This is a genomic window from Hoeflea sp. AS16 (genome assembly GCF_038900095.1).
In the GTDB taxonomy this organism is placed as follows: Bacteria; Pseudomonadota; Alphaproteobacteria; order Rhizobiales; family Rhizobiaceae; genus Hoeflea.
Window position 1 is genome coordinate 1 of the sequence record NZ_JBBMQQ010000005.1, and the last position, 57,671, is coordinate 57,671.

Below are 57,671 nucleotides of genomic sequence, written 5' to 3' on the forward strand. Positions count from 1 at the left end.
GCACCGCGAAGACACCAGCCCGGGCCATTCTCACGGCCGTTCACGAAACGCGTGATCACTGATGACCGGATGTGATTGCAAAAGGGGATGTCCGGGGCAGTTTTGGACCGCATGGACGAAAAAAACCGTGCTCGCATCTGGATGAGGGCGATGCTGTTGGCGCCCCGCTGCGGCGCCGTTTTCGGGCACATTCCGGGCCCGAGACTGGCGCAAGTGTCAGGAAGTGCGAAGGACAATATATTTTAGGCTCGGCTTAACTGTATGAATTCAAGTGGTTAGGTGTGGGATCAAATATCATCTGTTAATATTCGCCTGTTACTATTGGTGCGTGATTGGAACACGTGGTCATCTGGGACGGGCCACAAACAAGGGGAACGTGCCGTGGCTGCTACGGGGACAAATTATCTGCAGAGAGAAGAATCCTTCATGTACGACCGCGAGGTCAGGTACAAAATGGAGGAAACAATGAACGAAGCCCGGATCGAATTCACCGAGAAGGGCGTCATGCACATGGCCTCGCGCCGCTGCCAGCTGATCGGCATTTCGCCAGCCTCCGCCGTTCTCGGCATCCTGACCCAGTTCAAGCTGCCGCGGGAGTTTTGCCTCGATATTCCGGAAGCGCGGATCTCCAGCATCGGCAGCGTCTTGACCCGCACCTACACCAACAACACCATCGAAATCCGCTTCCTCCGCTTGCTCAGCGAAAAGGAAATGCACCGGATCTTCGTCTTCAGTGCCCATCCGAACCATCGCAACCATGTGATGGACGTGCGCTTCTGGTAGGTGGCCGCTGGCTGTCTTTCAGGACTTTTCCTAAAACAGGACGCTGGCACCCTCATCGGCGGTGCCGGCGTTTTCCCGCAGGCGCGCGAACAGCTCACGGCCCAAGCCCCATTCATTGTGACTGAGGTCAGCCTCGGCCGGTTTGCGGCTTGCGAGCTCGTCTGCGCTCACCAGAAGTTCAAGCGTTCCCGACACCGCGTCGAGACGGATCATGTCGCCATCGCGGATCAGGGAGATCGGCCCGCCGTCCTTGGCCTCGGGCGTCACATGGATGGCGGCGGGCACCTTGCCTGATGCGCCGGACATGCGTCCGTCGGTCACCAGCGCAACCTTCTGGCCGCGGTCCTGCAGCACGCCGAGCGATGGTGTCAGCTTATGCAATTCCGGCATGCCGTTGGCTTTCGGTCCCTGGAACCGCACCACGGCGACAAAATCGCCGGTCAGCTCGCCTGCCTTGAAAGCGGCCTGCAGGCCATCCTGGGTGTGAAACACCCGTGCCGGCGCTTCCACCACGTAGCGCTCCGGCTTGACGGCCGAGATCTTGATCACGCCCTTGCCGAGATTGCCGGTGAGCATTTTCACCCCGCCATTGGGCTGGAACGGCTTGTCTGCAGTCGTCACCACTTTCGGGTCACCGCTGACGTTAGAGATCGGTTCGCGCACCACGGTACCGTTTTCACCGAGCCTGGCTTCCACCGCGTAAGACGACAATCCCTTGCCCCACACCGTGCGCACATCCTCATGCAGCAGCCCGACCGACAGCAATTGGTCGATCATGAAGCCCAGGCCGCCCGCCGCATTGAAATGGTTCACGTCTGCCGGTCCGTTCGGGTAGACCCGCGCCAGAAGCGGCACTGCGTCCGACAGATCGGAAATATCCTCCCAGGTCAGGCGAATGCCCGCCGCCCGCGCCATCGCCACCAGGTGCAGCGTGTGGTTGGTTGAGCCGCCGGTGGCATGCAGGCCGACCACGCCGTTGACGATCGAGCGTTCGTCGATCATTTCGCCCACCGGGGTGAACTCGTTACCGAGCGCGGTGATTGCCAGCGCCCGCTTGGTCGCCTCCGCCGTCAGCGCATCCCTGAGCGGCGTGCCCGGATTGATGAAAGATGCGCCGGGCATGTGCAGCCCCATGATCTCCATCAGCATCTGGTTGGAATTGGCCGTGCCGTAAAACGTGCAGGTGCCGGGGCCATGGTAGGACTGGGATTCGGCTGCAAGCAATTCCGCCCGCCCCACCTTGCCCTCGGCATAGAGCTGGCGGATCCGCACCTTCTCGTCGTTCGGCAGGCCTGTCGTCATCGGCCCGGCCGGAATGAACACCGCCGGCAGATGCCCGAAGCTCAGCGCCGCGATCAGCAGTCCCGGCACGATCTTGTCGCAGACTCCGAGATAGACCGCCGCATCAAACATGTTGTGCGACAGCCCCACGGCCGCCGCCATCGCGATCACGTCGCGCGAGAACAGCGACAGCTCCATGCCCGGCTGGCCCTGGGTGACGCCGTCGCACATCGCCGGCACCCCCCCCGCCACCTGCGCCACGCCACCGGCTTCGCGCGCGGCAGAGCGGATCAGGTCCGGATAGGTCTCGAACGGCTGATGTGCCGAAAGCATGTCATTGTAAGAGGTGATGATGCCGAGATTGGGCACCACGTCGCCGGCCAGATTAGCCTTGTCGTTCGGACCGCAGGCGGCAAACCCGTGCGCAAGGTTGCCGCACGACAGCGTCGAGCGGAAAGGGCCCTTCGTCGCCATTTCGTGCACCCGCGAGAGATAGAGTTCGCGGCTCGGCTTGGAGCGCTCGACTATGCGGGCTGTAACGGCTGCAATACGGGGATCGACAGTCATGGCTGGCATCCTTCTGTTCGAATCGGGTGAGGGCCTTGGCCCTGTTGCCGTCCGGTCAGCACCGGACGCGAACTCGGGCGCTCAGGGCGCCCAGTAAATCTCGACCGGCGTCCTGGCGTGGCGCAGCACCGAACGCACCGGCATTTCGGCCTCAGGGCCGGGGCTGAGCGCCTTGTCCAGCACCGTCTTTTTCTGCTCTCCTTCTATATGGAGCGCGACGAGGCCTGCTTCCACAATGCGTGGCAGCGTCAGTGTCAGCCTGGGTTCGCCCGCATCGGGCGCTTCGATCGGCATTACGCTTTGGCGGCAGGCCGGATCGGTGACCGCGCCAAGCGTCGTGCCGCCGGGAAAGAACGAGGCCGTGTGCCCGTCGGTTCCCATGCCCAGGACCACCACGTCAAAAGGCAGGGCCAGCGCATCGATTGCCTCGGATGCGGACAGTGCCACGTCCGCCGCATCACCGTTACTCCTGTAAAGCGGCACGAACCCGGCTTCCGCCGCCCGGTTCTGCAACAGGAACAGGCTCGCCAGCCGGTGGTTCGAGCGCTCGTGCGCCGGCGGAACCATGCGTTCGTCGACAAGCGTCACGGTCACCTTGTCCCAGGCGATGGCGCGCTTTGACAAGGCAGCGAAAAACGCTTTTGGCGTATTACCACCCGAAACCGCCAGCGTTGCTTGCCCACGCGCCGCGATCGCCGCCGCCAATGCGTCCGCCACACGGTCGGCCAGCGCCTCGGCCAGTTCCGCACCGCTGGCGAAGTTCGTCAGCCGGATATTGGCTTGCGTGCCGTCAGTCGCTCTCATGCCATGTCCTGCCGTCGCGTTCGATCAGGGCAATCGCCTGGCTCGGGCCCCAGGTGCCGGCCGTGTATGGCTGTACCGTCTGGCCGGTCTCTTCCCATGCGGTCAGGATAGGGTCGACCCAGCTCCATGCCGCCTCAACCTCGTCGCGGCGCATGAACAGGGTCTGGTTGCAGCGGATCACATCCAGCAAAAGCCGCTCATAGGCATCCGGGTTGCGGTCGGCGAAGCGGTCGGCGAAGCTCATGTCGAGCGACACATGCTTCAGCCGCATGCCGCCGGGGCCGGGTTCCTTGATCATGATCCATTGCTTGACGCCCTCGTCGGGTTGCAGCCGCATTACCAGCTTGTTGGCGGTGATCCGGCCTGCGCCGGGGCCGAAGATCGAATGCGGGATCGGCTTGAACGCCACCACGATCTCCGAAATCCGCTCGCTCATCCGCTTGCCGGTCCTGAGGTAGAACGGCACGCCGGACCAGCGCCAGTTGTTGATTTCGGCCTTGATGGCGACGAATGTCTCGGTGTTGGAAACGCCGCCTTCAAGCTCTTCGAGATAGCCTTTGGCCGGTCCACCCGCCGAGGCACCGGCCTTGTACTGGCCACGCACGGTCTTGGTGTCGGCATTGTCTTCATTGATCGGACTGAGCGAACGCAGGACTTTCAGCTTTTCGTCGCGCACCGCTTCGGCATCCATCGAGGCCGGCGGTTCCATCGCCACCAGGCACAGCAGCTGCACCAGATGGTTTTGCACCATATCTCTGAGCGCGCCGGCCTTGTCGTAATAGTCTGCGCGGCCTTCAAGCCCGACGGATTCGGCCACGGTGATCTGTACATGGTCTATATGGGCCGAGTTCCACAAAGGCTCGTACAGCGCATTGGCAAACCTCAGCGCCATCAGGTTCTGAACCGTTTCCTTGCCCAGGTAATGATCGATGCGGAAGATCTGTTCTTCCTCGAAGACCTCGCCGATGGTCTTGTTCAGCTTGCGCGCGGATTCGAGATCCCGCCCGATCGGCTTTTCAACCACGATGCGGGTCTGCTCGGTGATCAGCCCGTTGGAGCGGATCTTTTCGGAAATGTCGCCAAACAGCGCCGGCCCGACGGCGAGATAGAACGCCCGGACCCGGTCAGCACCTTCGTCCAGAATCTCCTTCAGCTCCGGCCAGCCCTTGTCGGACTTGGCGTCGACTGCAACGTAGAACAGCCGCGCCAGAAACTGCTGGATGTCGTCCTCTTGATATTCTTCCTCCGGCAGATGCTCTTTCAGCGCTGCACGGGCAAAATCGCGGTAGCCCTCATGATCCATCTCCGAGCGCGATGCGCCGATGATCCGGGTCGGCTCGGTCAGTTGCCCGGCCAGCTGGCGGTGATACAGCGCCGGCAACAGCTTGCGCTCGGCAAGGTCGCCGGTGCCGCCAAAGACGACATAGTCAAACGGGTCAACCGGAATGATGATCTGGCTCATGGGTGGCATCCTGTCCGTGAACGGTGACTTTCTCATAATCTAATCGATTAGATAAAGCCAGAGCTGCGGATCGGTTTGATGCGGTTTTGTTTGGGGACCCGCTCGGTTCACCCGTCACCGCAGCCTCTGGCCAACCTCCAAGGATCCGGCTTCCGCCGGGGCTTCGTGATCAAATCAAATCGTCTGACGCTCTAGAACTTGTCTCTCAGCGAAAACCAGGTCAGCGCCAGAAACAGGAGCGGCTTGCGGAACTTGTCGCCGCCGGGGAAGGGGCCGACCTTGAGGTTGCGCATCACTTCCAGATCGTCGGAACCTCCATTAATATGGTCGGCATAAAGCTTGCCACAATAGTTCGACAGCATCACGCCGTGACCGGAAAAGCCGCCGATCGAGGTCACGTTCGGCATGACCTCGCGCACGAACGGCCGCCGCGACAGCGTGATCCCCACCGAGCCGCCCCAGGAATGGGTGATCTCTACATCTTTCAGGGCCGGGTAGATCTCGGCGATCTGCCGGCGGATGTGGCTGGAAATATCGGCGGGATTGTCCGACGTATAGGCCTCGCGCCCGCCAAACAGCAGACGCCCGTCGGCACTCTTGCGGAAATAGCGCACCACGAAGCGTGAATCGTCGACCGACTCGCCACCCGGAATAACCGGGCTGTCATCACCGAGCGGAACTGTGGCGCCGATGAACGAGCGGATCGGCATCACATGCGCGCTTGTCACCGGCTCAAGCCCCTCGATGAAGGCGTTGCAGGCAATCAGCGCGCTTCCGGCAACAATGTCGCCCGCGTCAGTTGTTACCGTCACTTTGCCGCCGGCGCTGGAGATCGAGCGCGCCCGCGTGGTCTCGTGCAGCCGCGCTCCGGCATTTGCGGCCGCCCGCGCCAGTCCGACCACGTATTTGAGCGGGTTGATGTGCCCGGTTGCCGCGTCATGGGTGCCGCCATGGTAACGCGTCGAGCCAAGTGCCCGGGCGAGTTCCTCGCGGTCCAAAAAGCGCAAGCCCTCGTAGCCGTATTCGTCCCGCATGATCTTCACATGATCGCGGTATTCCTTGACGTAGCCCGGCTTGTGCGCGGCCGAGATCTGGCCCGGCCGGTAATCGGCGTCGATGCCGTGCGCTTCGGCAAAGGACAACAGATGCGCCTTGGCCCGTTCCGCCACGGCGAACTGAGCTCTCGCGTTGTCACGGCCGAAATCGGCTTCGCTCTCTTCCACCCAGGCCCGCTGACCGGTACCCAGCTGTCCGCCATTGCGGCCCGAAGCGCCGTCGCCGAAGCGGGCGCCCTCGATCAGCACCACGTCCTTGCCGGCGGCTGCCAGGTGATAGGCCGCCTGCAGCCCGGTGAAGCCGCCGCCGACAACCACCACGTCGGCGGTCGTCGGGCCTGGCAGGGCAGGGTAGGCGGGACGCTCGCCGAGCGTCGCCTCATAGAACGAGATGCCCGGCGAGATAGGGCTTTGGTAAGTCATGTGTTGCATTTCTCAGACGTTGAGCAGCAGGAACTCGCGTTCCCAAGGGCTGATCACCTGCATGAAGGTTTCGAACTCGCCGCGTTTGACCCCGGCATAGGTGTTGATGAATTCCTGCCCGAACACCTGCGCAAACTCAGGCTCGCTCTCAAGCAGCGAGACGGCTTCCAGCAGCCCGCGCGGCAGATCGACTGAGCCTTCATTGACCGTCTTGTAGGCCGGATCGCTCGGTACCAGCCCATTGACCATGCCTAGATAGCCGCAGGCCAGCGATGCTGCCAATGCCAGGTAGGAGTTGGCGTCCGAGGAGGGCAGACGGTTTTCCACCCGCCGCGCCACCGGTTCGGAATGCGGCACCCGGAACGCGGTTGTCCGGTTGTCATAGCCCCAGGCATTGTTGACCGGGCAGGCCATGTCCGGCGTCAGCCGCCGGTAGGAATTCACATAGGGCGCCATCATCACCAGCGCCTTGGGCACATAGTGCTGCATGCCGCCGATGAAGTTGAAGAATGCTTCGCTCGGTTCGCCGTCGGGTTTGGAAAACACGTTCTTGCCGGTCTTGGCGTCGACAATCGACTGGTGGATATGCATCGCCGAGCCGGCATATTGCTGCATCGGCTTGGCCATGAAGGTGGCAAACATGCCGTGCTTGATCGCCGCCTCGCGGATGGTGCGCTTGAACATGAAAACCTGGTCGGCAAGCTCCACCGGATCGCCATGGCGCAGGTTGATTTCCAGCTGCGCCGGGCCTTCCTCGTGGATCAGCGTATCGATTTCGAGACCCTGCTTGTCGGAAAAATCGTAGATGTCGTCGACCAGCTCGTCGAACTCGTTGACGCCGGCGATGGAGTAGGACTGACCGCCGGTGATCGTCCGGCCCGAGCGGCCCCGCGGCGGCTTGAGCGGATAATCCGGGTCTTCATGCTGCGCCACCAGGTAAAATTCGATCTCCGGCGCGACAACCGGTTTCCAGCCGCGATCGGTGTAAAGCTCGACAACCTTCTTGAGTACATTGCGCGGCGTGTAGCTCACCGGTTCGCCCTTGGCGGTGACCATGTCGCAAATCACCTGTGCCGTCGGATCGCTTTCCCACGGCACCACCGACAGGGTGGAAAGATCCGGCATCAGCTTCAGGTCGCCATCGAGCGGATCATAGCGGAAATCGCCGGTTTCTTCCGGGTACTCGCCCGAAATCGTGTGCCGGAACACCGCTGACGGCAGTGACAGCGAGGTGTTGGAGGTGAATTTTGACGATGGCATCATCTTGCCGCGCGCCACACCGGCAAAATCCGGCGTGATGCACTCGATATCCTCGATACCGCGGACTCTGAGCCACTCGGTGGCCTGGGTCCAGTTGGCGACACCGCGCTTGATGTCGAGATACTTTGGCGCAGCTGCCTGCGCCGGTTTGCTTGAAGCCGGCTTGCCGGACTTGCGGGATGCCATAGATCACCTTGGTTTGATCAATAATGATCGGATCATAAAGCTTTTTTTGCGCCGCGCCAGCCACCTGCACACAAGCCGGGCCTGACTTGTGTGCCGCGTCAGGCGTCATATCACCGCAGTATTGCGGGCTCCGTCGTGCAGCCTGTGATCTTCGTCGCGAAATCGAACATGTCATTCAGGTTGCTTTAACTCTGTTCTGCCAGCATGCGATGTCAGGGTGAGACGTCCGCCATGCGTTAGCGGCGGCGCGTCTGCATGATGCAACCCTGCTATTCGCGGTTCAGGCCCCGCATGTATTTTAGTATTTTCAGCAGGAACCACTCATGATTATCGACCGGCTGCTCGCTCGTTTCTCCATCCAGACCAAGGTGGTGGTTTTCATCATACCGCTGATCGCGGGAATGGCCGGGTTGGCCGCAATCAACCTGTACACCGGCAACCTGCTGGGCGAGCGCTTGACAGGCACCAGCGCCAGCATCGAGACCCTGAGCGGCTTCAAGGAAGCCTATGCCGGCATGACCAACTTCCTGCATGACCAGAACGAGGAAAAGCGCGCTTCGGTGATGCAGAGCCTCGATTCGCAGCTTCAGCGCATGGAAAAGGTTCTTGAACTGGCCGAGACCGAACAGGAATCCGAGGCGCTGACCCGCTCGCGCTCGCTTGCCGAGGCCCTGCGCGGCGATGTCGACAGTCTTTGGGCCCTGAACGCCGAGGTCAACACCATCCGCGCCGGCTTTGACGACACGCTGGCCGAGCTCGGCAATGTGCGCGAGCGTCTCGACACCCAGATCGAGACCGTCAGCGATGAACTCGCCGCGGCCGAAGACGAAACCAAAACCATGCTGCGTGCCGCCGACGAGCTCGGAGCCGGCGCAATAGCCATCGATGACATTTCAAGTGCGATCGCCGCTGCGGCTACCCCGGAAGAGGCCTTCGCGGTCGGCAAGAAACAAAGGCGGACGATCCAGAAACTCGGGCGCGGTCTTCCCAAGGTCATTCCCGAGGAAAATGCCTCGCTTGCAACCCGCATCAAGGAGACTACCGCCGGCATGGTTGCCACCATCAAGGCAGGCACCGTTGACGAAGCCTCCATGGCCGAGCTGCAGGACTATGCCAAGGCCATGCGCCCCACCAGCCGGATGCTGCGCGGGCTTGCCTCCAAGGCCGCGCGCGAAGCCACCATCAAGTTCGGCGAATATGACGAACAGATCCTGCAAGGCCGTCAGATCATCACCGACAGCCGCGATTTCCTTGCCCACCTGGCGGCGCTGGAACTCGCCGTGGTGCATTTCATCGCCAACCCCGATCAGGTCAACGGAGAAGCCGTGGCAGCCAAGCTGAGCGCTGTCGACCAGAGCATCCAGCTGATCGCCTTCTCCAATGGCGGCGAAGTCGTGCTCGAGGCGATCGGCGAGGCCTGGAGCGCCAAATCCGTCACCATTCCGGCGCTGATGGCCGACCTGATCGAGAAGAAACAGGCCGAAACCGCCCTGTTCGCGGAAGCCTCGGAGCGCATCAACCAGGCCTGGAGCGGCGTTCTCGACTTCACCTCGAGCCAGCAGCGCGGCGCCGAAGCGGTCAAGGACCGTGCCTCCGGCATCACCCTGACTGCAGCCCTTGTCGGCGGTGCCTTCGGTCTCGTCGCCGCCTTCATGCTGGTCGCGGCGCTCAAGGGCCCGATCCGCCGCCTGGTCCGCGCCATGGGCGATGTTGCCTCCGGCGATCTGGATGTTGATGTCACCGACAATGCCCGCGCCGACGAGATCGGCGAAATGGCCCGCGCGCTCGATGTCTTCAAGATGAATGCCATCGACAAGATCCGCATCGAGGGCGAAAGCGAGAAGGAACGCGAACTCGCCGCCCAGGCGCGCGAGCAGTCCGATGCCGAGAAGGCCGAGGCCGACGCCCAGGTCCGCTTCGCCGTCGAGCAGCTCGGAGCAGCGCTGCGCGATCTCTCGCAGGGCAATCTGGTCTCCACCATCGAGACGCCGTTTGCCGGCGAGCTCGACAGCCTGCGTGTCGATTTCAACGAGTCGATCGACCAGATGCGCGATGCGCTCACCCACATTCGCGACAATGCCGGCTCGATCAGCTCCAACAGCTCGCAGATGCGCTCGGCCGCCGACGATCTGGCCCGCCGTACCGAGCAGCAGGCTGCCTCGCTCGAGCAGACCGCCGCGGCCGTCGACGAGATTTCGGCCACCGTCCGCACCGCCTCCAGCCGGGCCACCGACACCGACAAGCTGGCCGGTGAGACCGCCAACGATGCCCGCGCTTCCGGCGAGATCGTTGCCCGCGCGGTCGACGCCATGAGCCGCATCGAGGATGCGTCCGGCAAGATCGACAAGATCATCGGCGTCATCGACGAAATCGCCTTCCAGACCAACCTGCTGGCGCTCAATGCCGGCGTCGAGGCGGCACGTGCCGGTGAAGCCGGCAAGGGCTTTGCCGTCGTTGCCCAGGAAGTGCGTGAACTGGCCCAGCGTTCGGCCAATGCGGCCAAGGAGATCAAGGAACTGATCGCCGCCTCCGGCGCCGAAGTCCGCTCCGGCGTCTCCCTTGTCGGCGAGACCGGCGAGGCGATCACCCGCATCATCGCCCGCATCGAGGAAATCTCCGAGCATGTCGGCGCCATGGCAACCGCCAGCCGCGAGCAGGCCACCGGCCTTGCCGAGGTCAACACCGCCGTCAACCAGATGGACCAGATGACCCAGCAGAACGCGGCCATGGTGGAAGAAACCAATGCCTCGAGCCACACCCTGGCCCAGGAGGCAGCCGAACTCACTGCCCTGGTGGCAAAATTCCGCCTTGATTTCGAAGACGCCCACCGGGAAGACCAAAGCGCCGCTGCATAAGGCGGACAGCACACCGGGCCGCCGAACAGCCGCCCCATCTTCCTGCCGGTACTTCCAAGGCGCCGTGCGTTCAGTTGAACGCGCGGCGCTTTGCCGTTTTGGGCAAGAGGGCGCCGCCCTTCTCGTCCGACGTCGCCCTTCAAGTCTCGGTGTCGAGCATAACGAGACCGCTGAGGCACCTGCCCCAAATCCATGCCCTGACGCCCCATTGACACCGCATCCGCTCGCACCTATTTGAGTGAGTAATGAATATTCATTACTGGAAATGGCCATGAAAAGACCCAGCAAGGACGCCGTCCACGAGCGCATCGTCCGCGCCGTCATCGAGACCGTTGCGGCCCAGGGCATCGGCGCCACCTCGATGGCCTCCGTTGCCCGCGCCGCGAAAGTCTCGGCCGGCACGCTCTACCTGCACTTTGCCTCCAAGGAGGAGATGCTGCAGTCGGTCTATCTCAAGCTCAAGCGCGGCTTTCATGCCAAGCTGATGGCCTCGGCCACCGGCGAGCCGCGCCAGGCCATTGCCGGCATGTGGCGCGCGCTGGTGGATTTCCAGCAGGACCAGCCCGATGCCTTCCTGTTTCTCGAATATGCCGGCGCCGCCCAGGTGCTGACGCCCGAACAGAAGGCCGAGGTCGCGCCGCTGCAGGGCGAGGTCAACGCCGTCATCGAACACGCCATTGCCAGCGGCGCCATCTCCGTGCCCTCGGTGCAGGTCGCGGCCAACCTGCTCATCGGCCCGGCCATGCAGCTTGCCCGCACCCATGCGCTGGCCGGCACCCCCGTTCCCGAAGCCGAAGCCAACCAGACCTTCGACCGCATCTGGCTTGGCCTCACCGCCTCCTGATCCCGATACCCCCAACCCCGGAAAGTCCCTCCAATGTCCAAGATCATCCTCGTCACCGGCACCTCCACCGGCCTCGGCATTTCCATCGCCATACAGGCCGCCCAGGCCGGTCACACCGTCTATGCCACCATGCGCAATCTCGAAAAGCGCGAAAACCTCGATGCCGCCGCCACCGCCGCCGGTGTCAGCCTCAAGGTGCTGCCGCTCGATGTCTCCGACAGCGCCAGCGTCAATGCCGCTGTGGCCGAGATCATCGCCAATGAAGGCCGCATCGATGTGCTGGTCAACAATGCCGGAGCCGGTTTCGTCCGCACCGTCGAGCAGGCCACCGAGGCCGAGATCCAGGGCGTCATGGATGTCAATTTCACCGGCGTCGCCCGCTGCATCAAGGCGGTGATGCCGCACATGCGCGAGGCCCGCTCGGGCCACATCGTCACCATCTCCTCGGTCGGCGGCCTTGTCGGCCAGCCCTTCAACGAGATCTACTGCGCCGCCAAGTTCGCCGTCGAGGGCATGATGGAGGCCATGGCCAGCTACATCACCCCCAATTTCGGCATCAACTTCACCCTGGTCGAGCCCGGCGGCATCGCCACCGAATTCGTCAACAATGTCATGGCCCATGTCGTTGGCACCGGCGGTATTCTCGACGACGAATACAAGCCGATCCTTCAAGCCTATATCGGTGGTTCGCAGGCCCGCAGCGGCGAGGGCGAGGGCGGGGGCAGGGGCGGCCAGTCCGCCTACCAGACCGCCGACGAGGTCGCCGAAGTGGTGATCGGGACCATCCAGTCCGGCCACCCGCCCTTGCGCACCCGCACCTCGCAATGGGGCGAAACCCTCTGCCACCTCAAGACCGCCCTCGACCCCGACGGCCTCAAGCTCACCGCCCAGGTGACACAACAGTTTCTCGGCTGAGGGGGTGAGGGGCCTCTCCTCTCCCCTTGTGGGAGAGGACAAAAAATCACGGTCTTGGCGCAACAGCGCCAAGTCGTAGATTTTTCAGGTGAGGGGGCATTCCCGATCTCGAAACCATCCCCCTCTCCTGGAATTTCCAGCACTTGGCTGAAGCCAGGACGCCGAAATTCGCATTCTCCCCCCACCAGGGGGGAGACGGCGCACACGGCGCCAGCCAAACTCTCCCCGTCATCCCGAGGTCTGGTCGACGGAGACATGATCTGATCATCAATTCCGCTGCTTCGGAGTGTATTCATAAGCTCTGAGGCGATTCCGCGCTTTTTGAATTTCTTCCGGCGCGAACAGATTATGCCATTTGGCATTTTCCACCACCACGGCTTCAACGGATAGGTCCAGTCGCCCGCGTTGGGAGAGGTTCTCATAGCCCAGGGACTCTTTAGGTGAGTTGATCAGCTGCTTTGCAGTTCCCAAGCCACCATGTTCAGGAATTCAGAAGCTGTGTACCCTGCTTCCGATTTCGCCCGCTTGTAAATGTCATGCATTGTGTTTTCGAAATCCCGAGGACCTTCCAGTTTCATCGCCCAGTCGATGATGTCGTCGACTTTCTCGCCATCCTTGGCGTAAGAACAACAATTGACTAGGGGAGTGAGAATCAGACCTGTGATTCCAAGGGAAAGGGGTATCATATTGTCAGAAGAGCGTTTTCACATTGCTGAATGGTACGGTCACCCGTTCCACAAGATCGGAGACAGTGATCGGGTACGACTAGCCCGCCATAAGGTCGGTGGTGCTGCGATGACCAAGGCTGAGATTTCCCGGCTCGGGGCACTTGAACAGAAGGCAGCGCTTGGTCCACTACGACCGCGCGAAGATAAGCGTCTTGAATATTTACGGGAGAAGCTTATCCGCCAACACGAGAAAGAGCTGCCCTGTCCGTTCAGGATAGATACGGCGCACCCGACCTGTACTAAACCCGGCGGGGTCTGCTCCATCAGGCTATATTCTGAGGGGGTTCAAGGTATCGAGCCGCTTGGCGGCGAACGGGGTCGGTTGCGCGCCCTATGCCCATGGCGTTTCCATCAAGACGGAACGGCTTTCAAGAAGGTGGGCGAAAGGATGCTTGGCGATCCGAACCCTATTCAGGCAGGAGAAGTGGGCTTTCTCGAGTCCACCGGGAATCTTGACAGTGACCCCGGCGAGGATGTGGGCCGGATAGACATGATTCTGGTCAAGTCGAATGGAGCACCCGGGAGCCGGATGGATTGGGTGGCGGTGGAGGTTCAGGCCGTCTATTTCTCGGGGAAGAACATGGGTATAGAGTTTGATTACCTGCGTAAGACGGAAGGTAAGTTATCTATGGCCAGAGAGAAGCGTCGACCGGACTACCGCAGCAGTGGCGTAAAGAGATTGATGCCGCAGCTCCAAACGAAGGTTCCGACACTGCGCCGCTGGGGCAAGAAGATGGGCGTTATTGTTGATGCTCCATTCTTCTACTCAATGGGCTCGATGATCCGCGAGACGCACATGTCGAACGCCGATATTGTTTGGTTCCTCGTCGATTTCGTCGAGGACCCGGCAGGCGGCCCATACCGTCTCAAAGTCATTGAGGAATTTTACACGACACTCGAAAGCGCGACTTTGGGTCTGACTGGCGGCGTCCCACTCGCGCAGAACGCCTTTGAGGAGCGTATCTTGGCGAAGGTGCAAAAATAGACGTTGCCCAGTTAACGGCTTATGGGATAAGACTGGTACAAAGTGAGAACAAAGGCAGCGGGTGGATACGATGGCGCACACGGCAATTGACCTTTTCTGCGGGGCTGGTGGACTCTCCGCGGGGCTTGAAATGGCTGGGTTCACGGTTTTGGCGGGTAACGATGTTTTCGATGCTGCTGGCAGGACCTTTGAGCAAACTCACCCCCGTGCCAAGTTCCTTCCTGGACCAATCCAGGAACTGTCTGTTGAACACATCATTGAAGTCACCGGCCTCCGGCCCGGCGAATTGACCGTGCTTGCAGGCGGCCCTCCCTGTCAGGCTTATTCGGTTTATAACCACCAACGGGGAATGCACGATGCCCGCGCCTCCTTATTCCGCGAGTATCTACGGATTGTGGACGGTCTTCGCCCAGAGTGGATTGTGATGGAAAACGTCACGGGCATTTATTCTATCGCCAATGGCGAAGCGGTGCGGGCCATCAAATCCGAACTCTCCGCTCTCGGGTATACCGTGGAGGACGCGGTGCTGCGGGCCGAAGACTACGGGGTGCCGCAAGAAAGGCGACGCGTGGTGTTCATCGGCAACCGCATCGGTGCCGCCATCTCCCATCCGAAACCCACGCACGGGCCGGGACTGAGCGAGCCGTTCACGACAATCAGGGACGCAATTGGTGACCTGCCCCCGCGCGGTAACGGCGAAGACTTGGGGCGGGTTCCATACCTTTCGGGCGAGCCGTCAGCTTTCCAACGCCTCATGCGGGGCAATGCAACGACGGTAGAAGGTCACCGAGCTCCGACCCTAGGCAAGGTCAACATGCAGAGGCTCCCATTCATTCCGCCGGGGGGGAGCTGGCGAGATATACCTCATGATCTACTCCCCGAGGGCATGAAGCGGGCCAAGCGGTCGGATCACACCAAGCGTTACGGTCGGATGACTTGGGACGGACTGGCCTGTACCGTCCTCACAAAGTGCGACATTCACTGGGGGGCCTACATCCACCCCGATCAAGACAGGGCGATCACCGTGCGCGAGGCTGCACGTCTCCAAGCCTTCCCGGATTGGTTTGAGTTCGCCGGTTCCCGAACAGAGCAGTATGTGCAAGTTGGCAACGCCGTTCCACCATTGCTCGGCAAAGCGATTGGCGACCATTTGATACGGCTAATACAGGAACGTATTATGGTTGCGGCATAACAGTGTATTTTCCTCCATCTTGCAGCGTAATATATCAGCACACGCCTCGTGGATGATATTGTCTTGGGATTGCCGCGCTCGGACTTCTTGGCGATCTCTCTCGTCGAGATCGTTTTTTGTTGTGCTTGGCCTGCCAATAGCCCGCCGACATGAGCAGATCATGCAGGTAGATGCCGTCGGTATATACCTTGGTCTTCTGACTGGTGGCATATTCATGTTCGACCACGAACGAGAGCCTGTTCTGCCATGCCCAGGATTTTCCCCTCACCTGAAAAATCTACGACTTGGCTGAAGCCAAGACCGTGATTTCTTGTCCGCTCCCACGAGGGGAGAGGGGAAAATCCGCGTGCCCCCCTCTCTTGGAATTTCTGGCACTTGGCTGAAGCCAAGACGCCGAAATTCGCATTCTCCCCCGCCTGGGGGGAGAGGGTGCACACGGCGCCATCCCGCCAAAATCCCCACCATTTCATCCACACCCTCTCGCCCCGTGCCATACTCTCCGGCACTCCCGCCGCCGGATGGTCACGCGAACGTTGCGGACCAGGCGGGAGGAAAGCCTTTCGGAGCTGCCGTAACGTGCGGCGGGCAACGGAAGGAGGCGGTGCACCGGCATTGCTCCGCTGGCAGCGTTCCTGTCCGTTCCGGGCAGGCGGGCTGACCAGCCACCGGACAAATCCCAGCCCTCTGTGCCGGCCCGCGCCGGCCGGCAGCCGGGGCGGGGATGGAAACGGGCCTGTGGCGGGCCGCCTTGCGGATCGGGGATGGGCGTGGCGCACAAGCGCCGCCGCCCTGGCGTTCTTCGATCGTTAACGCGAAGGCCAAGCCCGTGCCGGAGAATGCCACCCGCCCCAGTGCTGCGGCCCGTGTCCGGGCTGCCGGCAAGGGGCACGCGACTGCCTGTCGGATGCGGACACCATCCGGCGAAACTCGGGCCCGCGCGCGGATTGCGCCACCTAGTGCATGCACCTCGCATGCACACCCATACCAACCACCACCCAGAGGCGTCAGCCCGCGCGCGGCCCTCCGGACCCGGTTTTTCTCCCCACACCCCGGCGGTATCCCGCGCGGCAAGGCTTCCGCTTGCCCGCCCCGGATGCGGCAAGACGGCAACAGGTGCGCCCCAAAATGCCCGCGTCGAATCCCGTGTTTGCTTCCCAGCGCGTCAGAACGCGGGTAGAAAATGCGCACAAACCCCATGTCGGGAGTAAGTGTTGTGAACAATTTTCCATTGATCCGGTAGCGCCGGCGGAATTCCTGGCCCTGGTCCGATGCGCGTGCACCCACCGCATCCGTTCCGGGCAGCATCTTGAATTCCGCCTTCGCTCCGCCAGACATTTTGGCAGCCGCCTCAGGCAGTCAAGCACCTGACCTGGCCGGGATCGCGCTGATCCGGCAGGCCGGAAACCCACGCGGCTGCTGACATTTTCTGTCAGCGAATTTCGATAGCAGCAAGACGGCGCATCACGCCTGCGGGTCCGTGCGCGTCTTTGTTTTCAATCTTGAAGGTATCCCGAATGTCTCCTTTCGTTCGTTCCGCCATCGTGCTCGGCCTGTTGTGCGCCACCGGTCCGCTGGCCATCGACATGTTCCTGCCGGCCCTGCCGACCATTGCCGAAAACCTCGGCGGCACCATGGCCGGCGCACAGCTGACCATCTCGGCCTATTTCATCGCCTACGGCCTGGCCCAGATGGTCTATGGCCCGGTGGCCGATGTGGTCGGCCGCAAGCCGCCGCTGATCGCCGGCCTGGCGCTGTTCCTGGTGGGCTCCATCGGCTGCGCCATGGCGCCCGACATGAACTGGCTGGTCGCCGCCCGCGTGGTCCAGGCATTGGGAGGTGCTGCGGCAATGGTGATCCCGCGCGCCATCATCCGCGACATGCACACCGGGTCGCAGGCCACCCGGCTGATGGCGCTGGTGATGCTGATCATCTCGGTCTCGCCGATGCTGGCACCGCTGGCAGGCTCCGGCATCGTCGCCATCTCCGGCTGGCGGGCGATCTTTGCCATGCTGGCGCTGGTCGCCGTCATGTCCATCGTCATTACGCTGGTCTTGCAGCCTGAAACGCTGGCGCCGGAAAAGCGCGCGCCGGTGCGCCTCTCGGCCCTGGTCAGCGGCATCAGGACCTTGCTGCGTGATCCGGTGTTCATGGGGCTGACCTTTGTCGGCGGCTTCGGCATGGCCAGTTTCTTCGTCTTCCTGGCCAGCGCCTCGTTTGTCTATACCGGCCATTACGGCCTGACGCCGACCGGTTTCTCACTTGCCTTCGCCGCCAATGCCGCGGGCTTCTTCTCGGCCTCGCAGCTGGCGGCCACGCTGGGCGAGAAATTCGGCGCCACCCGTGTCGTCACCTGGGCGGTCAGCGGCTTCCTTGGTGTCACGCTGGCCCTGCTGGCGCTGGTCTGGTTCGGCATCGACAACTTCATCCTGCTGGTTGCCATGCTGATCTGCGCCAATGCCTGCCTCGGCCTGGTCATCCCCACGGCCATGGTCATGGCGCTCGATGATCATGGCGACATCGCCGGTCTTGCCTCTTCGCTCGGCGGCATGTTGCAGATGCTGGCCGGCGGCCTCATGACCATGTTGCTCAGCCCGCTGTTCGATGGCACGCCGCTGCCGATGGTGGCGGCAATCGCACTCGCCGCGGTGCTGTCATTTGCCGCCATGCGCATCACTGATACGGCCCGCGGACGCCGCGCGCTTGCGGCTGTCTGAGCGGCAGCCGGACGCATGAAAAACCCGCCGTGGCTAGGGCCGTGCCCCTGTAATGAAAAACCCGCCGTGGCACAGCCGCGCCCCTGTAATGAAAAACCCGCCGTGGCAAAGCCGCGCCCCTGTAATGAAAAACCCGCCGTGGCAAAGCCGCGGCGGGGAATAATTTGCCTGGAGGCAAATCCGGGAACAGGGACCCCGGAACTGGTTGGACCTGGTTTTTCCGGTCCGGAAATATGGATCGGGTTACTTGCCCTGTGTGACGATCACCGGGATCAGCAAATCGCCCCAGTTGCCCTCGCCGCCATGGTGACGGGCGGAGCGGACCAGCTCCACCGAGACGCCTGCGTCCACGGCCTTCATGACCGAATGGTTGAGACGGTGCAGGTCATTGGCCAGCATCCGGATTGCTGCCTGCTGGTCTGAGTCCATTGCCGAAGACTGCTCTTCCGCGCGTTCCTTGACTCGGGTCTGGGGTGCCATTTGCATTTCTCCTCTATCGGGGTTTGTGATCGGGTCGTCTGTTGGGGTCCCCCACCCGCCCGGTGAATATGGGCGGGTGAGGGGAGTGTCTTGGTTATTCAGCGGCCGGCTTGAACTGGGCCGATTCTGTCGATTCACCCATTGCGGTGGTCGAGGACTTGCCGCCGGTGATTGCCATCGACACGGCATCGAAGTAGCCGGTGCCGACTTCGCGCTGGTGCTTGGTCGCGGTGTAGCCATTGGCCTCGGACGCGAATTCCGCTTCCTGCAGCTCGGAATAGGCCGCCATCTGGCGATCCTTGTAGCCACGGGCGAGCTCGAACATGCCGTGGTTGAGCTGGTGGAAACCGGCCAGCGTGATGAACTGGAACTTGTAGCCCATCGCACCCAGTTCACGCTGGAACTTGGCAATGGTCGCATCGTCGAGATGCTTCTTCCAGTTGAACGACGGCGAGCAGTTGTAGGCGAGCAGCTTGCCCGGGTAGTGCTTGTGCACGCCCTCGGCGAACTTGCGGGCCTGCTCGAGATCCGGCTTAGAGGTCTCGCACCAGATCAGGTCGCAATGCGGTGCATAGGCAACCGCACGTGCAATGCAGGATTCGAGGCCGTTCTTGATGTTGTAGAAACCTTCGACGGTGCGGCCGGCATCATAATCGACAAACGGGCGGTCGCGCTCGTCAATGTCCGATGTCAAAAGCTTGGCGGCTTCCGCATCGGTGCGGGCGATCACCAGCGTCGGCGTACCCATCACGTCGGCGGCAAGCCGGGCTGCGTTGAGGTTGCGGATATGCGCCGCGGTCGGGATCAGAACCTTGCCGCCGAGATGGCCGCACTTCTTTTCCGATGCCAGCTGGTCTTCATAGTGAACGCCTGCAACGCCGGCTTCGATGAAGGCCTTCATGATTTCGAAGGCGTTGAGCGGGCCGCCGAAACCGGCTTCCGCATCGGCAACGATCGGCGCGAACCAGGTGTCGACCGACAGGCCGTTGCCTTCAGCGGTCTCGATCTGGTCGGCGCGCTGCAGCGTGCGGTTGATCCGCTTGGCCAGCTCCGGTGCCGCGTTGGCAGGATACAGCGACTGGTCGGGATACATCTGCGACGCGGTATTGGAATCGGCCGCAACCTGCCAGCCGGAAAGGTAGATTGCCTTCAGTCCGGCGCGAACCTGCTGCATCGCCTGGTTGCCGGTCATGGCGCCCAGCGAATTGACGAAGTCTTCCTCGTGGATCAGCTTCCACAACCGGTTGGCGCCCATTTCAGCGAGCGAATGCTTGATGTTGACCGAGCCGCGCAGCTTCTGAACGTCTTCCGGGCTGTAAGGCCGCTCGATGCCGTCATAGCGGCCTTCGGGAGCGGTGGGAACGAGGTTGTAAAAATCAGTCATGATGTCTCTCCGGTCTGCAAGTGTCAGGTTCGGGCGGACCAGCTTGGGAGCTCTTCGGTCGCCTTCGATGTGACTGAATTTACATTGCGCCGCACACTAAGCGAGATAAATCCACGTTTTCGGTCGGAAATTGAAGTCACGCTGTCTTGTCTTTTACAATTTCGATCTGTAAATTTGTCACAATTGTAAAAGGCGAAGATCTTCGGGTCGCACCGAAATCCTGTCAAAACCTGTAAAGATCGACAAATGGCTGACCAGAAAATATTCGCCGGACCCCGCATACGCCGAATCCGCAACGCCAAGGGCCTGACCCAGACGGCGATGGCGGAGGCGCTGGGCATTTCGCCGTCCTATCTCAACCTGATCGAGCGCAACCAGCGGCCCCTGACCGTGCAGCTGATCCTCAAGCTGTCTGCCGTCTACAAGGTCGACGTCGAGGAGCTGCAGGGCGAGGGCGGCGGCACCACGCTGGCGAGCCTCAAGGAGGTTTTCGCCGATCCGCTGCTGACCGGCGAACTGCCCGGCGATCAGGAAGTCGTCGAGATCGCCGAAGCCGCCCCCAATGCCAGCGCCGCGATACTCAAGCTGCATCGCGCCTACCGCGAACAGGCCGAGCGCCTTTCGGATCTCTCGGCCATGCTGGCCCGCGAAGGTCACAGCCCGGCGCTTTCCGGCGCGCGGCTGCCGATGGATGAAGTCCGCGAGGTGCTGGAAACCCGTCCCAATCATCACCCGGCGCTGGAGGAAGAGGCGGAAGCCTTTCACCAGCTGATCAAGCCCGGCGATGACCTGATGGGCGCGCTCAAGGCCTGGCTCAAGACCGAGCACGGTGTCGTCGTCCGTTCGCTGCCGGTCGCCACCATGCCCAACTGGCGCCGCCGTTACGACCGCCATTCCCAGCGCCTGTTCCTCTCCGAGCGGCTTTCGCCCTTCGATCAGCTGCGTGAGGTGGCGATGGAAGCGTCGCTGATCCGCATGAATGTCGCCATCGCCGCCGGGATCAACGAGCTCAGGCTCTCGAGCGACGAGGCCCGCCGCATCGCCCGCTTTGAGCTTGCCCGCTACGCGGCGCATGCCTTGATGATGCCTTACCAGGCGTTTCACGCCGCCGCTCAGCGTGCGCGCTACGATATCGATGTGCTCAAGTCGCGCTTCGGCGTTTCCTTCGAACAGGCCGCCAACCGGCTCACCACCCTGTGCCGGCCCAGCTTGGAGGGCGTACCGTTCTTCATGCTCGAGGTCGATGTCGCCGGCCACCGCTTCCGCCGTGCCGGCGCGCAAGGCTTTCCGCAGCAGCGTTTCGGCGGCAATTGCCCAAAACTGTCGATCCATGCGGCCTTCTCGCAGCCCGCTCAGGTGCTTGTCGAAGCGGTTGAACTGCCCGGCGGTGCCGAGTTCCTAACCATATCGCGCACGCTGGAAGGGCCGCAGGGGGCTTTCTCCGAGCGGCCCCGCCGCACCGCCATCCTGCTCGGCTGCGACATCGGCTTCCGCGACGAGATCGTCTATGGCGGTGCATTGCCGATGACTGGCGGCAAGACCCCGGAACCGGTGTCCATTCCCGTCGGCCCGGCCTGCAGGCTGTGCGAGCGTGCCGGCTGCCTGGCCCGCGCCGAGCCGCCGATCACCCGTCCGCTGGGGCTGGATGAGATGGTAACGGGAATTTCCGCCTTTGATTTTCAGTAAAATCAGCTGAAACCGCCAGCATTCGAGCGGGCAGGCGTCGCATGATGCCGTGACTGGAGTGCGGCGCAGCATCCGGTCGGGGGGACCTCGGGAAATGAACTGAAAACCTCTTGTGCAACCTGAGATTCCGCCTAATGTTGGATCATCCGCCGCACCCTGCCGCCCAAGGCCGGGACGTGGACGTCCCCGCAGCGGCCTGGCCGATTGACGGGTGGCAAGATCAGAAAACGAGAGGAACAGGAATGACCCTGAAAACCCGCCTAATCTCCGCTGCCGTCATGCTTGCCGCATCGACCGTGCTTGCAACCGCCCAGGAACGCGTCGTCAACGTCTACAACTGGTCGGACTATATTGATGAGTCCATTCTCGAGGACTTCACCAAGGAAACCGGCATCAAGGTCGTCTACGACGTGTTTGATTCCAACGAGGTGCTGGAAACCAAGCTGCTTGCAGGCTCCACCGGCTACGATATCGTCGTGCCGACAGGTACCTTCCTGGCCCGCCAGATCACTGCCGGCGTGTTCCAGAAGCTGGACAAGTCCAAGCTGCCGAACCTCGCCAACATGGATCCGGCCATCATGTCGCGCCTGGAAAAATACGATCCGGGCAATGAATATGCGATCAATTACATGTGGGGCACCACCGGCCTCGGCATCAATGTCGACAAGGTCAAGGAACGGCTCGGCGACATGCCGCTCAATTCCTGGAGCCTGGTCTTTGATCCCGACACCATCGGCAAGCTGGCCGATTGCGGTGTCTACATGCTCGATACCGCCGACGAGTTGCTGCCCGCGGCGCTGAACTATCTTGGTCTCGATCCCGATTCCAACACGCCCGAGGATCTGGCCAAGGCCGAGGATCTGCTGCTCTCGGTACGTCCGAGCGTGAAGAAGTTCCATTCGTCGGAATACATCAACGCTCTTGCCAATGGCGACATCTGCCTGGCTGTCGGCTGGTCGGGTGATGTGCTTCAGGCGCGTGACCGTGCCGCGGAAGCCGATCAGGGTGTGACCATCGAATACGTCATCCCCAAGGAAGGCGCGCTGATGTGGTTCGACAACATGGCGATCCCCGGCGATGCCCCCCATGTCGAGGAGGCACACGAGTTCCTCAACTACATCATGAAGCCGGAAGTCGCGGCAAAGGCGTCGAACTACGTCTACTATGCCAACGGCAATGTCGCTTCCAAGCCGTTCCTCAACGAGGACGTGATTGGCGATGCCGCCATCTATCCCGATGAGGAAACCATTGGCCGGCTCTACAGCACGTCGCCCAAGAATCAGCGCACCCAGCGGCTGATGACCCGGACCTGGACCAAGGTCGTCACCGGTCAGTAAGGCTTGCCTCAACCCCCGGCCGGAAGATTGGCCGGGGGTTTTTACAGGAACTGATCACGGGGACAATTGGTCATGAAATCTCTGGGCAGCATCAGGCGCAGCTTCGAACCCTGGAATGATCCGGACCAGCGCCCCTACATCGCGTTCGAAAACATCACCAAGAAATTCGGCGATTTCGTCGCCGTCAAAGACCTGACGCTGCATATCTTCCAGAAGGAATTTTTCGCGCTTCTCGGCGGCTCGGGCTGCGGCAAGTCAACGCTTTTGCGCATGCTGGCCGGCTTTGAGGATCCGACAAACGGGCAGATCCTGCTTGATGGCGAGAACCTCGCCGGCGTTCCGCCCTACAAGCGCCCGGTCAACATGATGTTCCAGTCCTACGCGCTGTTTCCGCACATGAGCGTCGAGAAGAACATCGCCTTCGGCCTCAAGCAGGACGGCATGGCGAAATCCGAGATCGAGGACCGCGTCAACAACATGCTCAAGCTGGTCAAGCTCGACCAGTTCGGCAAGCGCAAGCCGCATCAACTTTCGGGCGGCCAGCGCCAGCGTGTCGCCCTTGCCCGCTCCATTGCCAAGCGCCCCAAAGTGCTTTTGCTCGATGAACCGCTCGGTGCGCTCGACAAGAAGCTGCGCGAGGAAACCCAGTTCGAACTGATGGACCTGCAGCAGGATCTCGGCTTGACCTTCGTGGTCGTCACCCATGACCAGGAAGAGGCCATGACCATGGCCGACCGGATCGCGGTGATGGATGTCGGACGCATCGTCCAGATCGGCACGCCGGCGGAAACCTATGAAGCACCGAACTCCGAATTTGTCGCCAGCTTCATTGGCGATATCAACCTGTTTCGCGGTGAAGTCACCGCATCAAACGGCAGCGTTGTCGACATTGAAACCCCGGACGGCATGATCATTCGATCCGAATCCACGCAAGCGGTGAAGCCGGGACAGAAAGTCAGTTTTGCCATTCGCCCGGAAAAACTCCGGATCTCCCGGACCAGGCCCGAAGGTGGGATCAATGCCGCCTCTGGCGAAGTCTGGGACATTGGCTATCTTGGCGACATGACGGTGTTCCACGTCAAGCTCAAGAGCGGGGAGGTCGTCAAGGCGTCCTTGCTCAACGCGGTCCGCACGGTTGAAGACCCAATCGGTTATGACGAAGAGATCTGGGTCTGCTTCAATGCAGACGGCGGCGTCGTTCTGGGCAATTGAGGATGGACATGAACCGCACAGAGCAGCCCGGCCAGAATGATCAGCTTCAGGTGTTCAAGGCCAATCGCATGGTCGCGATCGGCATGACACTCGCAGCCGCCGCAACGCTGGTCCTGCTTCGTGCCGAACTTGCCCTCGTCTATGTCGTCTATGTGGCGATTTCGGTCTACTCACTGAGTTGGAGCAGAACCCGTGGACTGTTCGGTCAGGCGCGTCCGGTGATCGAGCAAAACCTTGCGGCCTACGTCTCCGTGTCGACCGCCGGCTTCATGGCTACCCTGTTCGCTGCCCCGCAAGTGTATGACCATATGGGCAGCATCATAATGTTCGGCATTGCCATCGTGATGGCAATTCTCGTCCTGTATGCGATTTTTGACCGGAAGTGAGGACCATACGATGAAATTCATCTCCGCCGTCACCCGCCGCATGGTCATCCTCATTCCGTACACCTGGCTGTTCATTTTCTTCCTGGTGCCCTTCGGCATCGTGCTCAAGATCTCGTTCTCCGAACCGATGATGGCGATGCCGCCTTACGCGCCAACCATCGACCTCGCCGACGGCATTTCCGGCATCATCGATGCTTTCCGGCAGTTCAGCTTTTCCAACTATCTCTGGCTGACCGAGGATTCGCTCTACATCAACGCCTACATCTCCTCGATCACCATCGCCTTCATCTCGACGGTGCTGACCCTGCTGATCGGCTTCCCGCTGGCCTACGGCATGGCGCGTGCCCCGGCCTCGCTGCGGCCGACGCTTTTGATGCTGGTGATCCTGCCGTTCTGGACCAGCTTCCTGATCCGGGTCTATGCCTGGATCGGTATCCTCAAACCCGAAGGCCTGCTCAACCAGCTGTTGATGGCCATCGGCCTGATCGACGAGCCGCTGATCATCCTCAACACCGACACGGCCGTCTACATCGGCATTGTCTATTCCTACCTGCCGTTCATGGTGCTGCCGATCTATTCGGCGCTCGAGAAGATGGACTACACGCTGATCGAGGCGGCGCAGGATCTTGGATGCCCGCCGATTTCGGCCTTCTGGAAGATCACCTTTCCTCTGGCTGTCCCCGGCATTGTTGCCGGCTGCCTGCTGGTCTTCATCCCCGCGGTCGGCGAGTTCGTCATCCCCGACCTGCTTGGCGGATCGCGCACCCTGATGATCGGCAAGACGCTGTGGAGTGAATTCTTCAACAACCGCGACTGGCCGGTCTCATCGGCGGTCGCCGTGCTGCTGCTGCTGATCCTTGTGATCCCGATCATGTTCTTCCAGCAGGCGCAGGCCAAATCCCAGGAAAGCGGACGGTGAGGATTTTCCCATGAACACAACCTGGTCCCGCTTCAACATCGCCTCGGTGGTCTTCGGCTTTGCCTTCCTCTATCTGCCCATCGTGATTCTGGTGGTCTACTCCTTCAACGAATCCCGGCTGGTCACGGTCTGGGCCGGCTTTTCAACCAAATGGTACGGCGAGCTGTTCAACAACCAGGGTCTGATGGATGCCGCCTGGGTGACAGTCCGGGTCGGGGTGGTCTCGGCGTCGTTTGCCACCGTGCTTGGCACGCTGGCTGCCCTGGCCCTGACCCGTTACACCCGCTTCAACGGGCGCATCCTGTTTTCAGGCATGGTCTTCGCACCGCTGGTCATGCCCGAAGTTATCACCGGTCTTTCGCTGCTGCTGCTGTTCGTGGCGGTGGATTTTTCCCGCGGTTTCTGGACCGTGACGCTGGCCCACATCACCTTCTCCATGTGCTTTGTCGCGGTCGTGGTGCAGTCGCGGCTGATGAGTTTCGACCGTTCGCTCGAAGAGGCGGCGATGGATCTCGGTGCCGGTCCCGTCACAACCTTCATGCAGATCACCCTGCCGGTGATCCTGCCGGCCGTGATTTCCGGCTGGATGCTGGCCTTCACCCTGTCGCTCGATGACCTGGTGATCGCCAGCTTCACCTCGGGCCCGGGTGCAACAACGCTGCCGATGAAGATCTACTCCCAGGTGCGATTGGGCGTGACGCCCGAAATCAACGCGGTTTGTACATTGCTGATCGGCGCGGTGGCGATCGGCGTCATCATCGCATCGCTGCTCAACAAGAGCCGCGAGGTCAGGCGTCTGCGCGATGAACAGGCAGCCATGGCCAATCACTGACCGGGGTCAAGCCGTTTGGGAGGAGCGTCAGTTCTTTGGTGGACGCAGCAGGTAGGTGACAAACCAGATCGGCACGATCACCATCGAGCCGAGCACGATGTTGGGGATCGCCCAGGCGGCCCCCTCCTGCAGAAGTCCGAAAACCCGATCCGGCGTCAGCCCGATCTCGGCCAGCAATTCGGCGGCGGAAAGATTGAGCGCTGACAAAACCGCGCCGGTTATCAGCGAAGCCAATCCGATTTTGACAAGTGCCGAAAGCAACCGCAGCATTCTCTGACCGTTCTCCATATCACTCTCGCAACAGCCTGCTACACCCGAAGCCTTGCGCAAGGCGGATTGTCGCCAAATATGCAGCTTTTCGCAAGCGCGCGTGATCCTTGCCCGGTTTCACGGCGTCACCGGGGAAATCACCGGCCGTGGCCACGATCCGCCGATGAAAAACCTCAGCGGCGCCGGACCGGGATTGGCCGGTGCTGCCTCGCCATCGGCAACAGGCGGTCGGGCCAGCACACCTGCAATCGCAAGGCTTGAGCGCGAGTAGGGAATGACGCCGGAAAGCGAGATCATCTGCTCCGGTCCGATCAGTTCGGCGGTGGTCAGATTGGCCTCGCCTCCGGCAATCGTTGCCTGAAACCGCGCCGAGGTGAAGGCAAAGCCAGTGCCTTCTCCCAGTTGGTCAAGATAAAAGAAGCGCTCGGTCTTGGCCAACTCGCGGAACTTCGCAATGTTGAGGCCCGGCACCGTGCCCGCATCCACCGCAAGATCGATCTTGCCGGTCAGGTCCGACAATGCGGTTGCCCAGGACGGGTAGGGCGAGGTGACTTCGATATCGAGTGATCCGGTGCCGCGCGGCAAGGGGCCGGTCAGCCCGATGGCATCGAACAGTCCGCCAAAATTGGTTTTGCGCGCCGAAAGCTGCACCTTGACGCCGCCATCAACGCCCTGTTCGGAAATGCCGATACGGCCGATCAGGCTGCCGCCATAGGCTGTGGCGTCGCCGACGTCGAAATTGGCGCGGCCCTGCTCGACGCGGGCTGCGGCCGCCAGGTTGGAGAGCACCACCGGCCCGAAACTTGCCGACTGCGCCGACAGCCTCAGATCCAGTCCGAGTTCACGCAGGAAACGGGTATCGATGGTCGAGGCGATATCCTTGCCGGCCTTGGGTAGCGGTGTGAACGCCTGCAGGAACGAGGCGATATCAAGCGAGTTGAAGGCCAGCGTGCCGGCAATCAACGGCGGCGCGTCTTCGCGCAGCGCCATGTCGAGAACGCCGATGCCGCGGTTCTTGTCGATCATGATGATCAGGTCATCGAGCTTGGCCTTGGTATGCTCGGCGGTGATCTTTGCCGACAATTCAAGCGCGCCGAGCGCTTCGCCTGGCTTGATGTCTGTGCCCGACCATTCCAGCGCCCGCCGCACCGAGACGCTTGAAAGCTTGAGCGCACCCGACAGGAAGAAGTCCTGCCCGAGGCTTGCCGTTCCGGCAAAATCGAAATTGAGCGGTGCCGACGACACCTTGATTTCCACAGGCGCTGACCGGCCGCCCAAGAGCAGCAAGGGCGCTGATGTCGAACCGGCAAGCGTCACCTGCTCGCCGCGGAAGATCGCGGTGATGTTGGCGCGCGCAACCGCCGTCGGAGCGGTCCAGGCCAGCGTGCCGTTGATCGCGGTGAGTTTTTCCGCCGCCGCGCCGGGGTCGCGGATCCACTTGACGGTGCCGTCCTCGATCGTGACCGCGCCAAGCGCCGCCGAATCGGGGATGACCGCCGATACAGGCGCCTCTTCGCCCGATTGCGCTGCCAGATCCCGCGCCACCGCGGCGGCAACCCCTTGCGCCAGTTCACCCGAAGCCGAGGACCAGTTCGAGGTGGCATCCGGGTAGAGCTCGACGTTGAAGGTCGGCCGGATCAGCTTGAACTCGGAGAAACTGGGTGCGCCGAGCACCGCCGAAAACAGGTTGAAATTGGCGACGATGCTGTCGGCGCGCATGATCGGGTCGGTGCCGGCAACGGTTGACGGCAGGATTTCGACATTGTCGAGCTGGATTGTCGGCGTCGGCCAGAAATCGATCGAGGGCGCATCCCCAAGTGAGACCGGATGGCCTGCCCAGGTGCTGATGTCGCGTTCGAGGCGGTCACGCACCACTCCGCTCGAGACCGCCAGCGGCAGGCTTGCGAACACGGCCAGGACCGAGACGAGCACGAAAAGCGCGCCCGAAATCGCCGCACGTCGCAAGGACCACTGTGCGATGATGAACCCCAATCCTGATACCCCTCCGACATTTGCCCCGAACGGCGCTGTTTGTTCTGGTTAAAGCTTGGTGAACGCGAATGCAATTGGTGACTGCCGCCGAGAGCCTTTGTATCCAGCTGCGGCGTGAAGTTCTGTTTGCATCGGCCACGGCCAATGCTACTACCTGACCCGCATTATCTGGCAGGAGCACATCATGACCGACATACCGCTTTGGCGCCCCAATGAGCAGGATTTGAAGAATAGCCCGTGGATGGCATTCTCCGAATTCGCCGGCAAACGGGCAGGGCAGACGCTGACTGATCCGTTGGTGCTGCACGAGTGGTCGATTTCGGACCGCGAGGGGTTCTGGTCTGCTATCTGGGATTTCTGCGGCGTGCGCGGCAAGAAGGGCGAGCGCATCATCGAAAACGGCGACGCCATGCCCGGCGCACGGTTTTTCCCCGATGCGGAACTGAATTTTGCCGAAAATCTTCTGAGCCGCACCGGAAGCGAGCCCGCGATGCTGTTCCGCGCCGAGGATAAGGCACAAAGCCAGATGAGCTGGGACGAACTGCATGCCCTGGTCTCGCGCCTGCAGCAGGCCTTCCGCGCCCATGGCGTTGGCAAGGGTGACCGCATTGCCGCGATGATGCCGAACATGCCCGAGACCATCGCCTGCATGCTCGCCTGTGCCTCGATCGGTGCAATCTGGTCGTCCTGCTCGCCCGACTTCGGCGTCAAGGGCGTGCTCGATCGCTTCGGCCAGATCGAGCCGAAGCTGTTCATCTCCTGCGACGGCTACTGGTACAATGGCAAGCGCCAGGATGTGACGGCCAAGCTGGTCGAAATCGCCGCCGCGCTCAAGCCGGACGCGACTGTCATCGTGCCGATGCTCGACGATGGCGAAGCCGTCGCCGGGGCCGTGGCAGGAGCCGTGACGCTGGCCGCTTTCATCGCCGAATATCCGGCCAAACCCGTCACCTTCGAGCCGCTGCCGTTCGCGCATCCGCTCTACATCCTGTTTTCCTCAGGCACCACCGGTGTTCCCAAGTGCATCGTCCACTCAGCCGGCGGCACGCTGCTGCAACACCTCAAGGAGCACCGTCTGCATTGCGGGCTCGAGCCCGGCGAACGGCTGTTCTACTTCACCACCTGTGGCTGGATGATGTGGAACTGGCTGGCTTCCGGCCTGGCGGTCGGCGCAACGCTCTGCCTCTATGACGGCTCTCCATTCTATCCCGACGGCAACGTCATTTTCGACTATGCCGCAGACGAACGCTTCGCCGTGCTCGGAACCTCGGCCAAGTTCATCGACGCCGTTCGCAAGGGCGGATTGCTGCCGGTCAAGACCCACGACCTCTCATCGCTCCGGCTGCTGACGTCAACCGGTTCGCCGCTGTCGCCGGAAGGCTTCACGTTTGTCTATGAAGGCATCAAGCCGGATGTGCACCTGGCCTCTATTTCCGGCGGCACCGACATCGTCTCCTGCTTCGTGCTCGGCAATCCGGCGCTGCCGGTCTACCGCGGCGAGATCCAGGGGCCGGGCCTCGGTCTGGCCGTCGATGTCTGGGATGACAACGGCAACTCGGTGACCGGCGAAAAGGGCGAACTGGTCTGCACCAAGCCGTTCCCTGCCATGCCGATCGGGTTCTGGAACGATCCCGGCGACGAGAAGTACCACACCGCCTATTTCTCCCGCTTTGAAAACATCTGGACCCATGGCGATTTCGCCGAATGGACCTCGCACCACGGCATCATCATCCATGGCCGCTCGGATGCGACGCTCAACCCTGGCGGTGTACGCATCGGCACCGCCGAGATCTACAACCAGGTCGAACAGATGGACGAGGTGGTGGAAGCCATCTGCATCGGTCAGGACTGGGACGACGATGTCCGCGTTGTGCTGTTTGTCCGCCTTGCCGATGGTGTCACGCTCGACGACGCGCTGCGGGCGAAGATCCGTGCCAAGATCCGCACCGGCGCCTCGCCCCGCCATGTGCCGGCCAAAATCATCGCCGTCACCGATATCCCCCGCACCAAGTCCGGCAAGATCGTCGAACTCGCCGTGCGCGACATCGTCCATGGCCGCGAGGTCAAGAACCAGGAGGCACTGGCCAACCCGGAAGCACTGGAGTTGTTCAGGGGTCTCGATGAACTGAAGGGCTAGCAGCAAGGCCAACGAGCCGGGATTCCGAGGGGCTCACACAAACCCGGTGTGCTGGGCGAAGGCCCCTCGTGCCTATCTCCTTGACGCTGTCTCCGAAGCGTGACCGCGCCTCAGATGCGCATGCGTGGCACGTCATGCGGGTCAAGCCGGAGCTCGATCAGCACGGGGCGGTCACGGGTTTCCAGCGCCGCAAGCGCGGTTTCCAGTTCCGCCTCAGAATGCACTTCGATCCCTTGTCCACCAAGGGAAGTGGCGATTCCGGCGAAAGACGGCCAGTGGAATTCGGTCAGGCTCGGATCCATTTTCCGGTCAAGAAACTGGATATGCTCTGCGCCATAGGCAGAATCGTTGGCGACGATGACGATCAGGTCGAGCCCGAGCCGCACGGCGGTGTTGAACTCGTTGATGCCGCCCATCATGAAGCCGCCATCACCGGAAAACAGCACCACCGGCCGCCCCGGAGCGGCCAGCCCCGCGCCAATGGCTTCCTGCAGGCCAAGCCCGATGGAGCCGAAATTGGCGGTCACGACAAAGCTCTTCGGATCGGGGGCGGAGATGCGGCACCAGACTTCGGTCATGAACCGCCCGCCGTCGGTCACCAGCACACGATCCTTCGGCAGCGCCTGTTCAAGCCGTTCCAGCGCATGAACATAGTTCACGCAGCCATCCGCCGCCTTGCCCGTCCCCGCGGGATGGGCGGTAAGCACGCCAATGTCCAGTTCGCTGGTAAAGCCGCTCGCCGGGATCTCGGCCTGATCCAGCCAGTAAAGAATGGTCTCGGCGGTCAGGCCCGCATCGGCCAGAAGGGCAGCGTCGGGATGCAGTCCGCCGCCGATGGCGGTCGGTTCGATATCCACCTGCACGATCCGCTTGCCCTTCATCAGCTTGCCGCGGTCGGTGGTGAAATCATGCAGCCCGGTGCCGAAACAGACAATGCAATCGGACTGGGCGATCAGGTCATAGGCGGCCGGCGTGGAAAGCGTGCCGAAAATGTCGATGTTGTAGGGATGACCGTTGAACAGCCCCTTGGCCTTCAGCGTCGTGGCAAGCGGCGCCTCGAGACGGTCGGCGAGCCGGATCAGCTGGTCCCGCGCCGCGACAGCGCCGCCACCGGCCAGGATCAGCGGGCGCCGGGCCGAGGCGATCATGCCGATGGCCTCGTCCAGAATGCCGCCTTCGGCCACGCCGCCCGGTGCGGTGAAAACGCTGAGCACTTCGACCTGATGCTCCACCTCCTGCCACATGAAGTCGGCAGGCATGTTCAAGACGATAGGGCGGCGTTCGACCTGGGCCCGGTAGAAGGCGCGGGCAACATCCTTGCCGACCGTGTCAGGCGCGCGTACCTGCTCGAACCCGGCGCCCGTCGCCTTGACCAGTTCACGCTGGTCGATGCCTTGCAAGTGGCGAGGGTTGGCCACCGGAGTATCGCCGGCCAGCAGGACCATCGGGATATGACCCCGGACGCCTTCGGTCAGCGCGGTGACGCAATTGGTCAGCGCCGGGCCATGGGTCACGGTTGCAACCCCGACTTTGCCCGCGACATGGGAATAGGCCAGCGCCATCAGCACCGAACTGCCCTCATGTGCAGCCGGTACAAACCGCCCGCCGCAGTCGCGCACGAAACTGTCGACCATGAACAGGTTTGCGTCTCCCATCAGCCCGAACATCGTATCCACCCCGTGGTCACAGGCCGCGCGGGCTACGGATTGATAGAAGTGCATCTTGCTGCTCATAGGCGTTTTCTCCTGTCGCGATGCCCACCGTGATACCCCATAACGCATGCGCGAACCGCGCAATTTCGATGGATCTCGACGAGAAAATGCAGGGGACGGACGAAATTGCCGTCCGTCATGCGAAAATATTGCATGAAGCCTGTCTGGCCCGTGATGCCGGCGCATGTTCTGATGCTGTCACCCGGCCATTCGGATGACTGTTCCTTTTCATAAGACCCGCTTTGCAGAGTGATCGAAGAGACACAGCTCACGCACCACGCAGTCCCATGTCCCAAAACCCGACCTCGAGCCTGGTTGCCATGGTGAAGCGGGCTTGCAGCTGAGGCCATCGTGGTGTGGTTTGGAAGTCCGGCCCAAGCCTGTGGATCACTGCGGCGTCAAACATTTGCCCGATCGAGACCATCACTTGCTGGTAGTCAGGATCCGAGTAGGTTGCGATCCAGTCGGCATAAGGCGTCTCCGGCGCGGCCGCTCCGGCAAGCCGGGGGCCGATTTCGCCATAGCCGAAACAGCACGGTGCGAGGGCTGCGATCAAGTCGAGAAAGTCTCCTTGCAGTCCCGCGTCGATGACGTAGCGGGTATAGGCAAGGTTCGCGATTTCTTCCTTTGCCGCAAACAATGCCGCCTCATCAATGCCTGCAGCAGCGCAGGTTTTGACGTGCAGCCCCATCTCGCGATTGATCAGCGCGTCCACGGTTCTGGCGCACATCTTCATTTCATCCAGCGTCTCGGCCTTGATCACGCCCAGCGACCATGCACGGGCGAAATGGATAAGGAAAACGTAGTCCTGGACCAGGTAATGCAGGAACGAGGCGTGGGGCAGGGTGCCGTCGCCGAGCCCTTCGACAAAGGGGTGATGCGTATAGGCGTGCCATTCATCCGGGCAACCATCACGCAGCGCCAGGAAGACCCGGCCATAGTCGGGCGCGGTCATTGGATGGTCACCTGCGCCATCAGCGGGGAGGCGGGCAGCGGCAAGCCCGTTGTCATAAGAGATGTCAGCTTCATGGGTCTGCTTTCTTCACAAGGAGAGATTTGCAAAATGATGGGTGGGGCCATGACCGGTCCCGACGCTGAGCTTGTCGGCATCCGCAATGGCTTTGGCGACATAGGCTTTGGCGGCAAGGACGGCTTCGGGCAGGGACAGGCCCTTGGCGATATGTGCGGCGAGCGCTGCTGACAGGGTGCAGCCGGTGCCGTGGGTGTTCTTGGTTGCTGTGCGCGCCGCCTCGAACCAGTGTTCGCCAGCGTCTGTCACCAGAAAGTCGGGGCTGTCGGCAGCTTCAAGATGACCACCTTTCATCAGCACCGCCTTTGGTCCCAACGCGCACAGCGCATGGCCTTGCGCGACCATGTCGCTGCGTGTGGTGGCGGTCGGCGCCCCCAGCAGATGCGCGGCCTCCGGCAGGTTTGGGGTCAGGATCGTGGCCAGCGGCAACAGGGCGTCCCGCACTGTGGCAATGGCATCGTCAGTCAGCAAGGGCGCGCCGCCTTTGGCAATCATGACCGGGTCCAGCACAACCGGCACATCCGGGTGCAGCCGCAGGGCATCAGCCACCGCCTGCGCGATACCGGCATTTGCAATCATGCCGACCTTGATCGCGTCCACGCGAATATCGGCGAAAATGGCTGCAATCTGATCGCTGACAAAGGCCGGGGGGACAAGATGCACGCCGCTGACCCCTTGGGTATTCTGCGCGGTGAGTGCGGTTATGGCGGCCATCGCATAGGCACCATTGGCCGACATTGCCTTGATGTCGGCCTGAATTCCCGCTCCGCCGGAGGGATCCGACCCGGCAATCGACAAAACGTTGCAGATCATTGCGCATCTCCCGTCTGTGGAGGGTAAAATGCGGCCGCTGCAGCCTGTGGATCGGCTTGGCCGCAAATGGCGGAAACGACGCAGAGACCATCTGTCCCCGCCGCCAGAACATCATGCACGTGGCTTGCCTTCAGTCCGCCGATCGCCACCGTCGGCAGGTCTGTAGCCGAGGCGAGGGCGGCCAGACCCGCCAGTCCGATGGGGTGCTCGTGATCGGCCTTGGTGCCGGTCGCAAAGACCGGTCCGAGTCCGAGATAATCCAAGTTCATGCCCTTGGTGGCCGCCGCCTTTTCAGCTGTCTCGCAGGATAGCCCCAAAATGCGATCAGACCCGAGCAAGGCACGAGCCCGGTGCGGGGATCCGTCACTCTGGCCGATATGTGCGCCGTCGGCACCCGAGGCAACGGCGGCCTCCAGATCATCATTGACAATCAGCGGAACGCCGGTGCCCTTGAGAACGTCCATCAGGGCCCGGGCCAAAGAGACCCGCTCTGCCGTGGTGGCCTGCTTGTCGCGCAATTGCACCATGCTGACGCCGCCCGCGACAGCGCGGCGCACGGTCTCGACCACGCCCAGATCCGCACACAGCACCGGGTCAGTAACCAGATAGAGCTTCAGCGCCTCGCGTCTCAGAGCCATTGGACATTCGCATCGCTTGCAAGGTCTTCGGGCTTGATCTGCGACAGCGCGTCGAGAAACGCGACCTGGAAACTGCCCGGGCCGCTGGCTGTCCGTGCCGCCCGGGTGCCGGCCTCGGCAAACATGGCAAGCGCAGCCACGGAAGCTTCAAACGGTGGGGAAACGGCTGCGAACGCCCCCATCAAGGCGGTGAGCGAACAGCCCATTGCCGTGATCATCGGCATGATGTCGGAACCGCCGGATACGCGTGCTGCGCGGTTGCCGTCGGTGACGAAATCCTGTTCGCCGGTGACCACGACAACGCAGTCGTGCGCCTTGGCCAGTGCAGTCGCAGCACCTTCGGCATCAGCCACACTGTCGCCGCTGTCGACGCCCTTGCCCGCTGTTGCCGCACCGAGAAGCGCCATGATCTCCGAGGCGTTGCCGCGGATGATCGTCGGACCCCGCGCAATCAGATCCCGCACCACCTCATCGCGGTAGGGCGTGGCAAAGTGGGCGACGGGGTCCAGCACCCAGGGCTTGCCCGACGCGTTGGCCGCATCCGCAGCCTTGTGCATTGCCGACACCCAGCCAGGCGACAGGGTTCCGATGTTGATTGTCAGTGCGCCGCTGATCGGCACGAAATCGGCGACTTCGGCTTCGGCATGCACCATCGCAGGCGAGGCGCCTGCAGCCAGAACCACGTTGGCGGCAATGTTCATGGCCACGTAATTGGTGATGCAATGCACCAGCGGTTTTTGAGTCTGGACGGCAGCAAGGATCTGGTCGGTTTTCACGGTCTCTTCTCCGGCCAGCGAAAAAAGGCAGACCGCGACACCCGCGACTTTTACCCTCCCTCCGCCAGCATTATCTGGTTCAGGTTCAAAGGGTACTTCTCAGCCGTTAGGCGCCCCCGGTAATTCCCTGTTATGCGAGCAGGGTTGCATCGTCAACCGGTGCTATGACCGGCGGCAATCGGCAGCGATGATCAACTGGCCTGAGCAGGAAAACAGAATTTTGGTTGGATCGCCGGAGATTCGCAGCGCTTTATGGTTAATCAAACCTTACCTAAAATTTAACCACGCCCGGTGAAGGTGGCTCAATCAGTAAAGTCTTAAATAATCTGGCAAGGACCCGGCAAGTGTTTTTGCGCATTAATCGCATCAACCTTGGGTAGCTTAAGCTCTTCTTGGTGTTGGTTAGCACTGATGTGAATTTACAACGGGGACCCCAGCGGTCTCCGTTTTTTTGACCAGTTTCCGCCGGCCAGCATCTACACCCAGCCGGCAGCTTCAGTTGCTCGGAACCTTCAATCGGCCAGCACCCGCTGTGGCGGGAACGAGATCGAGACCAGCGTTCCTTCGCCCGGCGCCGAAACGATGTCGAACTGGGCCCGGTTGGCCTCGACCATGGCCTTTGTCAAAGGCAGGCCGAGTCCTGTGCCATCGCCGCGCTGGCGCGGACCGGGGCCAACCTGGCCGAACGGTTTCATCGCCTGCTCGAGTTCCTTGCGGTTCATGCCGATGCCGGTGTCGCGGATGCGGATGACCACATTGCCCGACGGTTCGTAGGAGGTCGACACCACGATCTGCCCGCCCGACGGCGTGTAGCGGATGGCATTGGACAGAAGGTTGAGCGCGATCTGCTTGATCGAGCGCTGGTCGGCGACCACGTCCGGCACGCTCGCCGACAGGCTGGTGCGGATGATCACCCGCTGGCTGTTGGCCATCGGCTGCAAGAGCGACACGCTTTCGGCCAGGTGGTCGTTGAGCGAGACCGACACGAACTCCATGCTGACCTGTCCCGCCTCGATCTTGGAGATGTCGAGCAGGTCGTTGACGATGTCGAGCACATGCTTGCCCGAATTGCCGATGTCGTGGGCGTATTCGAGATAGCGCGGGCTGCCGATCGGGCCGAACCGTTCCTCCACCATCATTTCGGAAAACCCGATGATGGCGTTGAGCGGCGTGCGGATCTCATGGCTGACCCGGGCAAGGAAATCGGACTTGTGCGAATTGGCCGTTTCCGCGGCACGTTTGGCAGTGCGCAATTCGTCCTCGGTGCGCTTCCACTGGGTGATGTCGCGCAGCACGGCGCAATAACCGTTCGAGCCCGACAGCCGGCCGATGGTCATGAACAGCGGCAGGAAACCGCCGGAGGCTTCGCGTCCGATCACTTCGCGGCCGTCATTGAGTACGCTCGAGACGCCGTGATCGGCGAGCCCGCTGACGTAATCCATCACCGCGCGCTGGCTTTCATGCGCAAACAGCATGGCGAAGGGCTGGTCTCGGGTTTCGGCTTCGTCATAGTTGAACAGCGCGCAGGCCGAGCCGTTCATCGAGCGGATGGTGCCCTCATTGTTGAGGATGACGACGCCGTCGGTGGCGGTCTCCAGGATCGAGCGCAGCTCCTGCGCCTCGATTGCCAGCATGTTCGCCTCGGGGGCTTCTTCTGTGTCAGCGTCCTGATCCTGGGCGGTTTCATCCTGTGGCAAATCCGGTTCTGCAGCCGCAGCTGTCGTCGCGGTTTCGCGGGGTGACAAGGCCAGCAACAGGGCCTGTCCGTCGCCCCAGTTGACCGAGCGCAGCCGGGCGGTGACTTCGCGCCTGCCGCCATCGCCACGCCGGACGAACAGACCGCCGTCGCCGGCACCCTCGTCGTCGGAGGGGCGCTCAAGCAGGTGATCAAGGCCGCCCTGATCAGCGAGGTCGGCCAGGGAGTCGTAGCCGGTCAGTTCGAAGAACTCGGCATTGCCGTGGATCAGCTCGTCGCCGGAATGGACCAGCAGCGCGGCCGGGATCGCATCGATGATATCGGCATCCATTCCCGATGGCATCACCTGCCGTGCGGGAAGCGCAAACGCCGATGGCAGCGGTGCGGGGGAGGCCGCCACGGTTTCCGGGGTTTCATCGGTTTCGACGGTATCCGCAGGTTCGTCTGCGGCGCGCGCTTCATGATCGTCTGCCTCGGCAGAAGCCGTTTCCACAGCGGCCTGCTCACCGGTCTCCGGCTGTTCCGCAGCGATTTCCGCCTGATCGTCCTCAGCCGCAATTTCGCTGGTGCCGGACTGCTCATCCGTCCGTGGCGGTTCCTGCCGCTTGCCGAAAGGTTGCGGCGTCTCGGGCTCTGCCGGGACTGGGGATTCGGTTTTCGTCTCCGGCGTTTGTGCCGATGCATCGGCCGGTGGCGGTGTTGTTTCGTTCAGCCGGGCGCCGATTTCGCGGAAGGCGGCCTGTTCACCCGGTGAAAGGCTCTCGCGCGCCGTGCGCGGCCGGTGCGCCTCCAGGCTGATGATCTTGTCGCTGTCGCGCCGCATCGGTGTTTCCACCAGCCGGATTGCCGGACGCTCGCCCCGGAACGGATCGTCCTCGTGGGTGTTCGCCGCGTCATCAGCGCTTTCACCGGACGTTTCCTGGTTGGCGTCATCGATGCGGCTCTGATCGTCCGTCGCCGCGGAATGAACGCCGTCCATGCGGGAAAGATCTTCGATGTCGTGCTCGAGATCCCGCATTTCGAGATCGGCCTGATCCTCGACGCCTGAAACATCTGTGCCGGCGGCGTCCGCTGCAATCGGGTCCGCTGCCTCGATGTCGGCGTCAGGCTGGTCTTCGCTCAGAGGCTTTTCGGAAACCGATTGCGAGACGCTGCCCGGGACCAGCGCCAGCCCCAGGGCTTCCGGGTCACGGCGGGCTTCGCCGATGCGGACAATGCCGAAGCCCCGGAACCCGTCGAAATGCCGGTCGCGGGTGTAGGTCGGCAGGGCTGCCAGGTCGACAGGTGTGACCATGTCGGTCCCCTGGATCGGCCAGAACACGGTCTTGCCCGACCAGGTGTCACGGCGGTTGAGCAGTTCCGAGATGACATGATCGGGATCAAGGTTGAACACCCGCGCCAGGTCGGGGAACTTGCGGCCGATGATATCCGCCGAGTGCGGGCCGACAGCGGCTGCGAATTCGGGCGAGACCTCGCTGAATTCGCCGTCCTTGTTGATCTTCCAGACAAACCGCGCCGGCTTGCCATTCGGATCGAACCGGAATTGCGGTTCAGCCGGGATCACCTTTTCAGCGTGGTCGGCGTCTTCAACAGCTTCCGTGTTCGGTTGATCGGCCTCACCGGCCGTCTCGTCCGGCTGGGACGTCTCCGGCTCAATGGGTGTCTCATCCGCAGCTGAAACTGTCTCCTCCGAACCGGAAACATCATCCTGACCGGATGCGTCCTCTTCACTGGAGGCTGTATCCTGGCCGGAATCTTCCGGCTGCAGGTCAACAGTCTTCTCGTCTTCGCAAGAGGCTATATCCGCTTCGGCGCTTGCCGCGTCGTCACCTGCGTCCTCTGTCACCGGCGGCACTTCGAGCCCGCGCGCCTCTTCAAAGGCGGTCGGAAGCTCGGACTCGCGTTCCGCCTTGGCAAGGCGTGCATTGAGTTCGTCGCGGATCCGCTTGGTGTCGAAGAATGTCTGCCGTGGCGGCTTCTGGCTGGCTTCGCCGGCGCTGTCAGTTCCGCTCTCCGGCGGGCTTTCTGGGCTGGTTTCGTCAGTCGAGCCGATGTCTGCTTGTGTGTCTGGTGCGTCAGCGGAAGCCGTTTCAGCTTCGTCGGCTGATGCCGGTTGCATCGGCGCAACCGTGGCATCCGGCTGAATTTCGTCTCCGAAGTCGCCGGCGGCATCGGTGGTAGCTGCCGCTTCGTCCGCCGGGGCGGGTTCGACCGCAAACAGAAGATGCAGCGCCGGATCATCGGCCAGCCTGCCGATTGCCGTCGGCATTGCGCCATTCGGCGAGTCCGTCATCCGTTTGACCAGACGGTCAGCGGCGCCGGTCACATCCGCCACCATCCGGTCGATGTCGGCCTTGGCGAGGCCAAGCTCTCCAAACGTGCTTGATGCGGCCAGCACATTGCTGTCCTTGTCGAGAACCGCGACATGAGTGCCGGTTCCCTCGAACCCGGCGATGATCTGGCGGGCCCGCGCGCCTGGAGCCAGCACCCGGCCGGCCTGGCTGCTGGTCAGCAGCAGCGCCTGGGCGCCGTCGGGCAGGGTAATCTCCTCGAGCATTGCCGGCGTTGTCGTGCGGGTAAAACCGCTTGCGGCCCGCATCATGAAGATCTGCGGCTTGCCGGTGCGCCCGAGACCGCTGACCGCGCTTTCGATCTGCCGCCGGGTCGAGGACTGGCCACTCAGGCCTTCATCCAGGGCGTCATAGATATTGGAGAAGCCGAAAAGCTCTGCCGCGGCGCCATTGGCCCACAGCACTTCGTCAAGGTCGCGGCTCAAAACGGCAACGGCATCGCCCTTGGCGAAATGGGCGCGGACCGATGCGTGAACCGCAAGATCGATGAACGGATAATGGTGTGCCGGCATGGGTGGTATTCCAGTTTGGGCCTGATTATCCCCTTCGTCAGGGGGAATTAAGGTTTTATTAATAGCTTTGCCACCCCCGGCGGTCCAGCGAACCGCGCCGTAACAGCCCTCATTTGTCGCGAAACGGTTAACGGATGGCGCGTTGCACAATATATGTTGCACTGCACAATAAGCTGTGCTATACAATGCTCGAAACCGAAACGGGGCCATGAACGGTCCCTCTGATGCTTCAAGGAGAAGTAACATGGCGACCAAGAAAACCACCACATCCGCAGAAATGTTTGAATTCCCGACTTTCGACGTCAGCAAGATGACCGACAGCTACCGTGAAATGGCTGACAAGTCCGTCAACCAGACCAAGGAAGCCTACGCCAAGGCCAAGACCGTCGCAGAAGATGCTACCAAGGCAATCGAATCGACGCTCGAAACCGCACAGGCCGGAACCGTCGAGATGAGCCTCAAGGCAATCGACGCCGCTCGCGGCAACGTCGAGCATTCGCTGTCGCACATGGAAGCCCTGCTGGGCGTCAAGTCGGTCGCTCAGATGATCGAACTGCAGACCGGCTTCTTCCGCAAGCAGGCCGAAATGATGGCTGACCAGGCCAAGGTCATGCAGGAAGCAGCCAAGAAGGTTGCCGAAGAAGTGGCCAAGCCGGTCAAGACCGTCGCCGAAAAGGCGATGAGCGAAATCAAGGCTGCCTGAATTCTTCATGCACTGAATTGAGAAAAGGCCGGCCCCTTGTGTCCGGCCTTTTTCTTTTGGGCTGGCTTGAGGCCGTTACGGCCCTGGACCGCTTCGGAGTGATTTTTCAACCGGTGAAATTGCGAAAACCGGCCCGAAACCTCTTGCAAAACAGACCTGCTGCCAGTATGTGAGCGGGCAACAAAGCGGCACGGACATGGTCCCTGTCAGCTGGCGTGCGGTTGTAGCTCAGTTGGTTAGAGCGCCGGATTGTGGATCCGGAGGTCGGTGGTTCGAGCCCACCCAATCGTACCACTCTCTTTTCTTCGCAATATCTGCAGCGCCACGCACCGGACATGACGTGCGAGGCCCGTTTCGCGCGCCCCTTTGTGTCTTGCTCTTGAAGCGGCTCAGAATGCCTTGAAGGTCAGGATGGTATGCGTTCGCTCGATACCGGGAACGGTATGGACCTGCTCGGCGATGAAACGGCCGATATCCACGTCATCCTCGATATAGAATTTCGCCATCAGGTCGAATTGCCCACTGACCGAGTAGATCTCGGACGCGATCTCGCGGTTGGCAATCTCGTCGGCCACCGAGTAGGCCTGGCCGAGCTTGCATTGAAACTCCACGAAAAAACACTGCATCGCCGGTCTCCTTCTGCCCTTGAGGGGTGATATCGGTTTGCACCTTGGAACCATGCCCGGGGCCTGCGCGCAAGGGCCAATCGCGGCCAATCTATTTTAAGCTTAAAAAAAGCGCTGGAATTCTTCAAGCTGGCTGTTAAGGTCGCGGGCAATGGCGATCATTGGAGCGTCCGGCCTGATCCTTGGATGCTGCGGCCGTTCCAATGCTGATATAAGATGCCTGCATGGTGTAACCGGTGAAAACCGATTGGCCATCACATGCATCGATCGCCTGAAGGGGATAAAGGTGCATTGACCGGACCGCAACAAGGCCGGCGCTGCATCAAACACAGAGAGGAAAATCAATGAAGAAGACATTTTTGAGCCTGGCGACGGCTGCGTCGCTTCTCGCCGGCGTTTCGGTTGCCGCCGCAGATCCGGTCAAGGTCGGCATGATCACCACATTGTCGGGTGGCGGCGCATCGCTCGGCATCGACGTCCGCGACGGTTTTGAACTGGCGCTGAAGCAGTCCGGCAACTCCGACGTGGAACTGATCATCGAGGACGATGCGCGCAAGCCCGACCTCGCCGTGCAGCTGGCCGACAAGCTGATCCAGTCCGACAAGGTCGACGTCATGACCGGCATCATCTGGTCCAACCTGGCCATGGCCGTCATTCCGGGCGCCGTTGCCCAGGACAAGATCTACCTCTCGCCCAACGCCGGTCCGTCGCAGCTTGCCGGCGCCGGCTGCAACGCCAACTATTTCAACGTCGCCTGGCAGAACGACAACCTGCATGAGGCCATGGGCGCCTACGCCACCTCCGCGGATTTCAAGAAGAGCTTCATCCTCGCGCCGAACTATCCGGCCGGCAAGGATGCGCTGACCGGCTTCAAGCGCTTCTTCAAGGGCGAGGTTGTCAAGGAAGTCTACACCCAGCTCGGACAGACCGACTACGCGGCCGAGATCGCCGAAATCCGCGCTTCCGGCGCTGACAACGTGTTCTTCTTCCTGCCTGGCGGCATGGGGATCGCCTTCATGAAGCAGTATGCCGGCGCCGGTGTCGAAGTGCCGCTGCTCGGACCTGCCTTCTCGTTTGACCAGGCCATCCTGCAGGCCGTCGGCGATGCCGCTCTCGGCGTCAAGAACACCTCGCAGTGGTCGAAGGATCTCGACAACGAGACCAACAAGGCTTTCGTTGAAAGCTTCCAGGCCGAGTACGGCCGCCTGCCTTCGCTCTATGCCAGTCAGGGCTTCGACACCGCCAACCTGCTGCTCTCCGCTATGGAGACTGCTTCGATCACCGACAAGGATGCGTTCCGCGCAGCCCTGAAGGCGGCCAACTTCAAGTCGACCCGCGGTGATTTCAAGTTCGGCAACAACAACCACCCGATCCAGGACATCTATGTCCGCGAAGTGGTCAAGGAAGGCGACGTCTACACCAACAAGCTGGTTGGCGTAGCCCTTGAAGATCACGCCGACGCCTACGCGGCCGATTGCAAGATGTAATCATCGCATCAGTTCCGGGCGGAGCCTCGTGTTCCGCCCGGATTGATTCCCTGTCTTAATTCAAACCGTTACACCGTCATTTTCGCATTCAATCGAATGCACGGCGCTGTAGGACGAGCCCGGTAGACGATGACCGTTGCCCTCTTTCTCGAGCAGATCCTCAATGGCCTGCAACTCGGCGTCATGCTGTTTCTGATGGCGGCCGGCCTGACCCTGATCTTCGGGGTCATGGGACTGATCAACCTTGCCCATGGCTCGCTGTTCATGGTCGGCGGCTTCGTCTGCGCGGCCGTCGCTGCATGGACCGGATCGTTCTGGATCGGCCTGGTCGCGAGCCTTGCGGCCGCCGCTGCCCTTGGTGCCCTGGTCGAAATTGTCGTCATCCGCAGGCTCTATGACCGCGATCACCTCGACCAGGTGCTGGCCACATTCGCGCTGGTGCTGATGTTTTCCGAGGGCGTCCGCTTCGTCTTCGGCTCCTTCCCGCTCTATCTCGATCCGCCGGCCTTCCTGTCCGGACCGGTCATGCTGCCCGGCGGTTTGCCCTATCCGGCCTATCGTCTGGCGATCATCATCGCCGGCCTTGCCGTCGCAGCCGGGCTTGGCCTGCTGATCAGCAAGACCCGTCTCGGCATGCAGATCCGTGCCGGCGAGGCAGACCGCGAAATGATTGCAGCCCTCGGCGTCGATATCCGCTTTCTCTACACCGTGGTGTTTGCGCTTGGCGCGGCACTGGCCGGTTTTGCTGGTGCTCTCATCGGCGCCATCCAGTCTGTTCAGGTCGGCATGGGCGAACCGGTTCTCATCCTCGCCTTCGTCGTCATCGTCATCGGCGGCATCGGCTCCATTCGCGGCGCATTGGTCGCCGCCCTGATCGTCGGTCTTGTCGATACCATGGGCCGCTTCCTGCTGCCGACACTGCTGGCGCATGTGATGGAGGCATCAGCCGCCCGCGGCGTCGGATCGGCGCTGGCCTCGATGCTGATCTATCTGTTGATGGCCGTCGTGCTTGTCTTCAAGCCAAAGGGGTTGTTTCCCGCCAATGCGTGAACTGGTCACAGAACATCGTCTCAACATCGTGCTGGCGCTGGTCCTGCTCGGCGGGCCGCTGATCGCGCATTTTGCCGATGAGCCGTTCCTCGTCACACTCGCCACCCGCGCCACCATCCTGGCGCTGGCCGGTGTCGGTCTCAACATCGCACTGGGCCTTGGCGGCCTGGTGTCGTTCGGCCATGCTGCCTTCTTCGGCCTTGGCGGATATGCAGTGGGGATTCTTGCCAGCCATCACCAGAACTACGAACCACTGATGACCGCGCCGTTCCTCATCAACGGCACCAACCAGATGCTGGTGTTGTGGCTGGTGGCGATTGTGGTCAGCGGTCTGGCAGCCCTGGTGATCGGCGCGCTTAGCCTGCGCACCTCGGGCGTCTATTTCATCATGATCACGCTCGCGTTTGCGCAGATGATCTACTACTTCGCCATCTCCTGGCCCGCCTATGGCGGCGAGGACGGCCTGTCGATCTATGTCCGCAATGCCTTTCCGGGGCTCAACACGCTCAGGCCGCTGGACTTCTTCCTGCTTTGCTACGCGGTGCTGATCGTGGTGTTGTTTGCGCAGTGGAAGATGACCGGCGCCCGCTTCGGCATCGCCTTGCAGGCGGTGCGCCAGAACGAGGGCCGTGTGGCTGCTCTCGGCCTGTCGCCTTACAAGATCAGGCTTGCCGCCTTTGTCATCTCCGGCATGGTCACCGGTCTTGCCGGTGCGCTCTATGCCGATCTCAACCGCTTCGTCAGCCCCTCGATGATGTCCTGGCACCTGTCCGGCGAGATCATGGTGTTCATCATTCTGGGCGGTGTTGCGCGGCTGTTCGGGCCGGTTGTCGGCGCCTGCCTGTTCGTGCTGTTTGAACATGCCTTCGGCAGCGTCACCGAGCACTGGCAGTTTTTCCTCGGCGCGGCGCTGCTCGCAGTCGTTCTGTTCGCCCGTGGCGGTTTCATAGGCTTGGTTGCGGGGAGGGTGCGTCATGACTGATCCGGTATTGGCGCTCTCGGGACTGAGCAAATCCTTCGGCGCACTCAAGGTCACCGATGCCGTCGATCTTGATCTGCGTCCGGGCGAGATTCACGCCCTGATCGGCCCCAACGGCGCCGGTAAATCCAGCCTGATCAAGCTTGTCGCCGGTGAACTCGCGGCCGATGCCGGATCGATCCGGTTTGACGGTCGGGAAATCAGCGGGCTTGACCAGATCGCCCGCGCCCGCCTCGGGCTCACCCGCACCTTCCAGGTGTCGTCGCTCATTCCGGAATTCTCCGCACGCGGCAATGTCATGTTCGCAGCCCAGGCCCGGCGCCGTTCGGTGTTTGGTTTTGTCCGCCAGGTCTCCCGCGACAAGGAGTTGATAGGCGAGGCGATGGATGCACTTGAGCGGGTCGGCTTGAACGACCGCGCAGGCGTGCGCGTCAGCGAACTCTCGCACGGCGAAAAGCGTCTGCTGGAAATCGCCATGGCGCTGGCCATGCAGCCGCGCATTTTCCTGATGGATGAACCGATGGCGGGGCTGGGCCAGGAAGGCTCAGCCAAGTTGATCGGTTTCCTCGACAAGCTGCGGACCGAAGCGCCGATCCTGCTGATCGAACACGACATGGATGCTGTGTTCCAGCTGGCCGATCGCATTTCCGTGCTGGTGGCTGGCAAGATTATCGCTCGCGGCAAGGCCGATGAAATCCGCAATCACCCTGAAGTGCGCACCGCCTATCTCGGGGAGGACGCGGCATGAGCCTTCTGCAGGTCAGCAAACTCGAAGCTTTCTACGGCGCCTCGCAGGCGCTGTTCGGGGTCGATCTCGAAATCGCCGAGGGCGAACTGGTGGCGCTGATGGGTCGCAATGGCATGGGCAAGACCACCACCGTGCGCGCCATCACACGGATGCTGCGCACCACGCGCGGCGAGATCCGTTTTGACGGCCGCGATCTGTCTGTCCTGCCATCGTTCCGCGCGGCCCGGCTTGGCATCGGCCTGGCGCCGGAAGGCCGGCGGTGCTTCGCCAACCTCTCGGTGTCAGAAAACCTGATGGCTTCGGCCCGCTCGGGCCCATGGACCATCGACAAGGCGACGGAACTGTTTCCGCGTCTGGGCGAGCGCATGACACAGAGTGCTGCCACCCTGTCCGGTGGCGAACAGCAGATGCTGGCAATTGCGCGTGCGCTGCTGACCAATCCGCGCCTTCTCATCCTTGACGAGGCGACGGAGGGACTGGCACCTGTGGTGCGGCAGGAAATATGGGCGGCCATCGCCAAGCTAAAGCAGGGCGGGCAATCCATCCTGGTGATCGACAAGGCGTTCTCTGAACTCCGCGCCGTCGCCGACCGATGCGTCATCCTCGCCCGTGGCGAGACGGTCTGGACCGGCACACCTGCCGGCCTGACTCCCGAGGTGGAAACCGAATTCCTCGGCGTTTGAGCCAAAGCGGATATGGGGCACAGGAATGGCCCCAGCCTTTGGTTATTCTGCAGCTTCCCGGGTGATCACCAGTTTTGGCGGCGTCCGGCCTGTCTCGGCCTCGAGCCGCGCCAGGCGCTCGCGCAATTCGGCGATCTCTTCGCTGTTCTCGCCGATGGCAACCGTCATCGCCTCGGGTTCCAGCACCTCGACTTCCTCTTCCTTCGGGCCGATGAAGCGGCTGAAGATCCTGCTCAGAAGCCGTGACAGGTCATCCATGATCAGGAAGAACGACGGCACCACAACAAGGCTCAGCACTGTCGAGACGATGATCCCGCCGATCACCGCGATCGCCATCGGTGCGCGGAACGATCCGCCTTCGCCAACGCCGAGCGCGCTTGGCAGCATGCCCGCCGACATGGCGATAGAGGTCATCACGATCGGCCGCGCCCGCTTCTGACCGGCCTCGATCATCGCGCCCACCCGCTCGCGGCCGGTGCGGATAAGCTCAACCGCGAAGTCGACCAGCAGGATGGCGTTCTTGGTGACAATGCCCATCAGCATCAGGATGCCGATCAGCACCGGCATCGACATCGCATTGTTGGTCAGGATCAGGCCGGCTGCCACACCGCCGATGGCCAGCGGCAGCGAGAACAGGATGGTGAACGGCTGGATCACGTCCTTGAACAGCAGGATCAGCACGGTCAGAACCAGCATCAGCCCCATCAGCATGGCGTTGAGGAAGCTTTCCTGCATTTCAGCCTGGACTTCCGCGTCACCCGCTTCCAGCACCTGGACACCGGCCGGTAGTTCGGTGGTCTGGACAATCTCGTTGAACCTGTTCTTCGCGGTGTCCAGCGGCACGCCGATCGGCAGGCTGGCGCCTAGAGTCGCCTGTCTCTGGCGGTTGAAACGGGTGATGGTCGACGGTCCCTGGGTGATGACCACATCGGCCACTGTCTTCAACGGAACCGATACGCCTTTCGAGGTCGCCAGGCGAAGATTGCCGATCCGGTCGATATCGGTCCTGTAGACCGGGGCAAGCTGGACCCGGATCGGGATCTGACGGTTGTCGAGCGAGATCTTGGCCAAAGCCGCGTCGACATCGCCGATGGTGGCGACGCGCACGGTTTCAGCAATCTGCGCCGTGGTTATGCCAAGTCGCGCGGCTTCTTCCAGCCGTGGCCGGATCTGCACTTCCGGCCGGGGGAGCGAGCCTGAAACGCTGACACTCGACAACACGTTTTCGGCTTTCAGCTTGGGCTCGAGAATGGCCACCGCCCGGTCAATGGCCGCGTCATCGTTGGAAATCACGTTGTAGGTCAGGTCGCGTTCGCCACGGTCGTTGAGCTTGTAGGCTCGAATGTCGGGAATGGCGGCCAGCTTCTCGAAGATCTCGGCTTCGATTTCCGCCTGTGTCCGGGTCCGGCCCAGGACTTCCATGCGTGGCAGCGAATCCGACACGAACGGCACCGCTCCCGCCAGGCCGTTGACCACTTTCTTGACAATCGAGTGCTCGATTTTCTCCAGCAGAACGGACACCGAAGCGCGGCGGATATCAACCTCGCCCTTCGGCGAGGTGCCGCCGAGGATGAAGACATTCTCGACATTGTCGACACCGGCGATGATCTGGCGCATGGCTTCGGTGGTGCGGTCGGTGTCTTCCAGCGTGGCACCTGGCGGCAGTTCCACACTGATGCTGACGCGCGAGACGTCTTCCGGTGGCAGGAAAGAACCGGGCACCTGGCCCAGGAAATACACCGCAACCACCAGCGAGCCGATCGCGGCAAACAGCGTGGTGTATCTCCAGCGCAGGGTTTTGGAAATCAGCCAGGTGTAGCCGCGCATCACGGCTCCGCCGCCCTCTTTCTCCTCATGCGCATCGCTGTCGCGCATCAGGTAGGCGGCCATCATCGGCGTGATCAGCCGCGCAACCAGCAGCGAGAACATCACCGCCACGGCCACGGTCATGCCGAACTGGATGAAATACTGCCCGGGAATGCCCGGCATGAATGACACCGGCACGAACACCGCGATGATGGTGAAAGTGGTGGCGATCACCGCCAGCCCGATCTCGTCCGCGGCCTCGACGGCGGCGCGGTAGGGTGTCTTGCCCATGCGGATGTGGCGCGAGATGTTTTCCACCTCGACGATCGCGTCATCGACAAGAATACCGGTCGCAAGCGTGATGGCGAGCAGGCTAACCAGGTTGAGCGAGAAGCCGAGCAGGTCCATGACATAGAATGTCGGGATCGCCGAAAGCGGCAGCGCCACCGCCGCGATCATCGTCGCGCGCCAGTTCCTCAGGAACAACAGCACCACGAGAACCGCCAGTAAGGCGCCTTCGACAAGCGTATGTAGCGCCGATTCATAATTGCCGTAGGTGAAGAACACGGTATCGTCGACCGGAACCAGCTCGACATTGGGATATTCCGCACGGATCTCGTCAAGTGTTTCGGTCACCACTTCGGCAACCGAAATCTCGCTGGCGCCCTTCGAGCGGAAGACGGCAAACGACACCACCTGGTCGCCATTGTATCGGCCGAAGGACCTGAGTTCCTGGTAGGTGTCGTGAACCGTGCCCAGCTCGCTGAGCCGGACATGTCGTCCATTCGCAAGTGCAATGGTGGTGTTGGCCAGTGCAGCCACGTCCCCGGCATCGCCGAGTGTCCGGATCACCTGTTCGCGTGCGCCGACTTCGCCACGCCCGCCGCCGAGATTGGCGTTGGTGGCGCGCACTTGCCGGTTCACGTCGGCAGCGGTGATGCCGTAGGAATCAAGCCGTGCCGGATCCAGCTCAACCCGGATTTCCCGGTCTGCTCCGCCATAGCGGTCAACCTTGCCGACACCGCGCTGGCCCTGCAACGCCCGCTTGATGGTGTCGTCGACAAACCACGAGGCTTCTTCCAGCGTCATGTCCGGTGCGTTGACCGCAAAGGTCATGATTGCCTGGCCTTCAACATCGATACGGGTGACGATCGGCTCTTCCACCGAGGCAGGCAGATCGCCACGCACCCGGTCGATGGCGTCCTTGACGTCCTGCACCGCCTGGTCGGTCGGGACTTCCATGCGGAAGAATACATTGGTGGTGGAAACGCCGTCCGACACAGTGGAAGCGATGTCGTCGACGCCGGTGATACCGGCCACGGCATCCTCGATTTCCTTGGTGACCTGGGCTTCCATCTCCGATGGAGCGGCACCCGACTGCACCACGGTGATGGCCACCAGAGGCACGTCGATATTGGGAAACCGGGTGATCGGCAGCGTCATGAAGGACTGAATGCCGACGATTGTCAGAAGCGCGAATGCCAGGATTGGCGCGATCGGGTTGCGGATGGCCCAGGCGGAAAAGTTCATCTCGGGTGCCTCACTCGGTGATGGCGGCAACTGGGCCGCTGCCGGTTTCTTCCACCGGGGTGATCCGGTCGCCGTCGCGCACGAAGGCGCCGGCCTTGGCGACGATAAGGTCGCCGGCAGTCAATCCGTCGACGATCTCCACACGGCCACCCTCGCGGATGCCGGTGGTGACGGCGGTGCGTTTTGCAATCCCGTCCTCGATCTTGAGAACATCGGCGCCGTCGGGGCCCATGTTCACCGATGTCACCGGCACCGTGATGGCGTCGCGTGTCGCCACGATGATCTCCGCATCGGCAAACATGCCGGCGCGCAAGCCGGCGCTGTCTTCGATTTCGATCCGCGCCATGCCCAGCCGGGTGGTTGTGTTGAGTGTCGGCTCGATCAGCCGGACCGTTCCATTGGTCTGGTTCCGGGCGCCGATGAGGTTGATGATTGCGGTCTGGCCCTTGGCAATCCGGTGCATGTCGGCCTCGGCGATGTCGGCCCGCATTTCCAGCTCTCCATCCCGGATGATGGTGAACAGCGGGCCGGCACTGGCGCTGGCAATCGACCCGACGCGGGCGCCACGGGCTGAAATGATGCCGGAAACCGGCGCCTTGACCTCGGTCCGTTCCAGCCGCAACTCGACATCCTTCATCTGCGCGTCAATCAGTGCGATATCGGCCTGCGCTACCTTGATCGATGCCTCGGCCGAGCGGACCCGTGCGAGCGCCGCGTTGGCTTCGGCCTCGGCCTGTTCGGCCTGCACCGAGGAATAGGTCCCCTGTGCGGCAAGCTGTTTGGCGCGATTGCTCGACTTGACCGCTTCCTGTGCATTCGAGCGGACTTCCACCAATTGCGCCTCGAGCTGGGCGATGGCTGCAACCGCCTTGGCGCGGTTGGCATCGAACTGGCTGCGTTGCAGGATCAGCTGATCCCTGGACAGCGTCGCCAGCACCGATCCCGCCTCGACCCGATCACCGACATCGGCCTTGAGGCTTTCAATCGCCAGACCTTCGACCTGCGGTGCGACCAGCACTTCCTCGACTGCGGTGATGGTGCCGTTGGAAAGGATGCGGTCGGTTATCGGGGCCTCGTTCGCCCTCACCGCAATGATCGCCGGTGGCAATGCGCCTGTTGACGGGGCTTTCTCCGCGTCGACCGCGCCGGCCGGCAGGACCAGGGCAGAGAGAAGCGGCAGGGCGAGGAGCAGGCTGAGAGCAGGGCGCATGGCGGGTCCGGTCATTCGGCGGGAGCGGTTGGGGGAGCGAAGATCGTGTCGTCCAGCGTCGAGAGCACAAGCTCTCCGAGCGCTGCGGATTGGTCAGGTCCCATGGCTTCGCGGGCGCAATACTTGCGCTGGGCGTAGCCATGGATCAGCAGCATCATCAGGTGTGCCCGTGTCTCGAAGATCCTGAGGGCTTCGGCGCTGTCGTCCTGGTGGATCCGGACGAGCGCCTTGACCACGTTGCTGCGCACGGTCTCGTCCATGGTGCGCATCAGTGTGGCGATTTCCTGCGATCTGTAGGACGCCGCCTGGACCTCGCTCCATAACGCCGCGTCTTCGACCGGCAGGGTTTCGATCCGCTCCCGCAGGATTGTCTTGAACATCGCGCCGGGATCCGCTGCGGTCTGAACCGCGTCGAACACGGCCTCGATTTCTTCGAGGTCGCGTTTGACAAGGGCTGTGATGATGGCGTCCTTGGAGGAAAAATACCGGTAGAAATTGCCCACGCTCATCCGCGTCGCCTGGGCGAGGTCCTGCATCGATGTGCCGTCGAAACCGTTCAGGGCGAAAACCGATTTCACCTGGTCGAGGATGTCCGCGGCGCGTTTGCTGGCGATGCTGTGCGTGACGGTGTCCATGGGACGTCCTTGGTTATGTCTTGCTGGATATGCCACCAGGGCAGTCGGCAATTGTGCACGCAGACAGACGGAAAGCGGATTTCCGGTCTCTTCGTGCGGACGAACATAGTGAATGAATATTCATTCATCAAGGTGTTAGCCGGCCGGACCGGCAATTTCCGATGTTGAATGGGTGGTTTTTACTGCCTTGCAAGCCGGCCCCGATCAACATGTCTGGTCCGGAAAGCCCGTTTTACTCAAATTGTTGGAAACACTTAAACGCCTGATTAACCATGCTTTTGCGATTAGTCATCAAAGCTGCTTTATTAGGATTTCGTGAACTAATGGCCCGTTAAGGATCCCACTCTTGAAAGATCCTCCGAATGATACGGAGGCTTGGTAAAATATGTGGGGTGACCATGCACATGATGTGCACTAAATGGCCGGCGCTGTTAGCCGGCTTCCTTGGGCTGACCTTGTTGTGGTTGCCTCTCAGCCTTCAGGCCCAGCTGGTATTGAGCCTTGCAGCGCTGGGCGTAATGTTCTTCGGCATGACCCGGCCGGAAAACACGGTGTTCCGTTTCATCACTTTCGTGTTTTGTGCCGTGCTGGCGTTGCGCTATGCCTTCTGGCGTACGACCGAGACATTGCCGCCGTTTACCGATCCGCTGGATTTCATCCCCGGCTTGCTGCTCTATCTGGCCGAAATGTACTGCCTGCTGATGCTGGCAATCAGTTTCTTCATGCTCGCCGATCCGCTCAAGCGCGTTGCGCCAAAGGTTCGCTCGCTTGAAGAGCTGCCCACAGTGGACGTGCTGATCCCCACCTACAATGAAGACCCGGAACTGCTCGCCGCGACAATCGCCGCTGCCAAGTCCATGATCTATCCGCGCGACAAGCTGTCGATCTGGCTGCTTGATGATGGCGGAACCGATGCAAAGCGAAGCCACAAGGATCCGGCCCAGGCGCTTGCCGCCACCCGGCGCCATCAGCAACTCAAGGCACTCTGCCGCTCCATGGGCGTCAACTATCATGCCCGCGAGAAGAACGATCACGCCAAGGCCGGCAATCTCAATGACGGATTGCGCGTCTCCAAGGCGGATCTGGTTGTTGTCTTCGATGCCGATCATGCGCCGGTGCGCGAATTCCTCAAGGAAACCGTGAGCTTCTTCCGGGAAGATCCGAAGCTGTTCCTGGTGCAGACCCCGCACTATTTCCTCAATCCCGACCCGCTCGAGAAGAACCTGAAGACCTTCGGTTCGATGCCGTCGGAAAACGAGATGTTCTATTCGGTGCTGCAGCGCGGCCTGGACAAGTGGAACGCCTCCTTCTTCTGCGGCTCGGCTGCAGTGCTGCGCCGCAAGGCGCTCGAGACCACCGGTGGCTTCTCCGGCCAGTCGATCACCGAGGATTGCGAAACCGCGCTCAGCCTTCATGCCAAGGGCTGGAACTCGCTCTATGTCGACAAGCCGCTGATCGCCGGCCTGCAGCCCGAGACATTTGTTGCCTTCATCGGCCAGCGCGCGCGCTGGTGCCAGGGCATGCTGCAGATCCTCATTCTCAAGCGGCCGTTCCTCATCAAGGGCCTGACGGTCAGCCAGCGCATCTGTTATGCGGGTATCAACCTGTTCTGGCTGTTTCCGCTGTCGCGGCTGGCGTTCATGCTTTCGCCGCTGCTCTACATCTTCTTTTCGCTCGAGATCTACCAGGCAAACATCCAGGAATTCGGTGCCTATGCGCTGACCTACCTGATCGCCTCCTTTGCCATGCAGAGCTATCTCTACGGCAAGGTGCGCTGGCCCTGGGTTTCCGAACTCTACGAGTATGTCCAGTCGGTCATGCTGGTCGGCTCGATTGTCAGCGTTGTCCGCAATCCGCGCAAACCCACATTCAACGTGACGGCCAAGGGCCAGACGCTTGATTCCAACGGCCTGTCGCCAATTGCGGTTCCCTATTTCGTCATCTTCTTTGTCCTGCTTGCTGCGGCGGTCTATTCGATGTGGCGGCTGGCGACCGAGCCGGTTGCATCCGACCTGCTGATGATTGTCGCCATCTGGAACCTCCTCAACCTGTTCCTGGCAGCTGCCGGTCTGGGTGTGGTTGCCGAACGCCGGGAACTGCGCCGCAACCAGCGCCTTCCCGTCCGTCGTCATGGCCTGCTGCGGCAGGCTGGCCACACCTGGGATGTCATCCTGCTCGACGCTTCGAGCGGCGGCGTTTCGGTTCAGTTCCCCGACCAGGAACCCGTTATCGATCCCGGCTCCGACTGGTCGGGCGAGATCGAGGTCCGTCGGGCCGGGCGGCCGGTTACCTTCCCGGTCACCATCCGGTCGGTCCGTGAATTTGACGGCGTCAATGTCTTCGGCTTCGGCTTCCCGCAACGCAGTCCGCGCACTTTCATGGCCATTGCCGAAATCATGTACTCCGACCAGCAGCCGCTGCAGGACCGCATCAGCCGCCGTCAGGTGCGCCTTGATATCGTTCGCGGAACCCTGCGCTTTGCCGGCTGGAGCATCAGCCAGTCCTTCAGGGCGGTAGGCTATCTCCTCGGATTTGGCCGATCCGAGAAAGTCGCCACCTTCGAGGACGCGCCGATCACCGTGACAAGCAACACTACCCGGATTCCGGGCGAGACCCCGCAGCTGGCTGCGGCGGTCGGGGGAGTCCGCTCACATGCATAAGCTGTTTTCGTCGCTGGCGACGCTCGTTCTTCTGGGGAGTACCGTTGCCCCTTCTGCCATGGCGCAGAGCCTGTTGTCAGACGCACCGGCCGCCAGCCCGACTGCCACTCCAACCGAAAACCCGGTCGTCTCGCTGCAGGGGCTGGGGCAGAGCACCATCCTGTCGACCCGGCCGGCCCAGGCCCTCGTGACGGCAGCGGGGCGGGATGCCAACCTGGCCGCGTTCGAGCAGCCCCGGTCTGCACTCAGGCTTGAAGGCGAAGATGATGTCATCAACCTTACCTTCCTGCTCGATGCGCAGAACATCGCCGCTGGCGGTGATCTCGTCCTTGCCTACCGCAACGCCGTTTCGGTGATGCCGGAAAGTTCGCTTGTCTCGGTCATGGTCAACGGAGCACAGGTAGGTGAATTCCCGGTCCGTTCGCCATCGGGATTTGACACCCAGTCCATCGCCGTCCCGTCTTCGGTGCTGCGCGCCGGGGTCAATCAGGTCCGTTTGCGCGCGGTCCAGCGTCACCGGGTCGATTGCTCGATGGAAGCGACCTACGAACTCTGGACAGAATTCGACGGGCAAATGTCGGGGTTTCGGTCCGGCTCGGCGATCGGATCGGACAATTTTGCCAGCCTGCGCACCGTCGGCCGCAACGGCCGCGGGCTGACCGATTTGCGGTTGATCCTGCCGCAAGGATCGGGCGAGGCGGCATTGAATCGCGCCGCGCCGATGATCGAAACCCTCGCGCTGGCGCTCAATCGTGATGATGTTTCGGTGACCGTTGCCGAAACGCCTGGCACGGGACCGGGCATCGATGTGCTGCTCGCGTCCGACGATGATGAACCATCCTTACAGGCCATCTCCGGAGATACCCCGTACGGGCTGTCAATTGCCGCCGGCGCGGATCCTGCCCGCCGCAAGGTGGTGCTGCGCTCCGCCAATGGGAACGAGATTTCCGCCATGTTGCTGGACGCCATAAGCGGGCCGCTCAAGCCGGTGCTGGACAGCGGTATTCGCGCACAGCGACCGGGCGAGATCCGCACCGAAGCTTCCACGTCCTATACGCTTGCCGATGCCGGATATGTTCCCGCACCTTTCAGTGGCCGCCTGTTCCGGACACGCTTCGACATGATCATGCCGGCCGATTTCTATCCCGCCGAATACGCCACGCTTGACCTGGCGCTGCATGCTGCCACATCGCCGGGCCTCAAGCCGACATCGCAGTTGCTGGTCCGGGTCAACGACCAGATCGTCAAGAGCCTGCCGATGCGCGATGCCGACGGCGAGGTGTTTTCGGGTCGCAGGCTGGAACTGCCGCTCAGGGCATTCCGCCCCGGCCGCAACCAGATCGAACTACTGGCCGAGCTGGAGCGCCCTGCAGACGATCGCTGCATTTTTGTCGAGCGCAATGAAACCGTGCCGCGCTTCATTCTCCTCGACACCACCGAAATCCGGGTCCCGGCGCTTGCGCGGGTGGCCCGTTTGCCTGAACTGGCGGCATTGGCCGGAACGGCCTATCCCTATGAAGGATCCGCTGCCGTCAGGGTTCACGCGATGAAACCTGACGCGGCTTCCATCTCCACCGCGCTGACGATGATTGCCAAGATGAGCATCGCCGCCCGGGCTCCCTTGCTGGCGCAACTCAGCTTCGGAGCGCCCAAGGCCGGCGCCGCAGGGAATGCTCTGGTGATCGCATCCAGGGTCGCCGCCGATGAACTGTCGCAATCAGGGTCGGGTGGTCTTCTCCCTGTTGCCCGGGCGATAGATTTCACCAGCGGTTTTGACGAAATCGATCCGATGGCAACGGCGTCGGTCAATCTGCCCGGTGCGGCTATCCCCTTGGCAATGACCACCGATCCGGCGGCCCTGCTCGATGCCTTCCGCCAGACAACCCGCAACAGCGGCGAAGGTGGAACTTTTTCGAGCCGCCTGACATCGACGGTCAACGATTTCTTCCGGTCCTTGCGGCAATGGCTCAACTATCAGAACGGCACGGATGCCGCGTCCATGACCGATCCGCGCCGCAAGGCGGTTCTCACCCAGCAGCCGAATGATTCCGGCGACGGGACCGTGACATGGCTGACGGCAGAAACCGCGCTCGACATGAGTGAAGTCTCCGAAATGCTGTCCGATCCGGCGGTGTGGAACCGGATGGAAGGTGAAAGCGTGGTGTTTGATCTCGATGCGCGAACAATCCGGACCGTTAAGCCCGAGAGTTATTTCGCCCACGATCTCAACGACTATGGTCCCGGCAACTTGCGCCGGATCGCAGCGGCCTGGTTCTCCGATCACTTCCGGATCTACGTGGTGCTGGTTATCGCGCTGATGGCGGTTTTTGCCATCTGGCTCGGCCGCATGGTTCCGGGTTCAGGCGTGAGGACAGACCGATGAGAGCTGTTGATTGTCACACCGGCCGGAGATCAGGCACACGCTCGAAAGCATGGGCCATCGCCCTGTCCGGAGCCAGCCTGCTGGTGCTGGCCGGCCTTGTCCCTGTGGCAGCGGAGGATTCCGCGCAGTTGCTGATCGCGCCCGCCGCCAAGCCCATTCCCGTGGATCAAGCGCCTGTCTCTGGCGGGTTGATTGTGCCCGGCCAGAAGCAGGCACAGCCGGTGGCGGCCAATCGGCCCGCGCTCGATCCGGTTGAAACCGCGGCACTGTATTATTACGCCAAGCAGCGCCAGACAGAGCGGGTTGAGGCAGAAATCGCGCGGCTGCAGGTGCTGTATCCCGGCTTCACGCCGCCGCAGGATCTCTACATCGCCGCAGACGCGGTGGTTCCTGACGAGACAAGTCTGTGGGCGATGTATGCCGCCGACGATTTCACCGGCATCGACGCCGAGATCGTCCGCCGCAAGGCCGAAGAGCCGGACTGGGAACCGACCGGGGATTTTCAGGGCAAGCTTGCGCGCAAGAAGCTGCGCGTTCGCATGAGCGAACTGGCACAGGCCGAGGACTGGCTGGGCCTGCTCGATATGTCGGCAGGCATCGATCCGGCAAGCGAAACCGACGTGGACCTCGTCTGGATGCGCATAGATGCGCTGTCAGCCGTTGGTGACCGCGACGGGCTGGCGCGTGCCTTCCGCGGGCTGCTTGTCCGCGACGGCGCCGGCCGGCTGTCCGACGAGCATCTGGTTGTCAGCCTGCAGAAGGCGCTCCGGGATTTCCCCGTCTCCGAGATCCGGACCCTGGCTGCAACCCTGTGGCCAGACCAGTCGGCGGATTATCTCCCGGCGGCGCTGCGGCTTGATATGGCACGCAAGCAGATAGCCGAATTCAACGGGAGCAAGGACGCCGCACCCGTGCCGCAGGACCAGCTGCGGCTGCTTTTTGTTGAGGCAAGGA

Annotated in this window: 42 protein-coding genes, 1 tRNA gene and 1 riboswitch (1 of these 44 running past the window's edge); of the genes, 24 read left to right on the forward strand and 19 right to left on the reverse strand. The window is 61.9% G+C overall.

Annotated elements, in window-relative coordinates; genetic code table 11:
* The first annotated feature begins 426 nt into the window (after window positions 1-426).
* Window positions 427-783, forward strand: a complete 357-nt coding sequence (locus WNY80_RS14000; RefSeq protein WP_342888014.1) for a hypothetical protein — start codon at window positions 427-429, stop codon at window positions 781-783.
* Between the two features lie 30 nt (window positions 784-813).
* Here the strand turns inward: WNY80_RS14000 and edd are convergent, their stop codons facing one another.
* The 5 genes from edd to WNY80_RS14025 form a co-directional block, all read right to left on the reverse strand.
* On the reverse strand, window positions 814-2,631 hold the full coding sequence (edd, locus tag WNY80_RS14005) for a phosphogluconate dehydratase (protein ID WP_342888015.1): 1,818 nt from the start codon (window positions 2,629-2,631) through the stop codon (window positions 814-816).
* Between the two features lie 81 nt (window positions 2,632-2,712).
* On the reverse strand, window positions 2,713-3,435 hold the full coding sequence (gene pgl, locus WNY80_RS14010; protein ID WP_342888016.1) for a 6-phosphogluconolactonase: 723 nt from the start codon (window positions 3,433-3,435) through the stop codon (window positions 2,713-2,715).
* Window positions 3,422-4,897 carry a glucose-6-phosphate dehydrogenase gene (zwf, locus tag WNY80_RS14015; RefSeq protein WP_342888017.1) on the reverse strand — a complete coding sequence of 492 codons (1,476 nt, stop codon included), beginning with the start codon at window positions 4,895-4,897 and terminating at the stop codon, window positions 3,422-3,424. The genes pgl and zwf overlap by 14 nt, the downstream gene beginning before the upstream one ends.
* Window positions 4,898-5,088: 191 nt before the next feature.
* Window positions 5,089-6,375, reverse strand: a complete 1,287-nt coding sequence (locus WNY80_RS14020) for an FAD-binding oxidoreductase (RefSeq protein ID WP_342888018.1) — start codon at window positions 6,373-6,375, stop codon at window positions 5,089-5,091.
* A 12-nt stretch (window positions 6,376-6,387) separates the two neighbouring features.
* Window positions 6,388-7,821, reverse strand: a complete 1,434-nt coding sequence (locus tag WNY80_RS14025; protein WP_342888019.1) for a glutamine synthetase family protein — start codon at window positions 7,819-7,821, stop codon at window positions 6,388-6,390.
* Window positions 7,822-8,144: 323 nt separating this feature from the next.
* Here WNY80_RS14025 and WNY80_RS14030 point away from each other — a divergent pair, with 323 nt between their 5' ends.
* The 6 genes from WNY80_RS14030 to WNY80_RS14055 all read left to right on the forward strand — a co-directional run bounded on the left by WNY80_RS14030 (window position 8,145) and on the right by WNY80_RS14055 (window position 18,054).
* Window positions 8,145-10,676, forward strand: a complete 2,532-nt coding sequence (locus WNY80_RS14030) for a methyl-accepting chemotaxis protein (RefSeq protein ID WP_342888020.1) — start codon at window positions 8,145-8,147, stop codon at window positions 10,674-10,676.
* A gap of 271 nt (window positions 10,677-10,947) precedes the next feature.
* Complete coding sequence (locus WNY80_RS14035) at window positions 10,948-11,520, forward strand: TetR/AcrR family transcriptional regulator (protein WP_342888021.1); 573 nt, start codon at window positions 10,948-10,950, stop codon at window positions 11,518-11,520.
* Window positions 11,521-11,553: 33 nt separating this feature from the next.
* On the forward strand, window positions 11,554-12,435 hold the full coding sequence (locus tag WNY80_RS14040; protein WP_342888022.1) for an SDR family oxidoreductase: 882 nt from the start codon (window positions 11,554-11,556) through the stop codon (window positions 12,433-12,435).
* 795 nt (window positions 12,436-13,230) lie between these two features.
* Window positions 13,231-14,148: a NotI family restriction endonuclease gene (locus WNY80_RS14045; RefSeq protein ID WP_342888023.1), complete on the forward strand. Its 918-nt coding sequence runs from the start codon at window positions 13,231-13,233 to the stop codon at window positions 14,146-14,148.
* Between the two features lie 70 nt (window positions 14,149-14,218).
* On the forward strand, window positions 14,219-15,340 hold the full coding sequence (locus WNY80_RS14050; RefSeq protein ID WP_342888024.1) for a DNA cytosine methyltransferase: 1,122 nt from the start codon (window positions 14,219-14,221) through the stop codon (window positions 15,338-15,340).
* Window positions 15,341-16,854: 1,514 nt separating this feature from the next.
* The gene (locus tag WNY80_RS14055; protein ID WP_342888025.1) at window positions 16,855-18,054 is read left to right on the forward strand and encodes a multidrug effflux MFS transporter; all 1,200 of its coding nucleotides are present in this window, start codon (window positions 16,855-16,857) and stop codon (window positions 18,052-18,054) included.
* A 243-nt stretch (window positions 18,055-18,297) separates the two neighbouring features.
* Here WNY80_RS14055 and WNY80_RS14060 read toward each other — a convergent pair whose 3' ends face one another.
* Together WNY80_RS14060 and aceA are read right to left on the reverse strand one after the other, a co-directional pair.
* Window positions 18,298-18,534 (reverse strand): hypothetical protein, encoded by a 237-nt coding sequence (locus tag WNY80_RS14060; RefSeq protein ID WP_342888026.1) that lies wholly within the window; start codon window positions 18,532-18,534, stop codon window positions 18,298-18,300.
* A 94-nt stretch (window positions 18,535-18,628) separates the two neighbouring features.
* The gene (gene aceA, locus WNY80_RS14065; protein ID WP_342888027.1) at window positions 18,629-19,918 is read right to left on the reverse strand and encodes an isocitrate lyase; all 1,290 of its coding nucleotides are present in this window, start codon (window positions 19,916-19,918) and stop codon (window positions 18,629-18,631) included.
* Between the two features lie 246 nt (window positions 19,919-20,164).
* Here aceA and WNY80_RS14070 point away from each other — a divergent pair, with 246 nt between their 5' ends.
* The 6 genes from WNY80_RS14070 to WNY80_RS14095 all read left to right on the forward strand — a co-directional run bounded on the left by WNY80_RS14070 (window position 20,165) and on the right by WNY80_RS14095 (window position 26,290).
* Window positions 20,165-21,604: an XRE family transcriptional regulator gene (locus WNY80_RS14070; protein WP_342888028.1), complete on the forward strand. Its 1,440-nt coding sequence runs from the start codon at window positions 20,165-20,167 to the stop codon at window positions 21,602-21,604.
* Window positions 21,605-21,846: 242 nt separating this feature from the next.
* Entirely contained in the window at window positions 21,847-22,941 is a 1,095-nt protein-coding gene (locus WNY80_RS14075) for a polyamine ABC transporter substrate-binding protein (protein ID WP_342888029.1), read from the forward strand.
* Window positions 22,942-23,013: 72 nt separating this feature from the next.
* A complete protein-coding gene (locus WNY80_RS14080) occupies window positions 23,014-24,153 on the forward strand; it encodes an ABC transporter ATP-binding protein (protein WP_342888030.1) in 1,140 nt (379 codons plus the stop codon).
* A gap of 8 nt (window positions 24,154-24,161) precedes the next feature.
* The gene (locus WNY80_RS14085; RefSeq protein ID WP_342888031.1) at window positions 24,162-24,539 is read left to right on the forward strand and encodes a hypothetical protein; all 378 of its coding nucleotides are present in this window, start codon (window positions 24,162-24,164) and stop codon (window positions 24,537-24,539) included.
* 10 nt (window positions 24,540-24,549) lie between these two features.
* Window positions 24,550-25,458, forward strand: a complete 909-nt coding sequence (locus tag WNY80_RS14090; RefSeq protein ID WP_342888032.1) for an ABC transporter permease subunit — start codon at window positions 24,550-24,552, stop codon at window positions 25,456-25,458.
* A 10-nt stretch (window positions 25,459-25,468) separates the two neighbouring features.
* The gene (locus WNY80_RS14095; RefSeq protein WP_342888033.1) at window positions 25,469-26,290 is read left to right on the forward strand and encodes an ABC transporter permease; all 822 of its coding nucleotides are present in this window, start codon (window positions 25,469-25,471) and stop codon (window positions 26,288-26,290) included.
* Between the two features lie 27 nt (window positions 26,291-26,317).
* Here the strand turns inward: WNY80_RS14095 and WNY80_RS14100 are convergent, their stop codons facing one another.
* Window positions 26,318-26,560, reverse strand: coding sequence for a DUF6460 domain-containing protein (locus WNY80_RS14100; protein WP_342888034.1), 243 nt, complete (start codon window positions 26,558-26,560; stop codon window positions 26,318-26,320).
* 117 nt (window positions 26,561-26,677) lie between these two features.
* Window positions 26,678-28,552 carry an AsmA-like C-terminal region-containing protein gene (locus WNY80_RS14105; protein ID WP_342888035.1) on the reverse strand — a complete coding sequence of 625 codons (1,875 nt, stop codon included), beginning with the start codon at window positions 28,550-28,552 and terminating at the stop codon, window positions 26,678-26,680.
* Window positions 28,553-28,733: 181 nt separating this feature from the next.
* Between WNY80_RS14105 and WNY80_RS14110 the strand changes: the two genes are divergently transcribed.
* On the forward strand, window positions 28,734-30,689 hold the full coding sequence (locus tag WNY80_RS14110) for an acetoacetate--CoA ligase (RefSeq protein ID WP_342888219.1): 1,956 nt from the start codon (window positions 28,734-28,736) through the stop codon (window positions 30,687-30,689).
* Between the two features lie 110 nt (window positions 30,690-30,799).
* On the opposite strand, the gene WNY80_RS14115 is transcribed toward WNY80_RS14110, so the two are convergent.
* From WNY80_RS14115 to WNY80_RS14140, 6 genes are all read right to left on the reverse strand, one after another.
* Window positions 30,800-32,422, reverse strand: a complete 1,623-nt coding sequence (locus WNY80_RS14115; protein WP_342888036.1) for a thiamine pyrophosphate-binding protein — start codon at window positions 32,420-32,422, stop codon at window positions 30,800-30,802.
* 247 nt (window positions 32,423-32,669) lie between these two features.
* On the reverse strand, window positions 32,670-33,356 hold the full coding sequence (tenA, locus tag WNY80_RS14120; RefSeq protein ID WP_342888037.1) for a thiaminase II: 687 nt from the start codon (window positions 33,354-33,356) through the stop codon (window positions 32,670-32,672).
* A gap of 87 nt (window positions 33,357-33,443) precedes the next feature.
* Complete coding sequence (gene thiD, locus WNY80_RS14125) at window positions 33,444-34,244, reverse strand: bifunctional hydroxymethylpyrimidine kinase/phosphomethylpyrimidine kinase (protein ID WP_342888038.1); 801 nt, start codon at window positions 34,242-34,244, stop codon at window positions 33,444-33,446.
* Window positions 34,241-34,876, reverse strand: a complete 636-nt coding sequence (thiE, locus tag WNY80_RS14130; RefSeq protein ID WP_342888220.1) for a thiamine phosphate synthase — start codon at window positions 34,874-34,876, stop codon at window positions 34,241-34,243. The genes thiD and thiE overlap by 4 nt, the downstream gene beginning before the upstream one ends.
* Window positions 34,873-35,658: a hydroxyethylthiazole kinase gene (gene thiM, locus WNY80_RS14135; RefSeq protein ID WP_342888039.1), complete on the reverse strand. Its 786-nt coding sequence runs from the start codon at window positions 35,656-35,658 to the stop codon at window positions 34,873-34,875. Before thiM ends, thiE begins: the two co-directional genes overlap by 4 nt.
* 38 nt (window positions 35,659-35,696) lie before the next feature.
* Window positions 35,697-35,786, reverse strand: a riboswitch (TPP riboswitch).
* A 384-nt stretch (window positions 35,787-36,170) separates the two neighbouring features.
* Entirely contained in the window at window positions 36,171-40,217 is a 4,047-nt protein-coding gene (locus WNY80_RS14140; RefSeq protein ID WP_342888040.1) for an ATP-binding protein, read from the reverse strand.
* A 244-nt stretch (window positions 40,218-40,461) separates the two neighbouring features.
* Between WNY80_RS14140 and WNY80_RS14145 the strand changes: the two genes are divergently transcribed.
* Together WNY80_RS14145 and WNY80_RS14150 are read left to right on the forward strand one after the other, a co-directional pair.
* Complete coding sequence (locus WNY80_RS14145) at window positions 40,462-40,920, forward strand: phasin (protein WP_342888041.1); 459 nt, start codon at window positions 40,462-40,464, stop codon at window positions 40,918-40,920.
* Between the two features lie 217 nt (window positions 40,921-41,137).
* Window positions 41,138-41,214 (forward strand) — tRNA-His (locus WNY80_RS14150).
* Window positions 41,215-41,309: 95 nt separating this feature from the next.
* Here the strand turns inward: WNY80_RS14150 and WNY80_RS14155 are convergent.
* The gene (locus WNY80_RS14155; protein ID WP_342888042.1) at window positions 41,310-41,546 is read right to left on the reverse strand and encodes an Lrp/AsnC ligand binding domain-containing protein; all 237 of its coding nucleotides are present in this window, start codon (window positions 41,544-41,546) and stop codon (window positions 41,310-41,312) included.
* A 344-nt stretch (window positions 41,547-41,890) separates the two neighbouring features.
* On the opposite strand from WNY80_RS14155, the gene WNY80_RS14160 reads away from it, so the two are divergent.
* The 5 genes from WNY80_RS14160 to WNY80_RS14180 all read left to right on the forward strand — a co-directional run bounded on the left by WNY80_RS14160 (window position 41,891) and on the right by WNY80_RS14180 (window position 46,493).
* A complete protein-coding gene (locus WNY80_RS14160; RefSeq protein WP_342888043.1) occupies window positions 41,891-43,033 on the forward strand; it encodes an ABC transporter substrate-binding protein in 1,143 nt (380 codons plus the stop codon).
* A gap of 129 nt (window positions 43,034-43,162) precedes the next feature.
* Window positions 43,163-44,083 (forward strand): branched-chain amino acid ABC transporter permease, encoded by a 921-nt coding sequence (locus WNY80_RS14165; protein ID WP_342888044.1) that lies wholly within the window; start codon window positions 43,163-43,165, stop codon window positions 44,081-44,083.
* Window positions 44,076-45,065 (forward strand): branched-chain amino acid ABC transporter permease, encoded by a 990-nt coding sequence (locus WNY80_RS14170; RefSeq protein ID WP_342888045.1) that lies wholly within the window; start codon window positions 44,076-44,078, stop codon window positions 45,063-45,065. Before WNY80_RS14165 ends, WNY80_RS14170 begins: the two co-directional genes overlap by 8 nt.
* Entirely contained in the window at window positions 45,058-45,810 is a 753-nt protein-coding gene (locus WNY80_RS14175) for an ABC transporter ATP-binding protein (RefSeq protein WP_342888046.1), read from the forward strand. The genes WNY80_RS14170 and WNY80_RS14175 overlap by 8 nt, the downstream gene beginning before the upstream one ends.
* Entirely contained in the window at window positions 45,807-46,493 is a 687-nt protein-coding gene (locus tag WNY80_RS14180) for an ABC transporter ATP-binding protein (RefSeq protein WP_342888047.1), read from the forward strand. The genes WNY80_RS14175 and WNY80_RS14180 overlap by 4 nt, the downstream gene beginning before the upstream one ends.
* A gap of 42 nt (window positions 46,494-46,535) precedes the next feature.
* Here the strand turns inward: WNY80_RS14180 and WNY80_RS14185 are convergent, their stop codons facing one another.
* Genes WNY80_RS14185 through WNY80_RS14195 form a run of 3 tightly spaced genes read right to left on the reverse strand, consistent with a single transcriptional unit; the run spans window position 46,536 to window position 51,674 of the window.
* On the reverse strand, window positions 46,536-49,829 hold the full coding sequence (locus tag WNY80_RS14185) for an efflux RND transporter permease subunit (protein ID WP_342888048.1): 3,294 nt from the start codon (window positions 49,827-49,829) through the stop codon (window positions 46,536-46,538).
* Between the two features lie 10 nt (window positions 49,830-49,839).
* Window positions 49,840-51,039 (reverse strand): efflux RND transporter periplasmic adaptor subunit, encoded by a 1,200-nt coding sequence (locus WNY80_RS14190; protein WP_342888049.1) that lies wholly within the window; start codon window positions 51,037-51,039, stop codon window positions 49,840-49,842.
* Window positions 51,040-51,050: 11 nt separating this feature from the next.
* A complete protein-coding gene (locus WNY80_RS14195) occupies window positions 51,051-51,674 on the reverse strand; it encodes a TetR/AcrR family transcriptional regulator (protein WP_342888050.1) in 624 nt (207 codons plus the stop codon).
* A 407-nt stretch (window positions 51,675-52,081) separates the two neighbouring features.
* On the opposite strand from WNY80_RS14195, the gene bcsA reads away from it, so the two are divergent.
* The 3 genes in view from bcsA to WNY80_RS14210 are tightly spaced (each overlapping or abutting the next) and all read left to right on the forward strand, a layout consistent with a single transcriptional unit that may run on beyond the window.
* Window positions 52,082-54,334, forward strand: a complete 2,253-nt coding sequence (gene bcsA, locus WNY80_RS14200; protein ID WP_342888221.1) for a UDP-forming cellulose synthase catalytic subunit — start codon at window positions 52,082-52,084, stop codon at window positions 54,332-54,334.
* Complete coding sequence (locus tag WNY80_RS14205; RefSeq protein ID WP_342888051.1) at window positions 54,327-56,717, forward strand: cellulose biosynthesis cyclic di-GMP-binding regulatory protein BcsB; 2,391 nt, start codon at window positions 54,327-54,329, stop codon at window positions 56,715-56,717. The genes bcsA and WNY80_RS14205 overlap by 8 nt, the downstream gene beginning before the upstream one ends.
* On the forward strand, window positions 56,714-57,671 hold the 5' portion of the coding sequence (locus tag WNY80_RS14210; protein ID WP_342888052.1) for a hypothetical protein. Its footprint extends 1,157 nt past the window's final position; the window shows 958 of its 2,115 coding nt (coding positions 1-958); the start codon lies at window positions 56,714-56,716; its stop codon lies beyond the right edge, outside the window. Before WNY80_RS14205 ends, WNY80_RS14210 begins: the two co-directional genes overlap by 4 nt.

Excerpts from the sequence above, each read along its gene's own strand:
- WNY80_RS14025 (WP_342888019.1), bottom strand. The coding sequence starts at position 7,821 with ATGGCATCCCGCAAGTCCGGCAAGCCGGCTTCAAGCAAACCGGCGCAG.
- WNY80_RS14155 (WP_342888042.1), bottom strand. The coding sequence starts at position 41,546 with ATGCAGTGTTTTTTCGTGGAGTTTCAATGCAAGCTCGGCCAGGCCTAC.
- WNY80_RS14100 (WP_342888034.1), bottom strand. The coding sequence starts at position 26,560 with ATGCTGCGGTTGCTTTCGGCACTTGTCAAAATCGGATTGGCTTCGCTG.
- WNY80_RS14050 (WP_342888024.1), top strand. The coding sequence starts at position 14,219 with ATGGCGCACACGGCAATTGACCTTTTCTGCGGGGCTGGTGGACTCTCC.
- WNY80_RS14055 (WP_342888025.1), top strand. The coding sequence starts at position 16,855 with ATGTCTCCTTTCGTTCGTTCCGCCATCGTGCTCGGCCTGTTGTGCGCC.
- WNY80_RS14185 (WP_342888048.1), bottom strand. The coding sequence starts at position 49,829 with ATGAACTTTTCCGCCTGGGCCATCCGCAACCCGATCGCGCCAATCCTG.
- WNY80_RS14020 (WP_342888018.1), bottom strand. The coding sequence starts at position 6,375 with ATGACTTACCAAAGCCCTATCTCGCCGGGCATCTCGTTCTATGAGGCG.
- WNY80_RS14045 (WP_342888023.1), top strand. The coding sequence starts at position 13,231 with ATGACCAAGGCTGAGATTTCCCGGCTCGGGGCACTTGAACAGAAGGCA.
- WNY80_RS14035 (WP_342888021.1), top strand. The coding sequence starts at position 10,948 with ATGAAAAGACCCAGCAAGGACGCCGTCCACGAGCGCATCGTCCGCGCC.
- WNY80_RS14115 (WP_342888036.1), bottom strand. The coding sequence starts at position 32,422 with ATGAGCAGCAAGATGCACTTCTATCAATCCGTAGCCCGCGCGGCCTGT.
- WNY80_RS14095 (WP_342888033.1), top strand. The coding sequence starts at position 25,469 with ATGAACACAACCTGGTCCCGCTTCAACATCGCCTCGGTGGTCTTCGGC.
- WNY80_RS14145 (WP_342888041.1), top strand. The coding sequence starts at position 40,462 with ATGGCGACCAAGAAAACCACCACATCCGCAGAAATGTTTGAATTCCCG.
- edd (WP_342888015.1), bottom strand. The coding sequence starts at position 2,631 with ATGACTGTCGATCCCCGTATTGCAGCCGTTACAGCCCGCATAGTCGAG.
- zwf (WP_342888017.1), bottom strand. The coding sequence starts at position 4,897 with ATGAGCCAGATCATCATTCCGGTTGACCCGTTTGACTATGTCGTCTTT.
- WNY80_RS14075 (WP_342888029.1), top strand. The coding sequence starts at position 21,847 with ATGACCCTGAAAACCCGCCTAATCTCCGCTGCCGTCATGCTTGCCGCA.
- WNY80_RS14085 (WP_342888031.1), top strand. The coding sequence starts at position 24,162 with ATGAACCGCACAGAGCAGCCCGGCCAGAATGATCAGCTTCAGGTGTTC.
- WNY80_RS14180 (WP_342888047.1), top strand. The coding sequence starts at position 45,807 with ATGAGCCTTCTGCAGGTCAGCAAACTCGAAGCTTTCTACGGCGCCTCG.
- aceA (WP_342888027.1), bottom strand. The coding sequence starts at position 19,918 with ATGACTGATTTTTACAACCTCGTTCCCACCGCTCCCGAAGGCCGCTAT.
- bcsA (WP_342888221.1), top strand. The coding sequence starts at position 52,082 with ATGTGCACTAAATGGCCGGCGCTGTTAGCCGGCTTCCTTGGGCTGACC.
- WNY80_RS14190 (WP_342888049.1), bottom strand. The coding sequence starts at position 51,039 with ATGCGCCCTGCTCTCAGCCTGCTCCTCGCCCTGCCGCTTCTCTCTGCC.
- WNY80_RS14140 (WP_342888040.1), bottom strand. The coding sequence starts at position 40,217 with ATGCCGGCACACCATTATCCGTTCATCGATCTTGCGGTTCACGCATCG.
- WNY80_RS14030 (WP_342888020.1), top strand. The coding sequence starts at position 8,145 with ATGATTATCGACCGGCTGCTCGCTCGTTTCTCCATCCAGACCAAGGTG.
- WNY80_RS14000 (WP_342888014.1), top strand. The coding sequence starts at position 427 with ATGTACGACCGCGAGGTCAGGTACAAAATGGAGGAAACAATGAACGAA.
- WNY80_RS14060 (WP_342888026.1), bottom strand. The coding sequence starts at position 18,534 with ATGGCACCCCAGACCCGAGTCAAGGAACGCGCGGAAGAGCAGTCTTCG.
- WNY80_RS14175 (WP_342888046.1), top strand. The coding sequence starts at position 45,058 with ATGACTGATCCGGTATTGGCGCTCTCGGGACTGAGCAAATCCTTCGGC.
- WNY80_RS14040 (WP_342888022.1), top strand. The coding sequence starts at position 11,554 with ATGTCCAAGATCATCCTCGTCACCGGCACCTCCACCGGCCTCGGCATT.
- WNY80_RS14205 (WP_342888051.1), top strand. The coding sequence starts at position 54,327 with ATGCATAAGCTGTTTTCGTCGCTGGCGACGCTCGTTCTTCTGGGGAGT.
- WNY80_RS14195 (WP_342888050.1), bottom strand. The coding sequence starts at position 51,674 with ATGGACACCGTCACGCACAGCATCGCCAGCAAACGCGCCGCGGACATC.
- WNY80_RS14170 (WP_342888045.1), top strand. The coding sequence starts at position 44,076 with ATGCGTGAACTGGTCACAGAACATCGTCTCAACATCGTGCTGGCGCTG.
- WNY80_RS14165 (WP_342888044.1), top strand. The coding sequence starts at position 43,163 with ATGACCGTTGCCCTCTTTCTCGAGCAGATCCTCAATGGCCTGCAACTC.
- WNY80_RS14160 (WP_342888043.1), top strand. The coding sequence starts at position 41,891 with ATGAAGAAGACATTTTTGAGCCTGGCGACGGCTGCGTCGCTTCTCGCC.
- WNY80_RS14080 (WP_342888030.1), top strand. The coding sequence starts at position 23,014 with ATGAAATCTCTGGGCAGCATCAGGCGCAGCTTCGAACCCTGGAATGAT.
- tenA (WP_342888037.1), bottom strand. The coding sequence starts at position 33,356 with ATGACCGCGCCCGACTATGGCCGGGTCTTCCTGGCGCTGCGTGATGGT.
- thiD (WP_342888038.1), bottom strand. The coding sequence starts at position 34,244 with ATGATCTGCAACGTTTTGTCGATTGCCGGGTCGGATCCCTCCGGCGGA.
- pgl (WP_342888016.1), bottom strand. The coding sequence starts at position 3,435 with ATGAGAGCGACTGACGGCACGCAAGCCAATATCCGGCTGACGAACTTC.
- WNY80_RS14090 (WP_342888032.1), top strand. The coding sequence starts at position 24,550 with ATGAAATTCATCTCCGCCGTCACCCGCCGCATGGTCATCCTCATTCCG.
- WNY80_RS14070 (WP_342888028.1), top strand. The coding sequence starts at position 20,165 with ATGGCTGACCAGAAAATATTCGCCGGACCCCGCATACGCCGAATCCGC.